The 54480-nt window shown below is 67.1% G+C and carries 57 protein-coding genes, 1 tRNA gene and 2 pseudogenes (1 of these 60 only partly in view); 33 read left to right on the plus strand and 27 right to left on the minus strand.

The window, feature by feature from the left end:
* Both Q0R27_RS05120 and Q0R27_RS05125 read left to right on the plus strand, forming a co-directional pair.
* A partial coding sequence (locus tag Q0R27_RS05120; RefSeq protein WP_293941735.1) for a hypothetical protein occupies nt 1-762 on the plus strand: 762 nt, incomplete at its 5' end.
* 14 nt (nt 763-776) lie between these two features.
* On the plus strand, nt 777-2051 hold the full coding sequence (locus tag Q0R27_RS05125) for a cation:dicarboxylase symporter family transporter (RefSeq protein ID WP_293941738.1): 1275 nt from the start codon (nt 777-779) through the stop codon (nt 2049-2051).
* Between the two features lie 74 nt (nt 2052-2125).
* Here the strand turns inward: Q0R27_RS05125 and Q0R27_RS05130 are convergent, their stop codons facing one another.
* Together Q0R27_RS05130 and Q0R27_RS05135 are read right to left on the minus strand one after the other, a co-directional pair.
* Nucleotides 2126-2854, minus strand: coding sequence for a LytTR family DNA-binding domain-containing protein (locus Q0R27_RS05130; protein ID WP_293941741.1), 729 nt, complete (start codon nt 2852-2854; stop codon nt 2126-2128).
* A gap of 10 nt (nt 2855-2864) precedes the next feature.
* A complete protein-coding gene (locus Q0R27_RS05135) occupies nt 2865-4295 on the minus strand; it encodes a histidine kinase (RefSeq protein WP_293941744.1) in 1431 nt (476 codons plus the stop codon).
* On the opposite strand from Q0R27_RS05135, the gene Q0R27_RS05140 reads away from it, so the two are divergent.
* The 3 genes from Q0R27_RS05140 (at nt 4294) to Q0R27_RS05150 (ending at nt 6425) form a co-directional block, all read left to right on the plus strand.
* The gene (locus tag Q0R27_RS05140) at nt 4294-4527 is read left to right on the plus strand and encodes a hypothetical protein (RefSeq protein ID WP_293941747.1); all 234 of its coding nucleotides are present in this window, start codon (nt 4294-4296) and stop codon (nt 4525-4527) included. The genes Q0R27_RS05135 and Q0R27_RS05140 overlap by 2 nt on opposite strands.
* A 189-nt stretch (nt 4528-4716) precedes the next feature.
* Nucleotides 4717-5268: a hypothetical protein gene (locus Q0R27_RS05145; RefSeq protein ID WP_293941750.1), complete on the plus strand. Its 552-nt coding sequence runs from the start codon at nt 4717-4719 to the stop codon at nt 5266-5268.
* Between the two features lie 98 nt (nt 5269-5366).
* Entirely contained in the window at nt 5367-6425 is a 1059-nt protein-coding gene (locus Q0R27_RS05150) for a 3-deoxy-7-phosphoheptulonate synthase (RefSeq protein WP_293941753.1), read from the plus strand.
* 3 nt (nt 6426-6428) lie between these two features.
* Here the strand turns inward: Q0R27_RS05150 and Q0R27_RS05155 are convergent, their stop codons facing one another.
* Nucleotides 6429-6746, minus strand: a complete 318-nt coding sequence (locus Q0R27_RS05155; RefSeq protein ID WP_293941755.1) for a 2Fe-2S iron-sulfur cluster-binding protein — start codon at nt 6744-6746, stop codon at nt 6429-6431.
* 80 nt (nt 6747-6826) lie between these two features.
* Between Q0R27_RS05155 and Q0R27_RS05160 the strand changes: the two genes are divergently transcribed.
* Genes Q0R27_RS05160 through Q0R27_RS05170 form a run of 3 tightly spaced genes read left to right on the plus strand, consistent with a single transcriptional unit; the run spans nt 6827 to nt 10418 of the window.
* Entirely contained in the window at nt 6827-8014 is a 1188-nt protein-coding gene (locus Q0R27_RS05160) for a hypothetical protein (RefSeq protein ID WP_293941758.1), read from the plus strand.
* Nucleotides 8011-9339 carry an oligosaccharide flippase family protein gene (locus Q0R27_RS05165; RefSeq protein WP_293941762.1) on the plus strand — a complete coding sequence of 443 codons (1329 nt, stop codon included), beginning with the start codon at nt 8011-8013 and terminating at the stop codon, nt 9337-9339. Before Q0R27_RS05160 ends, Q0R27_RS05165 begins: the two co-directional genes overlap by 4 nt.
* Entirely contained in the window at nt 9336-10418 is a 1083-nt protein-coding gene (locus Q0R27_RS05170) for a glycosyltransferase (RefSeq protein WP_293941764.1), read from the plus strand. The genes Q0R27_RS05165 and Q0R27_RS05170 overlap by 4 nt, the downstream gene beginning before the upstream one ends.
* A gap of 49 nt (nt 10419-10467) precedes the next feature.
* Here Q0R27_RS05170 and Q0R27_RS05175 read toward each other — a convergent pair whose 3' ends face one another.
* Nucleotides 10468-11682: a glycosyltransferase gene (locus Q0R27_RS05175; RefSeq protein ID WP_293941767.1), complete on the minus strand. Its 1215-nt coding sequence runs from the start codon at nt 11680-11682 to the stop codon at nt 10468-10470.
* A 72-nt stretch (nt 11683-11754) separates the two neighbouring features.
* On the opposite strand from Q0R27_RS05175, the gene Q0R27_RS05180 reads away from it, so the two are divergent.
* Nucleotides 11755-12867, plus strand: a complete 1113-nt coding sequence (locus Q0R27_RS05180) for a glycosyltransferase family 2 protein (RefSeq protein WP_293941770.1) — start codon at nt 11755-11757, stop codon at nt 12865-12867.
* Here Q0R27_RS05180 and Q0R27_RS05185 read toward each other — a convergent pair.
* Entirely contained in the window at nt 12857-13672 is an 816-nt protein-coding gene (locus Q0R27_RS05185; RefSeq protein ID WP_293941773.1) for a class I mannose-6-phosphate isomerase, read from the minus strand. The genes Q0R27_RS05180 and Q0R27_RS05185 overlap by 11 nt on opposite strands.
* Nucleotides 13672-14754, minus strand: a complete 1083-nt coding sequence (locus Q0R27_RS05190) for a sugar phosphate nucleotidyltransferase (protein ID WP_293941776.1) — start codon at nt 14752-14754, stop codon at nt 13672-13674. Before Q0R27_RS05190 ends, Q0R27_RS05185 begins: the two co-directional genes overlap by 1 nt.
* 326 nt (nt 14755-15080) lie before the next feature.
* Here Q0R27_RS05190 and Q0R27_RS05195 point away from each other — a divergent pair, with 326 nt between their 5' ends.
* Together Q0R27_RS05195 and Q0R27_RS05200 are read left to right on the plus strand one after the other, a co-directional pair.
* Nucleotides 15081-16454, plus strand: coding sequence for an ammonium transporter (locus Q0R27_RS05195; RefSeq protein WP_293941913.1), 1374 nt, complete (start codon nt 15081-15083; stop codon nt 16452-16454).
* Between the two features lie 2 nt (nt 16455-16456).
* On the plus strand, nt 16457-17227 hold the full coding sequence (locus Q0R27_RS05200; protein ID WP_293941779.1) for an inositol monophosphatase family protein: 771 nt from the start codon (nt 16457-16459) through the stop codon (nt 17225-17227).
* Here the strand turns inward: Q0R27_RS05200 and hisIE are convergent.
* The 8 genes from hisIE to Q0R27_RS05240 are packed head-to-tail and all read right to left on the minus strand — an operon-like array spanning nt 17224 to nt 24007.
* Complete coding sequence (gene hisIE / locus Q0R27_RS05205) at nt 17224-17796, minus strand: bifunctional phosphoribosyl-AMP cyclohydrolase/phosphoribosyl-ATP diphosphatase HisIE (protein ID WP_293941916.1); 573 nt, start codon at nt 17794-17796, stop codon at nt 17224-17226. The genes Q0R27_RS05200 and hisIE overlap by 4 nt on opposite strands.
* 29 nt (nt 17797-17825) lie before the next feature.
* Entirely contained in the window at nt 17826-18590 is a 765-nt protein-coding gene (hisF, locus tag Q0R27_RS05210) for an imidazole glycerol phosphate synthase subunit HisF (RefSeq protein WP_293941782.1), read from the minus strand.
* Nucleotides 18577-19302: a 1-(5-phosphoribosyl)-5-[(5-phosphoribosylamino)methylideneamino] imidazole-4-carboxamide isomerase gene (locus Q0R27_RS05215; protein ID WP_293941785.1), complete on the minus strand. Its 726-nt coding sequence runs from the start codon at nt 19300-19302 to the stop codon at nt 18577-18579. The genes hisF and Q0R27_RS05215 overlap by 14 nt, the downstream gene beginning before the upstream one ends.
* Nucleotides 19299-19895, minus strand: a complete 597-nt coding sequence (gene hisH / locus Q0R27_RS05220) for an imidazole glycerol phosphate synthase subunit HisH (protein ID WP_293941788.1) — start codon at nt 19893-19895, stop codon at nt 19299-19301. Before hisH ends, Q0R27_RS05215 begins: the two co-directional genes overlap by 4 nt.
* The gene (gene hisC, locus Q0R27_RS05225) at nt 19892-21559 is read right to left on the minus strand and encodes a histidinol-phosphate transaminase (RefSeq protein WP_293941792.1); all 1668 of its coding nucleotides are present in this window, start codon (nt 21557-21559) and stop codon (nt 19892-19894) included. The genes hisH and hisC overlap by 4 nt, the downstream gene beginning before the upstream one ends.
* A complete protein-coding gene (gene hisD, locus Q0R27_RS05230) occupies nt 21556-22809 on the minus strand; it encodes a histidinol dehydrogenase (protein ID WP_293941795.1) in 1254 nt (417 codons plus the stop codon). Before hisD ends, hisC begins: the two co-directional genes overlap by 4 nt.
* Nucleotides 22809-23693 (minus strand): ATP phosphoribosyltransferase, encoded by an 885-nt coding sequence (hisG, locus tag Q0R27_RS05235; protein ID WP_293941798.1) that lies wholly within the window; start codon nt 23691-23693, stop codon nt 22809-22811. Before hisG ends, hisD begins: the two co-directional genes overlap by 1 nt.
* Nucleotides 23690-24007, minus strand: coding sequence for a YerC/YecD family TrpR-related protein (locus Q0R27_RS05240; RefSeq protein WP_293941801.1), 318 nt, complete (start codon nt 24005-24007; stop codon nt 23690-23692). The genes hisG and Q0R27_RS05240 overlap by 4 nt, the downstream gene beginning before the upstream one ends.
* 134 nt (nt 24008-24141) lie before the next feature.
* Here Q0R27_RS05240 and Q0R27_RS05245 point away from each other — a divergent pair, with 134 nt between their 5' ends.
* From Q0R27_RS05245 to Q0R27_RS05290, 10 genes are all read left to right on the plus strand, one after another.
* Complete coding sequence (locus Q0R27_RS05245) at nt 24142-25134, plus strand: endonuclease/exonuclease/phosphatase family protein (protein WP_293941804.1); 993 nt, start codon at nt 24142-24144, stop codon at nt 25132-25134.
* 180 nt (nt 25135-25314) lie between these two features.
* On the plus strand, nt 25315-26328 hold the full coding sequence (gene aroF / locus Q0R27_RS05250; protein WP_293941807.1) for a 3-deoxy-7-phosphoheptulonate synthase: 1014 nt from the start codon (nt 25315-25317) through the stop codon (nt 26326-26328).
* Between the two features lie 14 nt (nt 26329-26342).
* Nucleotides 26343-27914, plus strand: a complete 1572-nt coding sequence (locus tag Q0R27_RS05255) for a chorismate-binding protein (protein WP_293941809.1) — start codon at nt 26343-26345, stop codon at nt 27912-27914.
* On the plus strand, nt 27911-28519 hold the full coding sequence (locus tag Q0R27_RS05260; RefSeq protein WP_293941811.1) for an aminodeoxychorismate/anthranilate synthase component II: 609 nt from the start codon (nt 27911-27913) through the stop codon (nt 28517-28519). Before Q0R27_RS05255 ends, Q0R27_RS05260 begins: the two co-directional genes overlap by 4 nt.
* Nucleotides 28519-29562: an anthranilate phosphoribosyltransferase gene (trpD, locus tag Q0R27_RS05265; protein WP_293941815.1), complete on the plus strand. Its 1044-nt coding sequence runs from the start codon at nt 28519-28521 to the stop codon at nt 29560-29562. The genes Q0R27_RS05260 and trpD overlap by 1 nt, the downstream gene beginning before the upstream one ends.
* Nucleotides 29555-30916, plus strand: coding sequence for a bifunctional indole-3-glycerol-phosphate synthase TrpC/phosphoribosylanthranilate isomerase TrpF (trpCF, locus tag Q0R27_RS05270; protein WP_293941818.1), 1362 nt, complete (start codon nt 29555-29557; stop codon nt 30914-30916). The genes trpD and trpCF overlap by 8 nt, the downstream gene beginning before the upstream one ends.
* Before the next feature lies 1 nt (nt 30917).
* Complete coding sequence (trpB, locus tag Q0R27_RS05275; RefSeq protein ID WP_293941821.1) at nt 30918-32081, plus strand: tryptophan synthase subunit beta; 1164 nt, start codon at nt 30918-30920, stop codon at nt 32079-32081.
* Nucleotides 32078-32869 carry a tryptophan synthase subunit alpha gene (gene trpA / locus Q0R27_RS05280; protein ID WP_293941824.1) on the plus strand — a complete coding sequence of 264 codons (792 nt, stop codon included), beginning with the start codon at nt 32078-32080 and terminating at the stop codon, nt 32867-32869. Before trpB ends, trpA begins: the two co-directional genes overlap by 4 nt.
* Nucleotides 32870-32914: 45 nt before the next feature.
* Nucleotides 32915-33658, plus strand: a complete 744-nt coding sequence (locus Q0R27_RS05285; RefSeq protein ID WP_293941827.1) for an energy transducer TonB — start codon at nt 32915-32917, stop codon at nt 33656-33658.
* Between the two features lie 57 nt (nt 33659-33715).
* Complete coding sequence (locus Q0R27_RS05290) at nt 33716-34240, plus strand: hypothetical protein (protein WP_293941830.1); 525 nt, start codon at nt 33716-33718, stop codon at nt 34238-34240.
* A 40-nt stretch (nt 34241-34280) separates the two neighbouring features.
* On the opposite strand, the pseudogene Q0R27_RS05295 reads toward Q0R27_RS05290, so the two are convergent.
* From Q0R27_RS05295 to Q0R27_RS05320, 6 genes and pseudogenes are all read right to left on the minus strand, one after another.
* A pseudogene (locus Q0R27_RS05295) lies at nt 34281-34868 on the minus strand (SPFH domain-containing protein); the annotation flags it as partial.
* 24 nt (nt 34869-34892) lie between these two features.
* Entirely contained in the window at nt 34893-35186 is a 294-nt protein-coding gene (locus Q0R27_RS05300) for a hypothetical protein (RefSeq protein WP_293941833.1), read from the minus strand.
* A gap of 73 nt (nt 35187-35259) precedes the next feature.
* Nucleotides 35260-35865: a DUF3761 domain-containing protein gene (locus Q0R27_RS05305; protein WP_293941836.1), complete on the minus strand. Its 606-nt coding sequence runs from the start codon at nt 35863-35865 to the stop codon at nt 35260-35262.
* A 188-nt stretch (nt 35866-36053) separates the two neighbouring features.
* Complete coding sequence (gene rplA, locus Q0R27_RS05310) at nt 36054-36752, minus strand: 50S ribosomal protein L1 (protein WP_293941839.1); 699 nt, start codon at nt 36750-36752, stop codon at nt 36054-36056.
* Nucleotides 36753-36756: 4 nt separating this feature from the next.
* Nucleotides 36757-37188, minus strand: coding sequence for a 50S ribosomal protein L11 (gene rplK / locus Q0R27_RS05315; protein WP_293941841.1), 432 nt, complete (start codon nt 37186-37188; stop codon nt 36757-36759).
* Between the two features lie 145 nt (nt 37189-37333).
* On the minus strand, nt 37334-38854 hold the full coding sequence (locus Q0R27_RS05320; protein ID WP_293941844.1) for an ATP-binding protein: 1521 nt from the start codon (nt 38852-38854) through the stop codon (nt 37334-37336).
* A gap of 103 nt (nt 38855-38957) precedes the next feature.
* Here Q0R27_RS05320 and Q0R27_RS05325 point away from each other — a divergent pair, with 103 nt between their 5' ends.
* From Q0R27_RS05325 to Q0R27_RS05345, 5 genes are all read left to right on the plus strand, one after another.
* A complete protein-coding gene (locus Q0R27_RS05325; protein ID WP_293941847.1) occupies nt 38958-39452 on the plus strand; it encodes a DUF2231 domain-containing protein in 495 nt (164 codons plus the stop codon).
* Entirely contained in the window at nt 39449-40816 is a 1368-nt protein-coding gene (locus tag Q0R27_RS05330) for a sorbosone dehydrogenase family protein (RefSeq protein ID WP_293941850.1), read from the plus strand. The genes Q0R27_RS05325 and Q0R27_RS05330 overlap by 4 nt, the downstream gene beginning before the upstream one ends.
* Before the next feature lie 75 nt (nt 40817-40891).
* Complete coding sequence (locus tag Q0R27_RS05335; RefSeq protein WP_293941853.1) at nt 40892-42250, plus strand: Nramp family divalent metal transporter; 1359 nt, start codon at nt 40892-40894, stop codon at nt 42248-42250.
* Between the two features lie 167 nt (nt 42251-42417).
* Nucleotides 42418-44208: a DEAD/DEAH box helicase gene (locus Q0R27_RS05340; protein ID WP_293941856.1), complete on the plus strand. Its 1791-nt coding sequence runs from the start codon at nt 42418-42420 to the stop codon at nt 44206-44208.
* A 12-nt stretch (nt 44209-44220) separates the two neighbouring features.
* Nucleotides 44221-45411: an NAD(P)/FAD-dependent oxidoreductase gene (locus Q0R27_RS05345; protein ID WP_293941859.1), complete on the plus strand. Its 1191-nt coding sequence runs from the start codon at nt 44221-44223 to the stop codon at nt 45409-45411.
* A gap of 32 nt (nt 45412-45443) precedes the next feature.
* On the opposite strand, the gene nusG is transcribed toward Q0R27_RS05345, so the two are convergent.
* From nusG to Q0R27_RS05365, 4 genes are all read right to left on the minus strand, one after another.
* Nucleotides 45444-45983 (minus strand): transcription termination/antitermination protein NusG, encoded by a 540-nt coding sequence (nusG, locus tag Q0R27_RS05350; RefSeq protein WP_293941861.1) that lies wholly within the window; start codon nt 45981-45983, stop codon nt 45444-45446.
* A gap of 19 nt (nt 45984-46002) precedes the next feature.
* Nucleotides 46003-46203, minus strand: coding sequence for a preprotein translocase subunit SecE (gene secE / locus Q0R27_RS05355; protein ID WP_293941864.1), 201 nt, complete (start codon nt 46201-46203; stop codon nt 46003-46005).
* A 127-nt stretch (nt 46204-46330) separates the two neighbouring features.
* Nucleotides 46331-46406 (minus strand) — tRNA-Trp (locus Q0R27_RS05360).
* A 140-nt stretch (nt 46407-46546) separates the two neighbouring features.
* The gene (locus tag Q0R27_RS05365; protein ID WP_293941867.1) at nt 46547-48298 is read right to left on the minus strand and encodes a fatty acyl-AMP ligase; all 1752 of its coding nucleotides are present in this window, start codon (nt 48296-48298) and stop codon (nt 46547-46549) included.
* A 108-nt stretch (nt 48299-48406) separates the two neighbouring features.
* On the opposite strand from Q0R27_RS05365, the gene Q0R27_RS05370 reads away from it, so the two are divergent.
* From Q0R27_RS05370 to Q0R27_RS05390, 5 genes and pseudogenes are all read left to right on the plus strand, one after another.
* Nucleotides 48407-48955: a RecX family transcriptional regulator gene (locus tag Q0R27_RS05370; protein WP_293941870.1), complete on the plus strand. Its 549-nt coding sequence runs from the start codon at nt 48407-48409 to the stop codon at nt 48953-48955.
* A gap of 89 nt (nt 48956-49044) precedes the next feature.
* Nucleotides 49045-49617, plus strand: a complete 573-nt coding sequence (locus Q0R27_RS05375; protein WP_293941873.1) for a cold-shock protein — start codon at nt 49045-49047, stop codon at nt 49615-49617.
* A 92-nt stretch (nt 49618-49709) separates the two neighbouring features.
* Nucleotides 49710-50081 carry a DUF192 domain-containing protein gene (locus tag Q0R27_RS05380; RefSeq protein WP_293941876.1) on the plus strand — a complete coding sequence of 124 codons (372 nt, stop codon included), beginning with the start codon at nt 49710-49712 and terminating at the stop codon, nt 50079-50081.
* Between the two features lie 60 nt (nt 50082-50141).
* Complete coding sequence (locus Q0R27_RS05385; RefSeq protein WP_293941880.1) at nt 50142-50531, plus strand: NADH:ubiquinone oxidoreductase subunit NDUFA12; 390 nt, start codon at nt 50142-50144, stop codon at nt 50529-50531.
* Between the two features lie 92 nt (nt 50532-50623).
* A pseudogene (locus Q0R27_RS05390) lies at nt 50624-50983 on the plus strand (DUF2155 domain-containing protein); the annotation flags it as partial.
* On the opposite strand, the gene aat reads toward Q0R27_RS05390, so the two are convergent.
* Complete coding sequence (gene aat / locus Q0R27_RS05395) at nt 50944-51696, minus strand: leucyl/phenylalanyl-tRNA--protein transferase (RefSeq protein WP_366079903.1); 753 nt, start codon at nt 51694-51696, stop codon at nt 50944-50946. The pseudogene Q0R27_RS05390 and the gene aat sit on opposite strands and share 40 nt — an antisense overlap.
* Before the next feature lie 25 nt (nt 51697-51721).
* Complete coding sequence (arsC, locus tag Q0R27_RS05400) at nt 51722-52069, minus strand: arsenate reductase (glutaredoxin) (protein ID WP_293941882.1); 348 nt, start codon at nt 52067-52069, stop codon at nt 51722-51724.
* A 201-nt stretch (nt 52070-52270) separates the two neighbouring features.
* Between arsC and Q0R27_RS05405 the strand changes: the two genes are divergently transcribed.
* Together Q0R27_RS05405 and Q0R27_RS05410 are read left to right on the plus strand one after the other, a co-directional pair.
* Complete coding sequence (locus tag Q0R27_RS05405; protein WP_293941885.1) at nt 52271-52864, plus strand: hypothetical protein; 594 nt, start codon at nt 52271-52273, stop codon at nt 52862-52864.
* 11 nt (nt 52865-52875) lie between these two features.
* Nucleotides 52876-54216, plus strand: a complete 1341-nt coding sequence (locus Q0R27_RS05410) for a L,D-transpeptidase family protein (RefSeq protein ID WP_293941888.1) — start codon at nt 52876-52878, stop codon at nt 54214-54216.
* A 4-nt stretch (nt 54217-54220) separates the two neighbouring features.
* Here the strand turns inward: Q0R27_RS05410 and Q0R27_RS05415 are convergent, their stop codons facing one another.
* A protein-coding gene (locus Q0R27_RS05415; RefSeq protein WP_293941892.1) for an N-acyl homoserine lactonase family protein crosses the window boundary here: on the minus strand, nt 54221-54480 show its end. It continues 580 nt past the right edge of the window; only the last 260 of its 840 coding nucleotides appear in the window; its start codon lies beyond the right edge, outside the window — the gene reads right to left on this strand; it ends in the stop codon at nt 54221-54223.

A 54480-nucleotide genomic window follows, 5' to 3' on the forward strand; every position in this document is an offset into this window, starting at 1 on the left:
GGGGCGATGGCGGGTTCGACCGCGTCGGCCGATGCGGCCAGCGCGGCGCCGGCGGCGGTGTCGCAGTCGGTGGAGGCGCGCGTCGCCGCGGCGATCGCCGACCCAAAACGCATCGACACCGACCGCGAGCGTGACCTGCGCGACCATCCGCAGGAAGTGCTCACGCTGGCGGGATTCAAGCCAGGCGATGCCATCGCCGACATTTTCGGCGGCGGCGGCTACTACAGCGAACTGATCGCCGACATCGTCGGTCCGTCCGGATCGGTGCGGCTGATCAACAACCAGCCCTACGACGGATTCTCCAAGAAGGGCCGCGAACCGCGCCTGGCCGGCAACCGGCTGCCGAACGTGCGCTACGAAGTGTTGCCGCCGTCGGCGATGAACCTGGGCAAGGGAACGCTCGACGGTGCGCTGATCGTGATGTCCTACCACGACCTGTACGTGGTCGAGCCGAACGAAGGCTGGCCGGCGATCGACGCCGGGCAGTTCATCGACCAGATCGTGGCCGGCCTGAAGCCGGGCGGCGTGCTGCTGATCGTGGACCACGAGGCGCGACCGGGCAGCGGCAAGGCCGACACGCAGGCGCTGCACCGGATCGAGGACAGCTTCGCGGCAGCCGACTTCAAGGCGCACGGGCTGAAGCTGGTCGGCTCGCTCGACCTGCTGCGCAATCCCGACGACGACCATTCCAAGAACGTGTTCGACCCGGCGATCCGCGGCAAGACCGACCGCTTCGTCTATCGCTTCCGGAAACCGCGTTGAGGATCGGACCCCTGTTGAGGATCGGACCCCCGTTAAAAATCGGACCAACCTGGCGCGTGCTCGGCGCGCTGCTCGCCGGGCTGCTGATCGGCGCGGTGGCGGCGGGGCAGGGCGACGCGTGGCGCGAACCGGCGGTCCGGTTCGCCTCGACCATCGGCGGCCTTTGGCTCGACGCGCTCAAGATGACCGTCATCCCGCTAATCGTCGGACTGCTGGTGACGGGCATCGTCAGCGGCAGCGACGCGGCCCGACAGGGCGGGGTCGCGGGACGGTCGATGTTGTGGTTCGTTTCGATCCTGACCGGCTCGGCGCTGTTCGGTGCGCTGGTCATGCCGGCGCTGCTCGGGCTATTCCCGTTGCCCGAGGCTGCGGCGGCTGCGCTGCGCGCCGGGCTGGCCGAGGTCGACACCAATGCCACCGCCGCCGCGGTTCCGGGGTTCGCCGACTTCGTCCGCTCGATCATCCCGGCCAACATCGTCAAGGCGGCTGCGGAGGGATCCATCCTTCAGCTGGTCGTGTTCACCGCGCTGTTCGCCTTCGCCATCACCCGCCTGCCCGACGAAAAACGACGCCCGCTGGCAAGCTTCTTTGAAGCGCTGGCCGGGGCGATGCTGGTGCTCATCAGCTGGGTGCTGTGGCTGGCGCCCGTCGGGGTGTTCGCGTTGGCCTTCGCGGTCGGCGCGGGGGCGGGCGGCGCGGCATTCGGGGCGGTACTTCATTATGTGCTGCTCGTCTCGAGCCTCGGCGTCGCGATCCTGCTCGCCGCCTATGGCGTAGCAATCGTTGCCGCTAAGTGGTCGCCCGGAGATTTCGCGCGAGCCATGATTGCGCCGCAGGCGGTCGCCATCTCGACCCAGTCGAGCCTCGCCTCGTTGCCGGCGATGCTCGGCGCGGCGAAAGAGCTGGGGGTCGAGGAGAAGAGCGCCGATATCACGCTGCCGCTCGCCGTCGCGCTGTTCCGTGCCACTGGCCCGGCGATGAACATCGGGGTGGCGATCTATGTCGCGCACTGGCTTGGCATCGGCCTCACCCCGCTGGCGCTGGCGGCAGGCGTCGCGGTGGCGGCGACGACGACCTTCGGGACGGTCAGCCTGCCTGGCCAGTTGAGCTTCGTTACCTCGGTCGCGCCGATCGCGCTGGCGATGGGCGTACCGATCGCGCCCCTGGCGATCCTCATCGCGGTCGAGACGATCCCCGACATCTTTCGCACGCTAGGCAATGTGACGATGGATGTGGCCGTGACGGGAGCGGTCGCGCGGCGGCGTAACACCGTCTTCGAGGGCAGTTAGGCATCCCGCCGACCCGCCCGAAGGGGTCGTTGCGATGATGATGTTCGCTCTCGCCGCCGCTTCGATCCTGGCGCTCAGCGGCCGGCCATTTCCCGGACAGCGTCGGAGTAGAGCCGACCAACCGGCTGTTCGCTATTGTCGGACAGGCGCGCGATCCAGCGGCCCGATGGATTGCGCGAAAAGCCGGCGATGAAGGAGCGACGGACGATCGCCGAACGGTGCAGTCGGATGAAGGTCGCGGGGTCGAGCCCGTCCTCGAGCGCGTTCATCGAATGGTGGATCAGCCAGCTGCGCGCGCCGACGTGGAGCCGCATATAGTCGCGTTCGGCCGACACACGGTCGATGTCGCGGGTCGCGATGCGAACCAGTCCCGACAGGTCTGACGCCCAGAATTCCTCGAGATAGCGCGACGCGAGACTGCCCGGCTGCTGCTCGCCGCGGGTGCGCAGATAGGCGCGGGCGCGGTCGAGCGCACGGTCGAGGCGCGCCGGCTCGACCGGCTTCATGACGTAATCGACCGCCGCGACTTCGAATGCCGCGACCGCGAACTGGTCGAACGCGGTAATGAACACCACCGCCGGCGACGGACGCCGCGCGGCCAAAGCGCGTGCGACCTCGATCCCGTCGAGACCCGGCATGGCGATGTCGAGCAGCAACAGATCGGGGCCAAGCGCCTCGGCCATTCGCACCGCGCTATCGCCGTCACTGGCAGTGCCGACGAGATCGACACCCTCGCACCGCGCAAGCAGCAACTGCAGCCGCCCGGCGGCGAGCGGCTCGTCGTCGGCGATCAGAACCTTCAATGGCGGCTTGTCAGCCGTTCGCAAGGCCGGGCTCGAAGGGCATGGTCATGCGCACTTCATAGCCACCTTCGTCGAGCGCGCCAAACGTGCAGGTCGACGCATCACCGAACCGCGCCTTGAGCCGTGCACAGACATTGACGAGACCGGTCCCGGTGCCGTCGATGGGTGCTTCTTTCGCGGCACTGCTCGCGGTGCCTTCGCTGCGATTAGTGACGGTGAGGAGCAGCGAGGTCGTCGACAATCGGCGCGCGGCGATGGTCAGCACGACCCTCTCACGCGTCGCCGAAACGCCATATTTGATCGCATTTTCGACGATCGGCTGAAGCAGCAGCGCGGGCAGCAGCGCGGTCTCGAGCCCTGGATCGACATCGACCTCGACCCGCAATCGAGCGGGGAAACGGACCATCTCGATGTCGAGATAATGCTGCTGGAGCGCGATCTCGTCGGCGAGGGTGACGTCGGCGGTCGGGTCGAGCGTCAGCGAGGAGCGGAAGAAAGCCGACAGCTTGAGGATCATCGCCTCGGCTTCGACCGTGCGGTCGGCAAGCACCAGCGACGATAGCGAATTGAGTGTGTTGAACAGGAAGTGCGGGTTGACCTGATATCTGAGCGCGCGGACCTGCGCGGCGCGAGCGGTACTCTCCGCCTCGGCGATGCGCTGGCGGGCGCCGGCGGCGTCGCGCTGCGCCTGAGCGGCGAGATAGAAGCTGCTCCACGCGGCGAAGAAGAACAGCCACACTACGGCGGCGTCGGCGGCGACGCGGAAAACGTCGTGGCCATCCAGTTCGCTGATTTTCGGCAGGGTCAGGATGAGCGGTTCGAACGCATGACGTTCGATGCGAACCTGTAGGCCCTTCTGAATGACGACGAAGCCTTCGCGCGCCTGGAAGCGCATTCCGTCCTGAGGCTCATGCTGCCAGCGGTCGGACAGCAGCAATAGGCCGGACTCGGCCGAGGCTGCGATGACCGACGCGACGACGGCGACCAGAGCGCGGCGACGGGTTGTGCCATCGCGCGCAACTATCGCGATCGCGGCATAGACCAGGAATGTGAGCAGGATCCCGCCGGCGATCGTCACCGCGCGATTCTGAATGGTGGTCAGCGCGTCGCCACTGAGCAGGGCGCGAGCGACAACGGTCGCTCCATAAAAGAGCCAGAAGCCGAAGATGGACTTGGCCGCCATCTGCCAGTCGTCAAACAAATGTCGTGGCCCGGCGAAAAGGCGAGTGGGTTCGTCGAGCGTGTCGTCGCTCACGCGGCCGCCGGTCGAGGTAATCGCGTCCATGTTGCCGGGTCTGGCGCGAACCGGCCCGCCTGTCGAGCCGGTCACCCGCCTTCCGCCGATGCCGACCCGCCGCTGATCGAAATTTCGGTGATGCGGCGACGGAACGGCAATCGGGCTCGGCTCGTTCACACCCGAGACAAAGGAGATGTTCCGCATGACCGATACCAGCATCAACGACCAGGTGCCCGTCGAGCCCGACGCTCCGCCCGCTCCGACGCAGCAGCGCGACCCTGAACGGGAGCTCGAACTGAAGCTGAAAAAACATCCCGAGGACAAGCAGGCACAAATTGACGTCGGATCGGACCAATCCATGGACGCCTCGGATCCACTCTCGGCGACTCAACCCGGCGGCAACGACCCGGTCCCCTCGTCGCAATTCCCGGAATAAAGCGATTTCCGAGACTTAGCCCACGTGGCGGAAAAAGCACATAGTCGAATCAATGACTCCATATTGAAATAATCAAGTTGCCGCCGCGCGTCCCCTCTGATTCAAGATGAATGAGGGGTGGGCTCGTGGTTAATCATTTCGCAAGTGAGATAGCCGCATGATCCCGTCCAGGAACAAGGAGCCGGGGACATGACGACCAGGACCAGCCAGCCGAGTGGGGGCGCGCTGCTGCTGTCGGAAATGAAGGAATTCGCGAGTTTTCCAAAGTCGACGCAGCGCTATATTCGCCGTTCACTCGACGTTGCCTATGGCCGGTCGAACCCGATCCAGACCTGGTCGCGCGACGAAGGCGAAACCGCATCGATCCGGGCCCAGGCGCGCTTTTACAAGCAGCTCGATCATCTTCGCGCCAACGTGCCCGACGACAGCGGGCTCGACATGATCGAACCATTCCTCGGCATGCTCGTCACACTCGTCGCGTTCGACCTTGGCCAGGACCGGCTGCCGACCTTCGCCGCCTACCGCTTCCTTTACGAGCGGCTGCTCGGCGCGGGATCTCGGCCGTGGCTGCCCGCGGCGTTCTGCGCGGCATCGGCGCTGCCACACCTCCATCCCGATCGGCGCCGGCTGCTCCTCCAGTCGATCAGCGAAAGCGCGGCGACCGCGCCGGGCTGGTCGAACCGCGAGCCGATATTCTGGCCCGAATGGGTTGAGAAGGTCGACGTCGCCGCCGCGGCGTGACCACTGGGACTGCACCATAAACAGACACGACATCTTCGATCGAGGCTGCTAGCGGCGACGGGATCCCGTTTTCGGGACTGCCACAGCCGAGAATCAACATGTCGCTGAAGATTGATGACGTCCGCATTGCCGATATCAAGGAGCTTGCGCCGCCGTCGCATCTGCTGCGCGAATTCGGCGTCGGCCAGCGGGCCGGGGCGACGGTGTTCGGTGCCCGCGATGTGATCCGCGCGATCCTCGACGGACGCGACGACCGGCTGCTGCTGGTGGTCGGACCGTGCTCGATCCACGATCCGGCGGCGGCGCTCGAATATGCCGCGCGGCTGGCGGCCGAGCGCGAGCGACTGTCGGGCTCGCTCGAGATCGTCATGCGCGTCTATTTCGAAAAGCCGCGGACGACGGTCGGCTGGAAGGGACTGATCAATGACCCCGATCTCGACGGCACGTTCGATATCAACAAGGGCTTGCGCACGGCGCGCGAGCTATTGCTCGGGATCAACGAGATGGGGCTGCCCGCGGGCACCGAGTTCCTCGACATGATCACCCCGCAATACGTCGCCGACCTGGTGTCATGGGGCGCGATCGGGGCGCGGACCACCGAATCGCAGGTCCATCGCGAGCTGGCCTCGGGGCTGTCCTGTCCGGTCGGATTCAAGAATGGCACGGACGGCAACCTGCGTATCGCGCTCGACGCGGTCCAGGCGGCGTCCCAGCCGCATCACTTCCTTTCCGTCACCAAGGGCGGCCACTCGGCGATCGTCTCGACCAGTGGCAACCCCGATTGCCACGTCATCCTGCGCGGCGGCAAGGCGCCCAATTACGACACACCGAGCATCGCCGCGGCCTGCGCCGAATCGGTCAAGGCCGGGGTCGAGTGCCGGCTGATGGTCGACGCCAGCCATGGCAACAGCAACAAGGACCCGGCCAATCAGCGGCTCGTCGTCGAAGACATCGCTGGACAGATCGCCGGCGGCGAACAGCGCATCTTCGGGCTGATGATCGAAAGCCACCTCGTCGCGGGCAAGCAGGCGCTCGTGGCGGGTCAGCCGCTGACCTATGGCCAGAGCATCACCGACGGTTGCATCGGTTGGGACGACAGCGTCGCGCTGATGGACCGGCTGGCGCAGGCGGTCGAAACCCGCCGCGCACGAAATTAGCGGTTAATCCTCCGGCGCAATCGTCGCGCGGAGGCCTTCGAGCTCGGGGCTGATCGTGATCTGGCACGACAGGCGGCTGTTCGGCAGGCGAGCGTCGCTGCTGTCGAGCAGATCATTCTCATCTTCGCTGACCGCCGACAGCTTATCGAGATGCTCCTCGCCGACGTAGACGTGGCAAGTGGCGCAGCTCAGGCAGCCGCCGCACAGCGCGAGCAGTTCGTCGAACCCGGCGTCACGGATATTCTCCATGAGGCTGAGGCCGTCCTTGGCGGTAACGTTGCGCTCGGCGCCCGAGCGGTCGGTGATCTTGATGCTAGTCATCGGCGCGCCTTGCCTCAAGCGAGCGCGCGTCGCAACGGGGGAATGTTGCGCGGGCGCGGCGAGCTTCTAAAGAACTGGCCATGCGCGGGGTGGGACAGACAGTGCGGATCGGTTTCCTGTTCAATCACGACCAGCTGCATCAGGTCGCGCACATTCTGCCGATCGCCCTGCGTTTGGCCGAAATGGGGGCGGGGGCCGAGATTATTCTGGCGACGACGAGCGAACGCATTCGCACCGAGGTCGAATTGCTCGCCGGAGATGCCATTGGGCGCGGCGTGTCGGTGGTTTCGCTAGGGCTGCGAACCCGAATGGCGCGGCTGATCGAGCGGTTCGTCGGGCGCTGGTTACCGGTGCGAAAATGGTTTGTGCTCAGCGACAATCTCGACTTTTTCCGCTCGCTCGACGTGCTGGTGGTGGCGGAGAAAACCTCGCTCGCGCTGAAGCGGCGATTCGAGCTGACGAACCTCAAGATCGTCCACACCCGCCACGGCGCAGGCGACCGCGCGATCGGGTTCGACAAGGCCAGCGCGGGGTTCGACGCGGTGCTCATCTCGGGCCCCAAGATCGGCGAGCGGCTGGTGGCGGACGCCGGCGTGACGTCCGACCGGCTGCACTTGGTCGGCTATCCCAAGTTCGACCTCCACCGCGACACGCGCGCCGACCTTCCGATCGCGAAGGACGGCCGCCCGGTGGTGATCTACAACCCGCACCCGTCGCCGCATCTGTCGTCGTGGTACCGGTTCGGCCGGGCGATCATGGACTGGTTTGTCGCACACCCGGAATATCAGCTGATCTTCGCCCCGCACGTGATGCTATTCGAACGCCCTGTGACCATTTCGATCGACCGCTTGCGAATGGCACGGCCGGGCCGCATCGAGCCGCGCTGGCAACAAGCCGAGAACATCTTCATCGACACCGGCAGCCGCGCCTCGACGACGATGGCCTATACCAACGCCGCCGACATTTACCTGGGCGACGTGAGCAGCCAGGTTTATGAGTTCCTCCTCCGCGCGCGGCCATGCCTGTTCGTCGATGCGCACGGCAGCGACTGGCGCGGCAACCCGAATTTCACCCATTGGCGCACCGGCCCGGTGATCGACGATATCGCCAGCCTCGGTGAAGGACTCGTCCGCGCCCGGGGCGAGTTCGAGACTGTCTACCGGCCGGTTCAGGAGCAATTGTTCGCGCACAGCTTCGACCTGACCGACGAGCCGTCTGCCGTTCGCGCGGCCAGGGCGATCGCGCGTATTGCGGGGGTTCGCGCATGACCGACCGCGTGTCCGACCCGGTCGTCAGGCGGATCTACGCCAATCTCGCGCGGCTGATCGGCGGCAAGGCGGCGGCGGGGGTGATCAGCCTGCTCTACATGATCATCGCCGCGCGCGCGCTCGGCCCGGCCGATTACGGCGTGCTGATTCTGGTCCACACCTTCGCGATGACAGTCGGCGGGATCATCGAATTTCCCGGCTGGCACGCGATTGTCCGCTATGGAGCAGAGGCGCTGGAGGCCAGGGATCATGACCGGTTGGGCCGACTGCTTCGCTTCGCCGGGGCGGTCGAGCTTGCCGGGGGGGCGCTGGCCGTAGCGACCGCGGCGGTGCTCGGGCCGATGCTGGGGGCGCGGCTCGGCTGGTCGCCGGTCGCGGTCGGGTTCGCCGTGCCGTACAGCCTTGCCGTGCTCGCCTCGATCAGGGCGACCCCGGCCGGATACCTCCAACTCAGCGGAAGGTTCGACCTGCTCGGCTGGCATACCGTCGCCGCGCCGCTGGTGCGGCTCGCGGGGGCCATCATCGCTGCGGCGCTTGACGCCGGGCTTCATGGTTTCCTTGTCGCATGGCTGTTCGCCGCGTTGGCCGAATGGGCCTCGCTGTGGGCGATCGGGCTGTGGGTGGCGCGACGCGAATTGGGCGCAATCCCCCTGCGTGGGTCAATCAGGGGAGTAACACAGGAGAATGACGGCATCTGGCGGTTCATGATCGGCGCCAATGCTGACGTAACATTCAGTGAACTGGCCGGGCGCATCGCTCCGCTGGTTATCGGCTGGGTCAGCGGCGCGACCGCGGTCGGCTTCTTCTCGCTCGCCCAGCGAGTGACGACGGTGCTCGCGGTCCCGGCGCAGGTGCTCGGTCAAGCCACCTATGCCGAGCTTGCCCGGCTGATCGCTGCCGGGGGGCACGGCGCGCCGCTGCGGCAGGCACTGCGCAAGAGCATCGTCATCGCTTTTGCCGCCGCGCTGCCCGTGGTCCTGCTGCTGGTCCTGTTCGGCCGTCAGATCGCGGTGTCAATCGGCGGACCCGCCTATGCCGGGGCCGCCGGGCTGTTGCTGTGGCTGACCGCCGCGCGCGCGGCCCTGCTGGTCGGCCCGTCGGCGAGTGCCGCGTTGGTCGCGCTAGGGCGCCCGGCGCTGTCGGTCGCGGCGAACATGGGAACGGCGCTGGCGACGCTGCCGTTGCTGCCGTTGCTGCTGTGGCGCTTCGGGCTGGCCGGTGCTGGCCTGCACGCGCTCGTGCAATCGCTAGCGGCGTCGACGCTCCTGCTGCTGTTCGTTGCGCGGGCAAGCGGCGAGCGCGACCGCAAAGTCCAGCTGCGATGATCCATATCGCCTATGTTATCAGCTCGGTCGAGGGCGGCGGCGCGGCGCTACCCGTCGTCGGCGTCGTGCAACTCTTACGGCGCGAAGGGTTTGACGTGACGGTCCTCGCCTTGTCACGCCGCGACGGGCGCTCCCTCCCGGCGCTCGAGGAAGCGGGTATCGCGGTTCGTGTGCGGGAGGGCGGCGAGACGGACCACCTGGCGGCGCTGCGCTGGCTGCGGCATCAGTTTCGAGAGCTGACCCCGGCTTTGATATGGACGTCGTTGACGCGCGCCACGCTCCTTGGCCAGCTCGCGGCGGGCCGAACGCCGGTTGTGAGCTGGCAGCACAACGCTTTCCTCAAGCCCGCAAATCGGCGGTTGCTGCGGTTGCTCCAGCGACGCTCGTCGCTGTGGGTGGCGGATTCCGAACAGGTTGCCCAGCTGACCCGCGATCGCCTCGTGGTCGAGGCCGAGCGGGTGCTTGTCTGGCCATTGTTCGCCGCCGATCCGAACGCGCCGCGCGCCACGCCGTGGCACCACGGCGAACCGGTGCGCGTCGGAAGCCTCGGGCGCCTGCACCAGGCAAAAGGGTATGACGTGTTGATCGATGCGCTCGCTCGATTGCGCGGCGTCGCCGACTTGCCACCGATCGAAGTGACGTTGGCGGGAGAGGGGGCGGAGAGAGAGGCGCTGGCGGCCCAGGCCCGATCACTTGGCGTTGATATACGATTGAGCGGTTTCGTCGCTGAACCGCGCAACTATCTGGCAGGGCTCCATCTTTACCTCCAGCCGTCCCGCCGGGAAGGGCTGTGCGTCGCCGCGCACGAGGCGATGGCGGCGGGCTTGCCGGTGCTCGCCTCGGCGGTGGGCGAATTGCCCAACAGCATCGTTGAGGGAACGGGGCTAACCGTCCCGCCGGGTGACCCGGAAGCGCTCGCCGAGGCGCTGGAAAGCCTGCTGCGGCACCCACAAAATCTGGCGGCAATGGGCAAGTCAGCGCGCGTTCGCGTTCTGGAGCAGTTTGGACCCGACCGCTTCGAGGCGGCCGGTCGGACGATCGCCGAGCGGCTGAAATCTATCCTTCGGCATGAACGATAAGCCGCGCGGCCGGTCCGGCGCATGGCGCGACGGAAACGGGTGACATGCTTCAGCCCCGATCCGCCACGACCCGGTCGAGCAGGTCGAGCCAGCGCTTGGCGCTCGTGGATGCCTCGTGGCGAGCGGCGAGGGCAAGGCGGGCGGTTTCGTCGACCGGTGGTCCGCTGAGCAACGTGTCCAGCGCGGTGGCGAGGGCTGTCGGCTCTGCGGTTGCGATCGCGCCGAAGCTCGCGTCGCACAGGATTTCGGGCAACGCGACCGAAGACGCGGTGGTGACGACCGGCACCCCGGCGACGATCGCCTCCACGAGGATCGCCGGGTAGCCTTCATAGGTCGAGGTCGACAGCAGCACGTCGGCTTCGGCGAACCACGGTGCAAGGTCGGGCACCTGCCCGGCGAAATAGACCCGATCCGCTATGTCCAATTTCATCGCCAGTTGCTCGAGCGCCGCGCGTTCGGGGCCGTCGCCGACGATCGTCAGCCGGGCGTCGCGCCGGTGCCAGGCGGCCAGCATCTGAAGCGCAAGCGCGACGCGTTTCTGCGGAACGAGGCGCCCGGCGACGAGCAGGCGAGGGGTCGTCGCGTCGGGCTTCATATCGAGCGGTGCGAGCGGGCGGTCGATGATCGGTTCCGGAATGACGCTGATCGGCACGCTCGGGATCGTCCGCCGCGCCTCGACGGCCAGCGCCTGCGACATGGTGACGAGCTGGGCTGTCCCCTTGGCCTGCGCGCGCTTCGCCCGGCGGAACAGCGCGCGGGAGAGCGAGCCGAGGTCGGCGCGCTCGAGCGGGTTGCTGAGCTTTGCAACAATCGGGATCGTCACGCCGCGCGAGATCAGATTGGCGAGGATCGGCAGGTGATAATTTCCCGGCCCGACGATGACGTCATAATGTCGCTCTGAAAACGCGTGGAGCAGGCGCTGCGCCAGTCGCCGTCGGGACCCGATCGCGCGCGGAGTCGCGGGTATCGTCTCGCACACCGCGACACCTGCTCCGACGAGACCGCGCGCCGGACCGGCCTCGCTGCCGCACAGGATCGTCACGTCGCGGCCGGCTGCGGCCCACAGATTAGCCAGGCGGATGATGATCCGCTCGGTCCCACCGGAGGCGAAGTCGTGAAGGATAATCGCGATCCGCTGCGCACCCCCGTCCGCGTTACGCTGTAACACCATGTCGTACGATCGATCCTGTTCGGCGGGGCGCCCGCAGCCGGGCCTCGACGCGCCTCTGTGACCGACCCGGGGCGCTTCGCCAAGCCCGGTCATAGCCCGCATCATTGCCGCAATGCGGCCTATCGTTGTTGACAGCGACGGCCTACGCCTCATGGTGCCGCGCACATGACCCGCCTGTTTCCCAGCCCCGCTTCCCCCCTCGAGCTGGCGGTGATCATTCCCGTGCTCAACGAGGCCGACAATCTCGCGCCGTTGATCGAGCGAATCGACGCCGCGCTCGACGGGATCGTGTGGGAAGCGCTGATCGTCGACGATAATTCGCCCGACGGCACGGCCTCGCTTGCCCGGTTGATGGCACGCAGCGATCCCCGGGTCCGCATCGTCCAGCGGATCGGGCGGCGCGGCCTGTCGTCGGCGGTGATCGAGGGAATGCTGGCGAGCGCCGCGCCAGTGCTGGCGGTGATCGACGGCGACCTCCAGCATGACGAGACATTGCTGCCCAAGCTCTACTGGGCGGTGGCCGAGCAGGGCAACGACCTCGCAGTAGGCACGCGCTACCAGGAAGGCGGATCGACCGGCGACTGGGACGCCTCTCGGGAACGGATGAGCCGCTTCGCAACCGCCCTCTCGCGGCGCCTGCTCAAGGCCGAGATGAGCGACCCGATGAGCGGCTTCTTCGCGGTTCGGCGCGACGTGGTCGAGGCCGCGATGCCGCACCTGTCGTCGATCGGATTCAAGATCCTCATGGACCTCGTCGCCTCGTCGCCGACCCGGCTCAAGATTGCCGAGCTGCCCTATACCTTCCGCAACCGGCTCCACGGCACATCAAAGTTCGACGCCCGGGTCGCGCAGGAATTTGCCATCCTGCTGCTCGAAAAAATGTTCGGCCGCTTCCTGCCGGTGCGATTCCTGATGTTCGCGATGGTCGGCTCGCTCGGCCTCGTCGTCCATCTCGCGGTGCTCGGCGGCGGGATCGCGGCGACCCTCCCGTTCCAGTTCGCCCAGAGCCTCGCGGTCGCGGTCGCGATGACTGGCAACTTCTTCCTCAACAACAGCCTGACGTTTCGCGACATGCGCCTGCGCGGGGTCAGCCTGTGGCGCGGCCTCGCCAGTTTCTACGCGGTCGGGCTGGTCGGCGCGATCGGCAATGTCGGGGTCGGCGCCGTGGTCTATCGGCTGGAGGGGATCTGGTGGCTGGCCGGGCTCGCCGGGGTCGCGGTCGGCGTCGTGTGGAACTACGCCGCCTCGTCGGTCGTCACCTGGCGGGTCAAGCGCTAGCGTTGGACCAGGCGAGGACGAATGCGCCGCTCGAGCGAAGCATGGTCGGATCACCGTCGAGGATCGCGCATTGGCCGGGGAGCAACTGCTCGCCCTCAACCTCGACCGGAGCATCGATCGGCAGCAGCTGAATGCTGGTGGCTGACGAGGGCAGGGGCGGGGCGACGCCGTGGCACCAGGCGACGCCGAAGAAACGCCCGTCGACCAACACCGCACTTGCCGCTTCGTCGATCTGGCGATCGGCGGGGTGGGCATGCGACCGGGGCACCACGACGTCGCGGCTTTCGGCGAGATGGAGATCGCGCGGGCGACCATAGTCGAACAGGCGATAGGTGACGTCGGCGGACTGCTGGACCTCCAGCACCGTCAGCCCGCGCCCAAGCGCATGAACTGTGCCGGCGGGGTTATAGATGAACTGCCCGCGAAGCGCCGGCCGCCAGTCGATGTGGCGCTCGATCGTGCCGTCGAGGGCGGAGTCGAGCAACTCCTCGGCGGACATTATTGTCCGTGTGCCGATGCCTAGTTCGGCGCCGGGTTCGACGTCGATCACCAGCCAGCACTCGTCCTTGCCATGCGGCAATCCGCGAGCGTGCGCGGTCTCCTCGTCGGGATGAACCTGGATCGACAGCCGTTCGGTCGTGAACAGATATTTGGCCAAGACGTCGAGCGGCCGCTGCCCTTCGGCGCGATCGGCCTGTTCGAACCAGATCTCGCCGATCTGCCGCGCCGGGTCGGCGCCGAAGCGTGGGTCGATGCCACGTCGCCCCCACGGCTTGTCGATGATGCGGGCCGCGAGCCGCTGCATCAGTTTTTCCGGTTGGCCTGGTACCAGGCATGCGCCTCGCGCACGCGCTGGGCGTCGGCGAGGGGCGCAACCAGCACGACATCGTCGGTGGCGAGCAGCATCAGACCCTCGACGCCGAGCGCGATGATCTGTGGGCCACTCGATCGGACCAGATTGCCCGCGCCGCCGATGACGACCGATCCGGACTCGACCGCATTGCCGTCGCCGTCGCGCGGCGCATGGTCGAACGCCGCGAGCCAGCTGCCGACGTCGGACCAGCCGAAGTCGGACGGGATCACCCCGACGCGGTCGAACTTCTCCATCACCGCATGGTCGAAGGCCTGCGCGGGAACGGCGGCGAACGCCTCGCGGTCGGGGGTGACGATCATCGCGCCGGGCTCACTCAAGGACGCTCGGACGGCGGCGAGGATGTCCGGGCTGTGCGCCGCGAAGCCCTCGATAAAGGTGCGCGCGGTGGCGAGGAAGATGCCGCCGTTCCACAAATGGTCGCCGCTCGCGATCATCGCCTCGGCGCGTGCCGCGGCGGGCTTCTCGATGAAGCGCTCCGCCCGCAGCACCGCGCCCGCCAGTCGCGCGCCGGTCTGGACATAACCGAACCCTGTTTCGATCCGTGTCGGCTTCATCCCGAACGTCACGATCAGCCCGGCCTCGGCCCCGGCTCTGGCGGCGTCGACGGTCGCGCGGAACGCCTCGGGGTAGGCGATATGGTGGTCGCTCGGCAGGATCAGCAGCAGCTCGTCGTCATCGGCCGCGGTGAGGGCGGCCAGCGCGACTGCGGCGGCGGTGTTGCGCGCGGCGGGCTCGGCGATGATTCGCGGGGCACCAACCGAGGCGTCGCGGGCGGTCGCCTCGACCTGCTCGATATGCCCTGCGCCGCAGATAACGGTCGCAGCTGAGAACAGCACCGCGTCGGCAACCCGCGCGAAGGTCTGGTGAAGCAACGACGAATCGCCGACCAGCGGCAGGAATTGCTTTGGCCGCTCGGCGGTCGACAGCGGCCACAGCCGTGTCCCCGCTCCCCCGGACAGGATGATTGGACGGATTCGCTGGTCGAGCGTCACTCTCAACATAATGCGCGTCATAGGGCAAAGCCGTGACAGGTGAAGCCGACGGCAGAGCAAAACCGCCGATCCGTCGAAAATTATTGCCGACGACCGCTGCAACCCGCGATCCCGACTCCCCGCGCGTCCGGCCAGACTTCGCACTGTATAAAAAGAGGTAAGAACATCAACGTCTTGACCGTAGGGAGCGCGCTCGCGTCAACATTTCACCCGCCCAAAACCGCCGTATTGATTGACGAGAACCGCCGCGAGCCGTCTGCTGCAATGCACAATATTAGGGGGATTCGATGCGGTTCGCACCCGGGCTATTACTGAAAAAGGCGGCGCAGGCCGTGACATTGTTCGCCATGTCCGCGCCAGCGTTCGCACAAGCGGCGATGGTCAAGGCACCCGATGCCGTCGCGCAGGCGACGATGTCGAACAAGGGCGACACGGCGTGGATGCTGGTCTCGTCGGCGCTCGTCCTGCTGATGTCGGTCCCCGCGCTCGGGCTGTTCTATGGCGGCCTCGTCCGCACCAAGAACATGCTCAGCGTGCTGATGCAGGTGTTCATGATCGTCTCGGTCGCGGCGCTGGTGTGGGTTAGCTGGGGTTACACCATGGCGTTCACCTCGGCGGGCAGCGTCGCACCGCTGTTCGTCGGCGGGTTCAGCAAGCTGTTCCTCGCCGGTGTATCGGCCTCGACCTATGCCGCAACCTTCTCGAACAACGTCTACATCCCCGAATATGCGTTCGTTATTTTCCAGATGACCTTCGCCTGCATCACCCCGGCGCTGATCGTCGGCGCCTTCGCCGAGCGCATGAAATTCTCGGCGATCATAGTGTTCGTGGTGGCGTGGTTGACCCTCGTCTATTTCCCGATTGCGCACATGGTATGGTACTGGGCGGGTCCCGACTTCCTGCCCGACGCGCCGACCGACTACGGCTTCTTGTGGGGCAAGGGTGCGCTCGACTTCGCCGGTGGCACGGTGGTCCACATCAACGCCGGGATCGCCGGCCTGGTCGGCTGCATCATGGTCGGCAAGCGCGTCGGCTATGGTCGTGACGCGACCCCGCCGCACTCGCTGACGATGACGATGATCGGCGCCTCCCTGCTCTGGGTCGGCTGGTTCGGCTTCAACGCCGGCTCCAACCTCGAAGCCAATGGCGTGACCGCGGTCGCGTTCATCAACACCTTCGTCGCAACTGCCGCTGCTGCGGTGAGCTGGGCGCTGGTCGAGCGGGTAACTCACGGCAAGCCGTCGATGCTGGGAGCCGCCTCGGGTGCGGTGGCGGGGCTCGTCGCGATCACGCCGGCGAGTGGATACGCCGCGCCGATGACCTCGATCCTGCTCGGCTTCATCGTCTCGCCGATCTGCTGGTTCTTCGTCACCACGGTGAAGAACAAGTTCAAATATGACGACACGCTCGACGTATTCGGCGTCCACTGCATCGGCGGGATTGTCGGCGCGTTGGGTACCGCGATCGTCGCTGCGCCGGCATTGGGGGGGCAGGGCGTCATTAATTATGCTGTGTTTCCGGCAGTTCCCGACACGTATGACATCGGCGCGCACCTGATGATTCAGTTCGAGGCCGTCGCGATCACCCTGCTGTGGTCGGGCATCGGTTCAGCGGTGCTTTACTTCATCATCGACAAGACGATCGGGCTTCGCCTGTCGGAAGACGAAGAGCGCGAGGGGTTGGACCTGTCCGATCACGGAGAACGCGCCTACAACTACTAACCATGGAAACCCTGTTCGATTTCTTCGCCCGGCTTTCGGCCACCGCCAGAAGCGCCATTGACGAAGCGATCGGACAGGGGATCAATCCCGAAAACAAAGCTGAGGGCTCGCACTACGATCCGGTCACCGCGGTGGACAGGGAAGTAGAGCGGGCCCTTCGCGCGATGATCGAACAACACTTCCCCGAGGACGGGATCGTCGGCGAGGAATATGACGCAATCCGCGAAGACGCGCGCCGCGTGTGGAGCCTCGATCCGATCGACGGCACCCGGCAACTGGTGTGCGGGTTGCCGACGTGGACGGTGCTGGTCGGGCTGGTCGAGGATGGCGTGCCCGTAGCCGGGATGATCGACACGCCGCGGCTCGGTGAGCTTGTCTTGGGCGATTCGAGTGGGACGATCTTTTACGAAACCTCGCAACGCCTGCGCACGAGCGGTTGCAAGACCCTCGCTGAGGCGCGGCTCTCAACCACCGATCCATACCTCTTCGACGCCGATGCCGCGCCGCGGTTCGAACGCCTGCGCAAGGCCGCGCAACTGACCCGCTTCGGCCTCGACGGCCACGCTTACGCCCGCATCGCCCACGGTACGCTCGACCTCGTCGCCGAGACGGGCCTCAAGCCACACGACTGGCAGGCGCTGGTCCCGGTGGTGCGCGGCGCGGGCGGGGTGATCGGCAACTGGCACGGCGGCGACGACATGAGCGGCGGCGACGTACTCGCGGCGGCGACGCGCGAACTGTTCGACGAGGCAATGGTCGTGCTGGCCGGTTAGGCGTGCCGTTTCTTGAGTTCGGCGATGATGTCTGTCCAGGCGAGGCCGCGCGCCTTGAGGAGCACGGTGAGGTGATAAACCAGATCCGCCGCTTCCGATGTCAGCTCCGCATCATCCCCGCAGCGCCCGGCCAGCGCGGTCTCGACGCCTTCTTCGCCGACCTTTTGCGCGGCTCGTGCCGGCCCTTCTGCCAATAGTTTGGCGGTGTAGCTGGTGGCGGGGTCGGCGCTCGCTCGCGAGGCGATCACGCGTTCGAGCGAGCCGATGAACCCGACGCCCGGCGCGCCGTCGTCGCCAAAGCAGCTGTCGCTACCGGTGTGGCAGGTCGGGCCGCGCGGGTTTGCGAGGATCAGCAATGCATCGCGGTCGCAATCCATCCTGATGCCGACCACATCGAGCAGATTGCCCGAGGTCTCACCCTTGCGCCACGGCACCCCACGCGAACGGCTGTGAAACGTCACCAGCCGGTCCGCTATCGTCGCCTCAAGCGCCGCGCGGTCCATATAGCCCAGCATCCGCACCTCGCCCGACGCCGCGTCCTGCACGACCGCCGGGATCAGCCCGGCCATCTTTGCCCAATCCAGTGTGTGCGGATCGATCACAGCCTCACCTCCACGCCCATCGCCGCCAAGTCCCGCTTGAGATCCGGAATCGCGATTCGCCGATCATGGAACACGCTCGCCGCCAGCGCCCCGCTCGCGCCGATCCCGAATGCCTCGGCAAAATGCTGAGCGGATCCAGCGCCCCCCGATGCAATCACCGGCACGCCCAGCGGAACGATCGCCGCCGTCTGCAAAAGATCATATCCCCGCCGCACCCCGTCGCGGTCGATGCAGTTGAGCACGATCTCGCCCGCCCCCAGCGCCACCGCTTCGCGCGCCCACGCCACCGTTTCGCGCCCGGCGTCACGCGTCGCCTCGACCGAGCCGGTATACTGCTTGACGATCCACCGCCCGTCGCCGGCGACCAGGCTGTCGATCCCGACCACCACACACTGCCGCCCGAACGCCTCGGCCAGCTCGCCGATCAGTTCGGGCCGTTCCAGCGCCGGCGAATTGACCGAGATCTTGTCCGCCCCCTGCTCGAGTACCCGCGCCGCCTCGTCGCGGCTCCTGATCCCGCCCGCGACGCAGAACGGGATGTCGATCACCGCCGCCACCCGGTGGACCCATGCCACATCGACCCCGCGCCCCTCGGCACTGGCGGTGATGTCGTAAAACACCAGCTCGTCGGCGCCCTCGTCGCGATAGCGCAGCGCCAGGTCGACAATGTCGCCGACATCGCGATGGTCGCGAAACTTGACCCCCTTGACCACCCGCCCGTCGGCGACGTCGAGGCACGGGATGATCCTAGCGACTGGCATGAAGTGCCTGCCTGACGGTGAACCGCCCCTCCCACAGGGCCTTGCCGACGATCGCCCCCGCCGCCCCGACTCGCTTCAAATGCGGTAGGTCGCGCAGCGTGGCGACGCCGCCTGACGCCTGCAAGGCGATGCTCGGCCAGGTGTCGACGATCGCCTCGATCAGCGGCAGGTTCGGCCCGCTCAACATCCCGTCGCGGCTGATGTCGGTAACGAGCAGATGGCGCACCGCTGGAAAGAGTTTGAGGACATGGTCGAGCGTCTGGCCCGACCCTTCGGTCCAGCCATGGGTCGCGACGATCGCATGATTTCCCTGGATGCGGACGTCGAGCGCGAGCGTCAGGCGATCGGGTCCGAATTGCTCGAGCAGCGCCGCGAACGCCGGCGGATCATTTACCGCCAGGCTGCCGACGACGACCCGCGCCACGCCTGCGTCGAGCAGGGTCGCGACATGCGCCGCCGAGCGCACCCCGCCGGCGACCTGCAACTTCAAGCGCGCTCCCTTGGCTAGCCTCGCGAGCAGTTCGTGCTGGCGCGGTTCCTTCGCCTTCGCCCCGTCGAGGTCGACGATGTGCGCCCACGCCGCGCCCTCGTCCGCGAACCGCGCGAGCGCCGCGGCGGGCTCCTCGTCATAGCGCGTCTCGCGCGCGAAATCGCCTTGCGCCAGGCGAACGCAGCGGCCGTCGATAAGGTCGATGGCGGGATAGAGGATCATGCCGACAGGAACGCTTTCAAGTAGCGCGCGCCGGGTTCGGCCGACCGCTCGGGATGGAATTGTGCGCCCCACAGATGGCCCTGCCGCAGCGCCGCCGGGATCGGCCCGCCATAGGTCACACGCGCCGCCGTCGCCGGCCCATCGTCGCAGGCGAAGCTGTGCGCGAAATAGACATGGTCGCCGTTCTCAAGCCCGATCTCCGGATGGGCCTGCTCGATCGGCGTCCATCCCATATGCGGCACCGGCCGACCCGGCGCTGCGGTCATCGCCCGCACCCGCCCGCGCACCAGCCCGAGACAGGTCGCGTCGGCCTCGTCCGATTCCTCGAACATCAACTGCATCCCCAAACATATCCCGAGCAGCGGCTTCGTCCGCGCCTTCAACGCCGCGACCAGCCCGAGCGCCTCGAGCCGTCCCATCGCATAGCCCGCCGCGCCAACGCCAGGCAGCACCAGCCGCTCGACCTCGCCAACCAAGGTGGCATCTTTCACCAGCACGGCTTCCGCCCCGAGCCGCGCGAAGCCCAGCCGGATCGACTCGACATTGCCATAGCCCAGATCGAGAATCGCGAGGTTTGGAGGAGGTGAGCTCACAGCACGCCCTTGGTGCTCGGCAGCGCATCGCCGCGCCCCTCGATCGCCAGCCCCATGCGCAGCGCGCGCCCGAACGCCTTGAAGCAGCCCTCGACCTTGTGGTGGTCGTTGTCGCCCTCGACCTTGACGTGGATCGCCGCGCCCATCGAGTCGGCCAGGCTGCGGAAGATGTGGGGGACCATCTGGGTCGGGAGTCCGCCGACGTCGGGGGTATCGAAGCTGCCTTCGAACTTTGAAAACGGCCGCCCCGACAGGTCGATCAGCACCTCGGCGCGCACCTCGTCCATCGGCAGGGCAAAGCCGAACCGCCCGATCCCGCGCTTGTCGCCCAATGCCACCTTCAGCGCCGCGCCCAGCGCCAGCGCGATATCCTCAATACTGTGGTGAGGGTCGATCTCGAGGTCGCCCGAGCAGGCCAGGGTCAGCGCGAACCCACCATGCGCCGCAACCTGGTCGAGCATATGGTCGTAAAATCCGATCCCCGTGTCGATCCGCCGCGGTTCGGTCCGGTCGAGGTCGACCGCCACCGCTATCCGCGTCTCCTTGGTGTCCCGCACGATCTCCGCGCGGCGGCTCGGGCGAACGGCCTCGGCCAGCCCGAACACCGCCAGCATCGCCGCATTCTCCATTTCTGTGCCGACGGTCACCCGCACCCCACCCGGCGCCGCGTTAGGCCGGAACCGCAACCGAATTTCCGCCGAGGCAAGGCGCTGCGCAAGCCCGGCCGGATCGGCCACTTCGAGGAACAGGAAATTGCCGCCCGTGCGGATCGACCGTATCTCCGCCACCGCGCGCAACCGCTCGGCCAGCATGTCGCGGTCGGCGACCAGTCGCGCGATCCGCTCGGCGTGAAGCGGCATCCGCTCCGCCGCGAGCGCATCGGTCGTCGCCGCAACCGACAGCGACGGCAGCGGGTATGGCGGCGACGCGCGCGACGCGACCTCGATGATCTCGGGATCGGCAATCAGGCACCCGACGCGTGCCCCGGCCAGCCCATAGGCCTTCGACAGGGTCCGCAGCACGGCGAGGTTGCCGCCGACCTCCGCGACCATGCTCGGCGTGTCGGAAAATTCGATGTAGGCCTCGTCCGCAATGACCAGCGTGTCGGGCAGCGCGGCGGCGATGCGCCTGACTTCGGCCGGCTCGACCGGGGTTCCGGTCGGATTGTTCGGCGTGCACAGGAACAGCAATTTTGGCCGCGCCTCGGCGCACGCCGCGATCACCGCGTCGCAATCGAACTGCAAATCCCCGGTCAGCCGGGCGGCAACCACCTTGGCGCCCTGCAACCGCGCGAATTGCGCGTAAGCCGTGAAGGTCGGCTCGACGATGACGATGCTGTCCTCGCCCGGCCGGCAGAAGGTGCGGATCAGCAAGTCGATCGCATCGTCGCTTCCCCGCGTCGCCCATAATTGCGTCGGCGCGCACCCATAGAGGTCGGCCAGCCGCTGGCGAAGCGCCGCCGGCTGCGGCTCGGGATAGCGGTTGACCGACCCCGCCAGCCCGCCGCCGACCAGCGGCGCGAACGGATTCTCGTTGGCGTCGAGCTTGATCGACCGTCCGATCGGCACACCGCCCGCCGCCGCCGCCGCCGCCGTGTCGGTCGGGGGCAGGGCAAGGATCTCCGGCCGGGCAAGCCGGTGGGCGAGGGAAGCCGGGCCGCTCATGCGCGCATCTCCGCCGCTCTCGCGTGGGCTTCGAGCCCCTCCAGCCGCGCCAGCGTTGCCGCTGGCCCCGCGACCGCCCGCGATGCCTCAGGCGTCGCTCGCAACACGCTGACCTCTTTCATGAAACTCTGCACCGTCACCCCGCCATAAGCCCGCGCCGCGCCGCCGGTCGGAAGCACATGGCTCGACCCGGCGAGATAATCGCCAAAGCTCTCCGCCACCCCATGCCCGACGAAAATCGCTCCGGCATTGCGGATCGCCAGCACCAGCGCATCGGGATCGGCGACGGCCAGGCTCAAATGCTCCGGCGCCCAGTCGTTGGCCAGCGTCACCGCTTCGTCGAGCGACTCCACGACCACCGCCTTCGCAGCCGCCATCGCGGCCCGCGCGGCGGGAATATCGCCCAGCTGCCGCTCGACCTCGGCCACCACTCGCTCGGCCAACCCAACCTGCGTCGCCACCAGCACCACTTCGGCGTCGTGATCATGCTCGGCCTGGCTGAGCAGGTCCGCTGCCACCGTCGCCGCATCGGCGCTGGCGTCGGCAATGACCATCAATTCGCTCGGCCCCGCGGGCAAGTCGATCGCCGGCCCTCCCGCCATCGCCGAGACCAAAGCTTTGGCGCTCGCTACCCACGCATTGCCCGGCCCGGCGATCTTCGCCACCGGCGCAATCTCGCCCGCGCCGAACGCCATCGCCGCCACCGCCTGCGCCCCGCCGACGGTCCAGATCGCCTCGATCCCGCACAGCTCAGCGGCCAGCGCAATCGCCGGATCGAGCCCGCCGTCCGGGCGTGGCGGGGTAACGACGACGATCTCACCGACCCCCGCCGCCCGCGCCGGGATCGCCAGCATCAACAGCGTCGAAAACAGCGGTGCATTCCCGCCTGGCACATACAGCCCGACCCGGTCGATCGCCCGCCATTGCTTGGCGACGGTCAACCCGGGCATCGTTTCGACCGCCACATCGCGCGGCCGCGTCCCCTCGTGGAAGCGCGTCACATTGGCATGAGCCAGTTCGACTGCCGCCAGCGTGTCGGCGGGCCACTCCGCCCGCGCCCTCGCTGCGAACGGCGCGACCTCGACCAGCTTCGGCGCGGCGCCATCGATCCGCTCGGCCTCGGCGACCAACGCATCCCAGCCGCCGTCGCGCACTCGACCGACGATCCCCGCCACCGCGTCGCGAAACGCCGGATCCTCTCGCCGCGTCCGCCGGTCGAGCGCGCCCGGTCTATTCTCGACAATCCGCATCAGAGCATCATCTTTTCAATCGGCATCACCAGGATTGCCGACGCACCCGCCGCCTTCAATTTCTCCAGCGTCTCCCAGAACACCGATTCCTGGCACACCGCCTGGACCGCATAATGGCCCGGCCGCCCGGCGAGCGGGATCACCGTCGGCGCCTCGGCTCCGGGCAGGATTCGCGAAATCTCGGCCAGCGACTCCTCGGCTGCATTGAGCACGATATATTTCGACTCCGCGGTCGCGATCACCCCGTTGATCCGCGTCATCAGCGCCGCGGCGCGCTCGGCGAGGGCAGGGGCGACCGGCTTCAATGTTCGCACCAGCACCGCCTCGCTGTCGAACACCGTCTCGACCGCGGCAAGGCCGTTGGCCTCGAGCGTCGCGCCGGTCGAGACGAGGTCGCAGACGAACTTCGCGATTCCCAACCGCGGCGCCAGTTCGACCGCACCCTTCATCGTCACGATCTCGGCCTCGATCCCGCGCTCCTTGAGGAAGCGCGCAGTGAGGCGCGGGTAACTGGTCGCGATCCGCTGTCCGGCCAGCATCGCCGTCTCATAGGCCGTCCCCTCGGGCGCGGCGATCTTGAGCGAGCAGCGGCCGAAGCCCAGCGTCGCGACCGTCTCGAACCTCGGGCTGGCGTGATCGAGCGCATATTCCTCGAGCACGTTCTGCCCACAGATCCCCAGCTCGCACACCCCGTCGGCGACGAACGTCGGGATGTCGTCGTCGCGCACGAACATCAGGTCGAGCGGGAAATTCTCGGCGCGGGCGGTCAGCGCGTTCTTGCCGCCCTGGATCTTGAGCCCGGCGCCCTTGAGCAGGTCGCGGCTTTGGTCGCTGAGACGGCCCGACTTCTGGATCGCGATGTGGAGTCGGCTACGGTCGGTCATTTCGCGTCCTTCATGCGGTCGAGCAGCAGCCGGTAACCGCCGTTCTGCTCCTCTTTCAGGAAGCGCGCGACGCGAACGATCGTCGTCGTGCTGACCCCGGTCGCGTCGTGGATGTCGCGGTAGGTCATGCCGCCCTTGTCGAGTAATTTGGCGACCTGCCAGCGTTCGGCGAGCGTGCGCACTTCGGCCGGGGTGCACAGGTCGCGGAGGACGGCGCGAGCCTCCGCTTCGCTCCAGATCGCGGAGAGAAGCGTGGCGAGTGCATCGATCGGAGCCTCTGGAGCAGGCGATTGCGGGGCGGAATGGGGGTTCAACTGTTACACCGTGATAGAACAATGCAACGAGCAACTAGCGATGTCGGGCGCGCGCCGCAACCCCCGATCGCCGTTCAATCGCGGTTCACCAAATGTGGCCGCAATGCGGCGACGCACTAACCGAGAGAAGAGATATGCTGTTTCCAATGATGGTTGCCACGGTGATCGCCAGCTCGTCGCCATCAGCGCCGCCGCCCGCGCTTACAAACCTCTCGGTCCTATCCTATAATATTCACGGGGTGCCGTGGCCGATCGCGATGCACCGGCCTCACGCGCTTCGCCAGATTGGGCAAGCCCTCGCCGAGATGCGGCTTGAAGGAAAACAGCCGAACGTCGTCGTGTTGCAGGAAGCGTTCACGCGCCGCGCCAAGCGTATGGTCAGTCTCGGCGACTATCACTACGTCGTTGCCGGTCCCTCCCGCCACGACCGGTTCGGGCCGCCCGAAGATCCCGAACAACGCCTTTTTTCCTCCCGCGACCGCGCCAGCAAGGGCGAGCATGTCGGCAAGATCGAGGACAGCGGACTGCTCGTCATGTCCGACTATCCGATCATTGCGGTCAAGCGCATGCCTTACCCGCGCTTCGCTTGCGCAGGGTTCGATTGCCTGGCGAACAAGGGAATGCTCCTCGTCCAGGTCCAGATGCCCGGCATCGCTCAGCCGGTCGTCATCGTGGACACGCACATGAACTCGCGCGGTGCATCGGGAGTAGCCGACGTCCGGTCCGATCGCGCCTACGACTGGCAAGTGCAAAGCCTTCGCCAGTTCGTCCGAGACAATATTCCGAGTGACGCACCAGCGATCGTCGCTGGCGACTTCAACATCGGCAGTGTGCCACACCGGCTGGCCGCTGTAACCGCGGATGGCGGAATCATGCCCGGCGGCGTCGACGCCGTTCGCCAGGCGATCAATGGCACGGCGGCGAATCCGGATACCGCGAACACTGCCGCAATAGCGCGGCACGGCAAGGATTGGATGTTCGGGCGCAGCGGCTCGCGCACCGAACTGAGCCTGCAGTCCGTCACCGTCCCCTTCGGCCTCGGCGCTGACGGGCACATGCTGTCCGACCATATGGGATACATCGCTCATTATCGCGTCGAGCCCCGGCCCGGGCAAGGAACCCCTTGACAATCGGGACCCCCTCCCGCCATTTAAGTCACATGTCGACCAATCTCTTCAGCATCCGCAATTGGTGGCGCTTCTCGCAACGATGGCGGTCGCGCGGTTGATTCTCGTCTTTTGACGATGTCCCCGGGTCCGCGTTTCGCGGGCCTTTTTTTTCGCCTTTTGTTGCCAGGAATTTTCAAGATGATCATCGTGATGAAGCCCAATGTCCCCGACGACGCCGTGACCGAGCTGCTTGCCCGGATCGAGGCGAAGGGCCTGAAGCCGCTTCACATGCCCGGCAGCGAGCGCGTCGTGCTCGGCGCGCTCGGCGACGAGCGGGTGCTGGCCGACCTCGCGCTCGAGAACCATCCCTATGTCGAATCGGTCAAACCGATCCTCGCTCCCTACAAGCTGGTCAGCCGCGAGCTTCACCCGCACGACACGATCGTTTCAATTGGCGACGTCAGCATCGGCGGCAGCCGCTTTGCGCTCATCGCCGGGCCGTGCGCGGTCGAGAACGAAACCCAGCTGCTCGCATCAGCCAAGGCGGCCAAGGCCGGCGGCGCGCGGATCCTGCGCGGCGGGGCGTTCAAGCCGCGCACCTCGCCCTACTCGTTTCAGGGGCACGGCGGCGGAGCGCTCGAACTGCTCGCCGAGGTCGGCCGCGAAGTCGGCATGCCGGTGGTCACCGAAGTGCTCGAAAGCGGCGATGTCGAACTGGTCGCTCGCCACGCCGACGCGCTCCAGGTCGGTGCGCGCAACATGCAGAATTTCGCGCTGCTGAAAGCGATCGGCCAGACCCGCACTCCGGTCATCCTCAAGCGCGGCATGGCGGCCAAGGTCGAGGATTTGCTCCTCGCCGCCGAATATATCCTCGCCGAGGGCAACGACCAGGTCGTGCTGTGCGAGCGCGGCATCTGCACCTTCGAAACCGCGACCCGCAACACGCTCGACCTTGCCGCCGTGCCGTTGCTCAAGGCGAAGAGCCACTTGCCGGTGATCGTCGATCCGTCGCACGGCACCGGCATCCGCAGCCTCGTTACGCCGATGGCGCTGGCGGGTGCGGCGGCGGGAGCCGACGGCCTGATGGTCGAGGTCCATTACGACCCCGCCGTCGCGCTGTCCGACGGCGCACAGTCGCTCTACCCGGCGCAGATGGAGGCGCTCGGCAAGCAGCTGGCGCAACTCCTGCCGGTCGTCGGCCGCACCCTGTGACACCAGCGCGGCCTGTGACGAAGCTGGGGGCGGGGCAGGCGGCAAGCCTCGTCCGGCGGCTCGCCGGGCCGGTCGACGCGTTCGCGCTCCACGCCGCGCTTGCCGGCGACGGCCACGGCACCCCGCCGCTGTTCATCCAGCGCACCGGTGGCCCGGCGTTGATCGTCGAGGCGGAGGCGGTTCGCGCGGTGTGCAACGGCCAGCAGGTGGTGCTCGACGCGCTCACCGAAAACGGCCGCGTGGCGCTCGCCAACCTCGCGGTGACGCTCGCCGGTCATATCGTCGAACAGGCTCCCGACCGCCTCGTCGCCCGCTTCGAGCGTTGCGAAGCCCCTGAGGAATTTGACCGCGCCCACGCCACCACCCCATTCGACGTCCTGCGCGCGCTCGCCTTCGGCCACGCGCCGATCGACCGCGACGAGCCGTTCGCGCTCGCCGCCGCCGGGGTCATCGGCTTCGACCATGTCGACCTGTTCGAACTGCTCCCTCCTGCCCCTGAAGGCGACTTTCCCGACTATGTCTTCCTGCTCGCCGAAAGCCTGATCGTGGTCGAGCCGACCGGCGCCGGCCGCCTCGTCTGCGCCGCGTTCGGCAGTGACGATCCCGACACCGCCCACCGCCAGCTCAGCCTCGCTCAGGAGCGGTTGGCGCGACTCTCCGCGCGGGTCGACTTCGCCCGTGAGATCGGCACCCCGCCGCCCGCCGCCGTGGTGCCGAGCGATGTCCCCGTCACCACCGACCTCGATGACACCCAATATGCCGCGGTGGTCGCCCGGCTGAAGGAGCGCGTCGCCGCAGGCGACATCTTCCAGGTCGTCCCGTCGCGCGCCTTCCGCACCGCGTGCCCCGACCCCCAGGCGGTGTTCGCCCGCCTCGGCGCGGCCGATCCCAGCCGCTATCTGTTTTTCGTCGAGACCGGCTTCGGCACGCTGTTCGGCGCCTCGCCCGAAACCGCGGTCGCGGTCCGCCGCGTTGGCGACGAGAAGGTCGTCATCGTCTCGCCGATCGCCGGCACCCGCCCGCGCGGCGGCACGATCGACGAGGACGACCGAATGGAGGCCGACCTGCGCCTCGACCAAAAGGAGGTCGCCGAGCATATGATGCTGGTCGATCTGGCGCGCAACGACGTCGCCCGGGTCGCCGAGCCCGGTACCCGCCGGGTTGCCAGCCTGCTTTCGGTCGAGCGGTTCGCCCGGGTCATGCACCTCGTCAGCCGGGTCGAAGGTCGGCTCGAGCCCGACCGCGACGCGATCGACGCGCTGATCGCGTGCGGCACGTGCGGGACACTCAGCGGGGCACCCAAGCTGCGCGCGCTCGAACTGATCCGCGAGGCCGAGAGCAGCGCGCGGGGACCCTATGGCGGCGCGGTCGGCTGGATCGCCAGCGACGGCAGCATGGACACCAGCATCGTCATTCGATCGGCGCTGGTCCGCGACGGCATCGCCGAGGTCCGCGCCGGGGCTGGCGTGGTCCACGACAGCGACCCTGCCGCCGAAGCCGCCGAGACCCGCCACAAAGCAAGTGCGATCCTGTCTGCGATCCGCGGCGAACTGCCTAAATTGGTCGTCGCAAAGGTTGCGATATGAAAATCTTGCTGATCGACAATCGGGACAGTTTCACCTTCAACCTGGCCGACGCCTGCGCCCGGCTCGGTGCCTATGTGAAGGTCGTCCGCAACAATATCCCGGCCGGGGCGGCGCTTGCCCGGGCGACACGCGAGGGCATGACCCTATTGTTGTCCCCCGGCCCCGGCCACCCGCGCGACGCCGGCTGCTGCATGGAGCTGATCGCGCTCGCCAAGGGGCGCGTCCCGCTGATCGGCGTCTGCCTCGGTCACCAGGCGATGGTGCTCGAAGCCGGCGGTACGGTCGACCGCGCGCCGACCATCGTCCACGGCAAGACCTCGCCACTCGACCATGACGGCAGCGGCCCGTTCGCGGGCCTCCCGAGCCCGCTCGCGGTTGGCCGCTATCATTCGCTGTGCACCCCGAACCCGCCCGCCAACTTCACCGTTCACGGCAGCATCGACGGCATGGCGATGGCGATCAGCGATGCCGCCGCGATGCAGGTCGGTCTCCAGTTCCATCCCGAATCGATCCTTACTCCGCTCGGCGACCGCCTGCTTGGCAATATCCTGAGCTGGACCGAGGCCTTGCGTTCGCCCGCCCTTTCCCCGACCGAGGCCGCCTGATGACCGCGCTCCTGCCTGTCGCCGATCTCGGCCCGGTCCCCAACCCGCTGCCCAAGCTGCTGTCGGGCGAGGACTTGCCCACCGATGATGCGCGGCACCTGTTCGAACGTCTCGTGCTCGGCAAGCTCGAGCCCGCCGAGATCGCCGCGATCCTCGTCGCGCTGCGGATGAAGGGCGAGACGGTCGAGGAGATGATCGGCGCCGCCCGTGCGCTTGCCGCCGCCGCCCTCCCGTTCGATTGCCCCGACTATCTCTACGCCGACTGCTGCGGCACCGGGGGTGACGGGTCGGGGATCATCAACGTCTCGACCGCCGCCGCCTTCGCCGCCGCCGCCTGCGGGCTGCCCGTCGCCAAGCATGGCAATCGCTCGGTCAGCTCGAAGTGCGGCTCGGCCGACGTGCTCGAAGCGCTCGGCGCGACGATCGAGGTCGGACCCGACACCGCCCGCGCCAACCTCGACCAGACCGGCTTCTGTTTCCTCTATGCCCCGCTCTATCACCCGGGCATGAGGCACGCCGCGCTCGTCCGCCGCCAACTGCAGGTGCGCACCGTGATGAACCTGCTCGGACCCTGCGTGAACCCCGCTCGACCGCCAGTCCAGCTGCTCGGGGTTGCCGATCCGCGCCTGCTCCGCCGCATCGCCCAGACGCTCGATGCGATGGGGGTCCGCGAGGCATTGGTCGTTCACGGCTCGGGCCTCGACGAGGTCGCGCTTCACGGCGAAACCCGCGCCATCCGCCTGTCCCACGGCGAACTCACCGAGGTGGAAATCACCCCTGAGGATGCGGGCCTGGAACGCGCCCCGGTGAAGTCGGTCACGGGCGGCGACGCGACCGAAAACGCCGCTCGCCTGCGCGCCTTGCTGGCCGGGCAGGGCGAGCGCGCCGAGCACGACATCGTCGCGCTCAACGCCGGCGCGCTGCTGATGACCGCGGGCAAGGCGAGCGACCTGCGCGATGGCGTGGGGCAGGCGCTCGAGGCACTGCGATCAGGTGCCGCCGGACGCGTTCTCGAAGCTTTTGTGGAGGCAAGCCGTGGCTGATGTGCTGTCAGAAATTATTGCCGCCAAGCGGATCGACGTCGCCAACCGCTTCGGCGAGACCAGCGCCGATACTCTGCGCGAAAATGTCGTGCCGACAACGCGCAGCCTGCGCGCGGCGCTGTCGCAACCCGGCGCCCGCTTCATCATGGAGGTCAAGCGTGCCTCGCCTTCGGGCCACCGTAGCGCGGTTGAGCCTGCCGACGCCGCGCGCGCTTACGCCGGTGTCGCCGACGCGGTATCGGTCCTCACCGACGCGCCTTATTTCCACGGCTCGCTCAACGACCTGCGCGCCGTCCGCGCGAACTTCGACGGACCGATCCTGGCGAAGGATTTCGTCGTTGATCCGCGCCAGCTGATCGAGGCCCGCGCCGCCGGCGCCGACGCCGCGCTGGCAATGCTGTCGGTCCTGACCGACGCCGAAGCGGCCGAAGTCTATGCCGAGGCCAAACGCCTCGCGATGGACGTCATCACCGAAGTCCATGACGAGGACGAACTTGCCCGCGCCACCGCGCTCGGTGCCGACATCATCGGCATCAATAACCGCGACTTGAAGACCCTCGCCACCGACCTCGCCGTGACCGAACGCCTCGCCCCGCTCGCCCCGCGACAAGCGCTGCTCATCGCCGAATCCGGCATCGCCACCCGCGCCGACGTCAATCGCCTCGCCCCCTACGTCGACGCCTTCCTCGTCGGCTCGTCGCTGATGGCCGCCCCCGACGTTCGCGAAGCGGCCCGTGCACTGGTCTTCGGCCGCGTCAAGATCTGCGGCCTCGCCCGCCCCGAGGACATCGCGCTCGCTGCCGAGCTCGGCGCGACCCACGCCGGCTTCATCTTCGCTCCCGGCACACCACGCGCGGTCACCCCGGTCGAGGCCCGCGCGCTCGTCGCCCAGGCCCGCGCCGCCGGCCTCGCTCCGGTCGGCGTGTTCCGCAACGCCGATCCCGAGGACGTCGCCGAGATCGCTGCGTCGCTCAACCTTGCCGCGGTCCAGCTCCACGGCAACGCCAATTACGCGACCATCGCCGGCATCCGCCGCGACTTTGCCGGCGAGGTCTGGGCGGTCAGCCGCGACGGCGCCGAGCCGGTGTGCGACGCCGCCGACCGCACCGTGTTCGACAGCGGCGATGGTGGGACCGGGCAGACCTTCGACTGGTCGCTGCTCGACGGCCGCCGCGATCTCGCCACCGGCTTCCTCGCCGGCGGGATCACCCCCGCCAACGCCGCTGTCGCCGCCCGCGTCGGCGCCTTCGGGCTCGATCTCTCCTCGGGCGTCGAAGCCCAACCCCGGTTCAAGGATCCCGCCAAGATGACCGCCTTGTTCGCCGCCCTCCGCCCGTCCAGCAGGAACAACTAAGATGTATCACTCAGGCCGCTTCGGCCGCTTCGGCGGTGCCTTCGTTCCAGAAATCCTCGTTCCCGCGCTCGAACAGCTCGAAGCCGCCTTCCTTGAAGCGCAGGTTGACCCCGAGTTCAACGCCGAGCTCCAGAACCTGCTCACCACCTATGCCGGCCGCCCGACCCCGCTGACCAGGTGCCGCAACCTGGGCTCGGAGCGCACGCGCATCTACCTGAAGCGCGAAGACCTGCTCCACGGCGGCGCGCACAAGACCAACCAGGTGCTCGCCCAGGGCCTGCTCGCCAAGCGCATGGGCAAGACCCGCCTCATTGCCGAAACCGGCGCCGGCCAGCACGGCGTCGCGACCGCGCTCGCCGGCGCGCTGTTCGGGCTCGACACCAAGATCTACATGGGCGCGCACGATGTCGCGCGCCAATCGCTCAATGTGTTCCGGATGGAGCTGATGGGCGCCGAGGTCATTCCCGTCACTTCGGGCAGCCAGACGTTGAAGGACGCGGTCAACGAGGCGCTGCGCGACTGGACCGCCAGCTTCGCCGATACCCACTACATCCTTGGCACCGTCGCTGGCCCGCACCCGTTCCCGCTGATGGTCCGCGAGTATCAGCGCGTAATGGGCAAGGAAGCCCGTGAGCAGATCCTCGAGGTCGAAGGCCGCTTGCCCGACGCGGTCATCGCGTGTGTCGGCGGCGGGTCGAACGCAATCGGCATCTTCACCGACTTCATCGCCGACGAGGGGGTCGAGCTGATCGGGGTCGAACCCGCCGGCAAGGGCCTGAGCGGCCACGAACATGGCGCGACCATCCTGCGCGGATCGCCCGGAATCCTCCACGGCGCCTCGACCCTTCTGCTTCAGGACGGGGACGGCCAGGTCACCGAAAGCTGGTCGATTTCGGCCGGGCTCGATTACCCCGGCGTCGGCCCCGAACATGCGTATCTCAAGGATATCGGCCGCGCCCGTTATGTCGGCTGCGAGGACCAGGCCGCACTCGATGCGTTTGTCCTGCTCGCGCGCAAGGAAGGGATCGTGTGCGCGTTCGAGAGCGCTCATGCGCTCAGCTACGCGCTGGAGCTGGCCAAGGCGGACGAGGACAAGATCCTGCTCGTCAACCTGTCGGGGCGCGGCGACAAGGATATGGCGCAGGCGCGGGAGCTGTTGAAGTGAGCCGATACGACGAGATGTTCCAGCGCCTTGCACAACGCAATGAAGTCGCGTTCGGGGCCTTCCTGATGCTTGGCGACCCCGATCCCGTGACCAGCGCCGCCCACCTCGACGCCTGCGCCTTGGGCGGCGCCGACATGATCGAGGTCGGCATCCCGTTCAGTGACCCGATCGCCGACGGCCCGGTGATCCAGGCCGCCTCGGTTCGCGCGTTGGCCAACGGCGCCAAGGTCGACGACGCCTTCGCCCGGATCGCCGAACTGCGCGCGAAACACCCCGCCATCCCGATCGGCATCCTGACCTACGCCAACCTGCTGATGGCGCGCGGCGAGGCGAAGTTCATGGCCGATGCCAAGGCGGCGGGCGCGGACTCGATCCTCGTCGCCGACGTGCCGAGCCTTGAGGCGGCACCCTATTCCGCACTCGCCAAGGCCGCCGACATCGACCTCGTCATGGTCGCCGCGACCAATACCCCTGCGCCAGCACTGGCGAAGATCGCCGCGCTGTCGTCGGGTTATACCTATTGCGTCGCCCGCGCCGGCGTGACCGGTACCCGCGATGAGCTCACCCTCGACCACGCCGACCTGTTCGCCAGCCTCGCCGCGGCGGGCGCGCCGCCGCCAGTCCTCGGCTTCGGCATCTCGACCCCCGACCACGTCCGCTCAGCCGTCGCCGCGGGCGTTGCCGGCGTGATCAGCGGCTCGGCTATCGTCAAGCTCGTCCCCGAACCCGACGCCACCGCGAAGATCGAGACCTTTGTGCGTGCAATGAAGGCGGCGACGGTGCGCTGACCATCGTTACGCAACCGCACGGAGCGGCCCGGCGTTAGCGCCTGCGTGTATACCGGAGACCTCACGACCCGCGACCGCGCCGCCCCGGTGCTCGCCGTCATCGCCGTTCATGCCGCGCTCGGCTTCATGCTGCTCGGCATGTCGGGCCACCTGACCCCCTCGGCGGTCGAGCAGGCGCTCAAAATCTTCGACGTCCGCGAGGTCCCCCCGCCGCCCGAAATCCCGCCACCAACGCCGAAGCCAGACAAGCGGACCGCGCCGGCCGCTGCCAAGCCGAAGGCCGCCGCACCCCCCGCGAAGAAGGCCACGGCGACCCCGATCGTGTTGCCCCCGCCAAAGCTCGTCATCCCCGTTCCCACCCCGATCGCAGTCGCGCCCAAACCGGGGCAGGGCACCGCTGCGTCGCAGGGCGCCGCCACCGCCGGCGCCGGCTCGGGCGCTAGCGGGGTCGGCAACGGCACTGGTGGCGGCGGCAATGGCGACGGCACCGGCGGCAGCGGCGACGGCGGCACCGGGACCCACCCGCGCCCGCTGTTCCGCCCGCTCAACCCGCGCAGCTTCCCGCAGGCCCTGGTCGAGCCCCTCCCGCCCGGCGCGCGTGTGCTGATCATCTTCACCGTCCAGTTGAACGGCAGCATCTCCGACTGCTCGGTGCGCCAGCCGAGCGGCAGCCCGGCACTCGACGCGCTGGTCTGCCAGTTCGCGACCCAGCGCTTCCGCTACGACCCCGCCCGCCGCGGTAACGGCACAGCCTATGTGGCCAAGGCGGCCTACATGCAGGTCTTCTAGCCTGGGCCCGAAAAAAGGCGTACGTGATTTGACCATCCGACCAAGGGAGGATGGATCATGAACAGGTTTATCTCGATCAGCGGCGCCTTCGCGCTGGGGCTTGTAGCCGTCCCGGCTCACCCGTCGCCGGCGTCGCCGGCGCTCATTACCGGCGCGCTCGGCGCCGCGCCCGCCGCGGTGGCGCGCGGCGCGACGGTGATCAGCGGCGACGGGAAGGTGCTGCGCAAGGGCGGCAACGGCTGGACCTGCATGCCCGACAATCCAGCCACCCCGGGGCCCGATCCGATGTGCTTCGACAAGGTCGGGCTTGCCTGGGCAATGGCCTGGATGGGTCACAAGACCCCTCCCGGCGCGACCGGCATGGCCTACATGCTCAAGGGCGGCACGGACGCGAGCAACCTTGATCCCTTCGCCACGAAGCCGACCCGCGGCTGGATCAAGACGGGCCCACATGTCATGATCCTCAGTGCCGACGCGGCGCGCGCGTCAGGCTATCCCGCTGGGGCCAACCCCGACACGTCGAAGCCCTATGTGATGTTCGCTGGCACCCCCTACGCCCACATCATGATGCCCACGAAATGAAACCTGGCCCTCCCGCCCCCGGGCGGGAGGGGCGGTTTCGTCACTTTGCGTCGATGAACGGCATCGGGCCGCTGCCGGTGTAGGTCGGCAGGCGCCCGTCCCACTTTTCGACGGCACGCATCTTGACGATCTCGGGGTTGGTGCGGATCGCCTCGGCTTCGACCTGGATCGATTCGGCGTCGCCCTTCGCCTTGGCCATGCGTGCGTCGGCGTTGGCCTTGGCGGTGGCGACATTGGCCTGCGCCGCGAGCGCGGCCTGTTCGTTGGCGATCTTGGCGTTGATCTGGTCGAGTACCTGCTGCGGAACCGCGATATTGCCGGCCCAGTAAAGCTGCTCGACCTGCAGGCCGACCGGCCCGAAGAATTTCTGCACTTCCTTGAGCGCCGTGTTGACCAGCTCAGCCTTGTGGCTGCCGTAAATCTCCTCGACGCCCAGTTGCGAGGCGCGCTCGACGATCGCGTTGCGGATCGAATTGCGCAAGGGACCGGCGATGATCTGGTCCATGTCGGTGCGGTAACGCTGAAACAGGATCGAGGCTTTGGTCGGATCGACATGGTAGCTCACCGCGACATCGGCGCTGAGCGACAGGCCGTTCTTGTCCTGGAAGTTGAAGCTTTCGTCGACCTCGTTCTGCTCGGTCTTCGAGCGGGTCTAGGTATAGGTCCGCGTAAATACCGGATACTCATAGATGTGCGTGCCCGGGGGTGCGAAATACCAGCCTACGCCGAGCGAATCGGGCGACACGCCGCCAACGATATTGTTGACGCGGATGCCGACATTGCCGGGGAGCACGCGCGCGAAACTGCTCATCCAGATGACGATCAGCGCGATGACGACCGGCACGATCCACTTGGCCTTGCCAAGCCGGATGTGGCGGCCGTTCAATGCCGAGCCGAACTTGTAGGCCGGCGACGTTTCGTTTGGTGGTGTCGCCGAGTAGCTCATTTATTTCCCCTCCCGCTTTACAAAAAAAGGGGCCAGAGCGCGTTGCTCCGGCCCCCCTGTAGTCAAGTCCGTGTCAGGCCCACTTGGCCACGCCGCCGTGGCGCGAGCACGAGCCGGTGCGCTGCTTCGAGTGGCTGTAGAAACCGTCCTTGCAGCGCGCGAGGGCGCCGGCCGGGTTCTTGTCGTCGGCGGCAGGCGCGGCAGCCTTGGGCGCCGGCTTGGCCACCGCGACCGGCTTGGCAACGGCAACGGTTCTGGAGGCAGTGGCGGTCTTGCACACGGTCTTGGTGGCATTGCCCGCCTTGGCGCAGTCATAGTTGCGCGTGGTGGTCGCGGTAGTGACTTGCTTGACGACCAGCTTTGCCGGGGTCGCGGCGGTCTGGCACGCGGCCTTGTTCTTGTTGCCGCCGAGGCGGCAATCATAGTTGCGTTCGGTCTTGGTGACGGTCTTGGTGACGGTCTTGGTCGCGACCTTGGCCGGAGCAGCGGGCTTGGCAGCGGCCTTGGCGGCCACCATCGGCTTGGCGGCGACCTTGGGTGCCGCTTTCGCAGCGGTCTTGCACTCGGCCTTGGTGGCGTTGCCGGCCTTGGTGCAGTCATAGTTGCGGGCGCTGGCCGGCGTCGCGGCGAGGCCGGCGGCGCCCAACGTCATCATGGCGGCTAGAAACAAGCGGTTCATCGACACTCTCCCTCGAACGCGAGGCGCAGTTGATTCGGCACGGCGCGTCAACACCCCATCTAAAGCGACAGGCGGGGCGATTATCTCGCGGATTGCGACCCGGAGCAATGGCGCTTTTGGGGAATGAAAAGGGGCCGGAGAATTGCTTCCCCGGCCCCGATTTTTCCGTTCGCGAGAAGGTGCGCTACTTATGCGCCCATCATCTCGGACGTGTCGACCTTGACGCCTGGGCCCATCGTCGAGCTGAGCGCGACCTTCTGGAGGTACTTGCCCTTGGCGCCGCTCGGCTTGGCCTTGACGATCGCGTCGACGAAGGCGTCGAAGTTCGCCTTGAGGTCGGCCGCGGGGAAGCTCGCCTTGCCGATCCCGGCATGGATGATCCCGGCCTTTTCGACGCGGAACTCGACCTGGCCCGACTTGGCGTCGGTGACTGCCTTCTTGACGTCCATCGTGACCGTACCGAGCTTCGGGTTCGGCATCAGGCCCTTCGGTCCGAGCACTTTACCCAGACGCCCGACGACACCCATCATGTCGGGGGTCGCGATGACTCGATCGAAATCGATCTTGCCGCCCTGGATCGCTTCCATCAGATCCTCGGCACCGACCACTTCGGCGCCTGCCGCGGTGGCTTCGTCGGCCTTGGCGCCGCGCGCGAACACCGCCACGCGGACGTCCTTGCCGGTACCCTTGGGCAGGTTGACGACGCCGCGCACCATCTGGTCGGCGTGACGCGGGTCGACGCCCAGGTTGATCGCGACTTCGAGCGTCTCATCGAACTTGGTCGACGCCAGGCTCTTGAGCAGGCCGATGGCATCATCGACATTGTACAGCTTCATCGGCTCGACCTTGCCGTCGAGGCTCTTCTGCTTCTTGGTGATCTTGGTCATGCGATTAACCCTCCACGACCTGGAGGCCCATCGCGCGAGCGGAGCCTTCGATGATCTTCGTTGCCGCCTCGATATCGTTGGCGTTCAAATCCTTCATCTTCTGCTCGGCGATTGCCGCTACAGCCGATCGTTTGATGGTGCCCGCCGAAATTTTGCCCGGCTCCTTCGAGCCCGACTTCAGCTTGGCCGCCTTCTTGAGCAGGAAGCTCGCTGGCGGGGTCTTGGTAGCAAACGAAAAGCTGCGATCGGCGAAGACGGTGATGACCGTCGGGATCGGCATGCCCTTTTCGAGTTCCTGCGTCGCGGCGTTGAACGCCTTGCAGAATTCCATGATGTTCACGCCGCGTTGGCCAAGCGCCGGGCCGATCGGCGGCGACGGGTTGGCGGCGCCGGCTGGCACCTGCAGCTTGATATAACCGGTAATCTTCTTCGCCATCTTGCTCACTCTGTAGGGGGGCAAGCACGACGCCAGCCCCGGTCAAGTTTAGCGGTTCAAGCGGACGGCCCTAAGGTCATCCTCCCGCGGCATGTTTCCCAGATTATCTGGAAGGGGGCGCCCATAGCTGACGGACGCCCGGCGATCAAGTGGACGGAGGCTGGGGCCCGTCTTGGTCAACCGGCAGACGGATTACGAAGCAGGCGCCATCGGGATCGCCGCGCTCGCCCCAGATCGCGCCGCCATGCGCCTCGACGATCGTCCGGCACAACGGCAGCCCGAGCCCCAATCCGACGTCGGTGGTCGACCAGAACGGCTCGAACAATTCCTCAGGCGACCGGTCGGTGAAACCCGGCCCGCTGTCACCCAGCCGGATCAATACCACATCGGGCCGAGCCGTCACGTCGATCCTGATCGACCGGGCCTCGGTCGTTGCCATCGCCCGCACCGAATTGCTGTAAAGATTGATCAGCACCTGCTCGATCTGGATCCGGTCGCACATTATCGGTGGCAACCCGTTCGGGCAGACGAATTCGAACGTCAGCCCGTCGGACGCTTCGTCATCAAGAAAGTCGGCAATCGTCGCGGAGATCATCTCTTTCAGATCCTCCGACGTCTTGGTCACTCTCCCGGATGCGGTGAATTCGCGCATGCTGCGGATAATCCGCCCCGCGCGTAGGCAGCTCTCGTTGGCGCTTTTCAACAATTGCTGAAGCCGCTGTTTTTCCGGGTCGGATGATCGCTTCAGATGCTCGTTTGCCGCGGCAATATAATTGGCGGCTGCGCCGATCGGCTGGTTCAATTCATGCGCCAGAGTCGACGCGAGCGCTCCCATCGCGCTCAATCGTGAAACTCGGAGGAGGTTATCCTGCGCCCTCCGAGCCTCATATTCAGCCAGTTTCCGTTCGCTGACGTCGTGGAAAAAGGCGGCGACCTGAGTCGGCGAGTGGCGGTAGGCGCGAATTTCCAACCACCGGCCGAGTGCCTCGATATGCGCCTCGAAAAGTTCGGCAACCCCGCTTTCGAGAACCCGTGCGAATGCCTTGAGGAGCTGCTCACCGGCCACGCCAGCGACTTGCACCAGGCTCGTCCCGGGGGCTTTGACAGGCGGAAGGCCGGTCAAGAACGACCACTGTTTATTGGCTTTGACGATCGTTCCGTCGACCGCAATGCCAGTCGCGTCGTAGACCACCGAGCCGATCGCGAACCCGTCCTGCATTTTGTCGAACAGGCTTTGCCAATCCGTTTCGGCAACGCGCAATCGGTCCTCGATCATGACTTGGCCGGTGATGTCGACATTCGTCCCGAACCAGCGGACGATCTGGCCGGAAGCGTCGCGCACCGGGACAATGCTGGTCACGAACAGGCGAAAAATGCCGTCGCGGCCTTTCAGGGGGAAGGTAATCTCGACCGGCTTGCCGTCCGCGAGGGCCTGTTTCCAAACCGCCGTGATCTGCTCGATCTCTTCGGGGTGGCGGGTTGTCGTCCACCCCCAGCCACGCTGGTCGTCGATCGTCGTGCCGGTATATTCGTACCAACGGCGATTGAACCAGAAGATGAAGCCGTCGGCGTACGCGATCCACGCCGGATGGGGCAGGTTATCGGCCAGCGCCTGGAGCTCGGCGCCGGCTACGCCGAAGTAGATGTCGTCTTGGTCCGGGGCCATCCCAGCAGACTAGGCGCGTCGCGGCATCCTGCCTAGCGCGCGGGTCGGAGCGGAACAGCAACGGAGGCTGGATCGTATTGCCTCCGGTGCAAGGAGTGTGTCGATGGCCGAATATGTCGAGGAACAACCCGCTTTGGTCGAGAAGCACAGGGTTCGCAGTACGCCAAACGCTAAGCGGCCGAGTGTTGCCGGCGGACTTCATCGCTTCCTCGGCGGCTTCCCGACCGCCTTTTTCACGCTCGCGCTGATCACCGACTGGCAATATGTGCAGACCGCCAACCTGATGTGGCAATATTTTTCGATCTGGCTGATCGCCGCCGCGCTCGTCACCGGAGGGCTCGCGGTCCTCGCCGGAATCGCCGACTGGGCGACCGGCGGTGCGCGCGGCCGGCGCGGCTTCGGCTGGCATTTCGGCCTGACCATCCTCGCGCTGCTGCTCGGCCTCCTTAACGCCCTGGTCCACAGCCGCGATGGCTGGACCGCGGTGGTGCCCGAGGGGATCCTGCTCAGCCTCGTGGTCGTCATCCTGCTCTACGCCGGTGGCTTCATCGCTGCGATGACCGACCGCCGAGCATCTGCTTCGGAGTATGCCGCATGAACCGCGCCGCGCTGCTCCTCGCGACCTCGCTCCTTGTCACCTTGTCCGCCTGCAGCGACCCCGCCTTCGATGAGAATTCGCAGGTCGGCCCGAACCCGGCACTGCCCGATCCCAAGCAGTTCCTGCTGCCCCCAATCAACGTCGCCGCCGGCATCGGATGGAAGAAGGGCGAGACTCCGGTCGTCGCCGCCGGCCTCACGATCAAGGCGCTCGCCACCGGTCTTGCCCACCCGCGCTTCGTCTATGTCCTGCCCAACGGCGACATCCTCGCGGTCCAGGCCAAGGGCCCGCCGCCGGAGCCGGTCAAGCGCCCCAAGGATCCGATAACCTCGGTCATCAAGAAAGCCGCGACCAGCTACCCCGGCGGGGTCAAGGCCGCCAGCCGCATCACCCTCATCCGCGACGCCAACGGCGACGGCGTGCCCGAACTCGTCACGACCCTGATCGACAAGCTGACCTCGCCGTTCGGCGTCGCGTGGATCGACAATACTCTCTACGTCGCCAACACCGATGCGGTCGTCGCCTACCCCTACATGCTCGGTCAGACCACTCCGATCACCGTTCCGGCCAAGACGCTCACCCCGCTCCCCGGCGGCCCGATCAACCACCACTGGACGAAAAGCCTCGTCCTCTCGCCCGACGGGCAGCGGCTCTACGCCACCGTCGGCTCCAATTCGAACATCGTAGAGAACGGCTTCGAGGCGGAGCATAATCGCGCCGCAGTGTTGGAAATCGACCGCGCCTCGGGCCGTTCGCGGGTGTTCGCGACCGGCCTGCGCAATCCTAACAGCCCGGTGTTCTACCCCGGCACCAACGATCTCTACGTAGTAGTGAACGAGCGCGACGAGATCGGCGCGCACTTGGTCCCCGACTATCTCACCCGGGTCCGGGACGGCGGCTTCTATGGCTGGCCCTACAGCTATTACGGCCAGCATGAAGACCCGCGCATCGCCCCGCAGGACCGCCGCCCCGACCTCGTCGCCAAGGCGATCAAGCCCGACTATGCGCTAGGCAGCCACGTCGCCGCATTGGGCCTGACCTTTTACAGCGGCGCGCTATTCCCTCAGTATAAGGGCGGCGCGTTCATCGGCGAACATGGCAGCTGGGACCGCTACTCGCCGTCGGGCTACAAGGTCGCTTTTGTGCCGTTCGTGAACGGCCGCCCGTCGGGCATGGCGCAGGACGTCGTCACCGGCTTCCGCGACGCCGAACGCGGCAAAAGCCGCGGCCGCCCGGTCGGGGTCGCTGTCGACAAGTATGGCGCGCTGCTGATCGCGGACGATGTCGGCAACACCGTGTGGCGGGTGACCCCGGCCCGAATGTCCGCGGCCGCCGCGCCATCCCCCGCCGTGCCGCTTCGCTGAGCAGGTCGCGTCAAATACGGAAACCCTGCCGTCGTCGCTTGTGGTAACGAGGGGCCAGTGACAGGAGAATAGTGCATGCCGCCACCCCCCGAGGTCGCGATCGACCCGGCGGGGCAGGCGGACCCGCCCGTGAAATCCCGCCGCCGCCGCTCGCTCGGCCGAAGCCATCGCTCGGTTCTCGTCCCCGCCGGCGCCGGCAATTTCTGGCGCAAGCTGTGGGCCTTCGCCGGGCCGGGATATCTCATCGCGGTCGGCTACATGGACCCCGGCAACTGGGCGACCGATCTCGCCGGCGGCTCTGCCTATGGCTATGCGCTGCTGTCGGTCATCCTCTTTGCCAGTATCCTCGCGATGGTCCTGCAGGCGCTGGCCGCGAAGCTTGGCATCGCGACCGGAATGGACCTCGCCCAGGCTTGCCGTGAGACCTATTCGCGCCCGGTCAATCTCGCGCTATGGGCGTTGTGCGAGCTCGCCATCATCGCCTGCGACCTCGCCGAAGTCCTCGGCACCGCGATTGCGCTTAAGCTCTTGTTCGGCTTGCCCCTCGCGACCGGCGTGCTTCTTACCGGGCTAGATGTATTCCTCATCCTCGCCCTCCAGAATTTCGGCTTCCGCAAGCTCGAGGCGTTCGTCATCGTGCTGCTGGTCGTCGTCGGCGGCTGCCTGGCGGTCGAGCTGGCGCTGTCACAGCCGGCATGGGGCAGGGTGCTCGCCGGCTTCGTGCCGACCACCCGCATCGTCACCGACCCGGCAATGCTTTACCTCGCGATCGGCATCGTCGGCGCGACGGTCATGCCCCACAACCTCTACCTCCACTCGTCGATCGTCCAGACCCGCCGCTTCGACCGCACCGACGAGGGCCGCCGCGAAGCGGTCCGCCTCGCGACCATCGACAGCTCGCTCGCGCTCACCCTCGCGCTGTTCGTCAACGCCGCCATTCTGATCCTCGCCGCCTCGACCTTCCACGTCGCCGGCCGCACCGACATCGCCGACCTGTCGAGCGCCTATCATCTGCTTTCGCCGATGCTAGGTGCCAGCGCCGCGAGTGTGCTGTTTGCCGCCGCCCTGCTCGCCGCCGGCCAGAACTCGACCGTCACCGGCACGCTCGCCGGTCAGATCGTCGCCGAGGGATTCCTCGACCTCAAGCTCCCCGCCTGGGCGCGTCGCTCGATCACCCGCGGCCTCGCCATCATCCCCGCGATCACCGTCATCCTGATTGCCGGCGAGGCGAGCGCGATGCAATTGCTCATCGCCAGCCAGGTTGTTCTCAGCTTCCAGTTGCCGTTCGCGGTCGTCCCGCTGGTCCGCATGACAAGCAACGCCACATTGATGGGCCCGCTCGTCAATTCGCGCGCGCTTACAATCGTGGCGTGGACGATCTCGCTCACGCTGATTGCGCTCAACGCGACCCTGTTGATCAGCTTTATTTTGTGACGGTTGACTCCCAATCCGATTGCCGATGGCGATTCCCGATGAAACCGGCTAGGGGCTCGAACTCGCGCCACCTTTGCCCGAGACGTGCAGCGTGCGAATTCGTCGCCCGCCCGGCAGCCAACTTCATCGCGCCCTCTTTTTAGCGGGCGGCAACAGCATCGAGATCTATGCCTTTCCCAACGCTCCCCCCGCTCATTGCCGAAGCCCTCGTCGAACAGGGCTATGCCGACCCCACCCCGGTCCAGGCGGCGGTGCTCGAGGATGAGGCGCGCGGCCGCGACCTGATCGTCTCGGCGCAGACCGGATCGGGCAAGACGGTCGCGTTCGGGCTCGCCATGGCCGATCGGTTGCTCGAGGTCGGCGGCAATAATGGCGGGGCGGGCGCTCCGCTCGCGCTCGTGATCGCCCCGACGCGCGAGCTCGCGCTGCAGGTCAGCCGCGAACTGACATGGCTGTTCGCCAAGGCCGGCGGGCGCGTCACGACCTGCGTTGGCGGGATGAATGCCTCGCTCGAGCGGCGCGCGCTGGCGCAGGGCTCGCACATCGTCGTCGGCACTCCGGGGCGCCTGCGCGACCATCTCGAACGCGGCGCGCTCGACCTGTCGGCGCTACAATATGTCGTGCTCGACGAGGCCGACGAGATGCTCGACATGGGCTTCCGCGAAGATCTTGAGGAGATCCTCGACGCGACCCCGGCCGAGCGCAAGACTTTGCTGTTCTCGGCGACCATGCCCAAACCGATCGTCGCGCTTGCCCGCCGCTATCAGAAGGACGCGGTGCGCATCTCGACCGTCGGCGACGACCGCGGGCATGGTGACATATCGTACCAGATGGTCGCCGTCTCACCTGCCGACATCGAACATGCGGTGATCAACCTGCTGCGGTTTTACGAGGCCGAAACGGCGATGCTGTTCTGCGCCACGCGCGACAATGTCCGCCACCTCCACGCCGCGCTCGTCGAGCGCGGCTTCGCTGCCGTCGCTTTATCGGGCGAGCACAGCCAGAACGAGCGCAACCACGCGCTGCAGGCGTTGCGCGATGGCCGCGCGCGGGTGTGCGTCGCGACCGACGTCGCCGCGCGCGGGATCGATGTCGCCTCGCTCAGCCTCGTCATCCACGTCGAGGTGCCGCGCGACGCCGAAGTGCTGCAGCATCGCTCGGGACGAACCGGCCGCGCCGGCAAGAAGGGCACCGCCGTCCTGATTGTGCCCTATCCGCGCCGCCGCCGGGTCGAGGGGATGCTTCGCCAGGCGCGGGTCGCCGCCGAGTGGGTGCCGGTGCCGAGCGCCGACGCGATCCGCGAACGCGACCGCGAGCGCTTCCTCGCCACGCTCACCGCTCCGGCCGAGGCGAGCGGCGAGGACCGCGCGCTGGCAGCGCAACTGGTCGACCAGATGAGCGCGACCGATCTAGCACTGGCGCTGATCCAGTCGCGCAAGAGCCAGATGCCCGAGCCCGAGGAACTGATCGACCTGTCGGCCCGCGCCGCGCCGTCGGGACCGGTCGGGGCGACCGGAAGTCGGGGCGGCCAGGACGACGCGCCGCGCGACCGCGCCGACTTCGACGATGCGATCTGGTATCGGATGGACATCGGCCGCCGCCACAATGCCGACCCGCGCTGGATCCTGCCCTTGCTGTGCCGCCGCGGCCACGTCTCGCGCAACCAGATCGGGGCGATCCGCATTGCCCCCAACGAGACCTATTTCCAGCTCGTCCGCACCGCCGAGGCCAAGTTCCGCGACGCTGTTCGCCGCACCGCCAACCCGGGTAGCGAGGATGAGTCGGGGATCACCATCGAGCCCTCGCCAAGCGCGCCGCCGGCAATGGGAGGGCCGCGCAAAGGTCCCTCGCACAACAATCGCGGCGAGGCCCAGCCGCCTTATTCGCCGCTGGCTGGCCCGAGTGCCGCCAAGCCGCCGTACCCCAAGCCCCGCAAGAAGCCCGCGCACCAGCGATGAACCCGGTTTAGGATGAACGGGGCCTATGACGCGCCAGCCTATGACGGGATCGTGCTGGGCGGCGGCGCGGCGGGGTTGATGTGCGCCGCGATCGCCGGGCAGCGCGGGCGGCGGGTGCTGGTGATCGATCACGCCGACGAGCCGGGCAAGAAGATCCTCATTTCGGGCGGTGGCCGCTGCAACTTCACCAACCTGTCGACCGCGCCCGATCGCTTCCTCTCCGCCAACCCGCACTTCGCCCGCTCGGCGCTGAGCCGCTACTCGCCGCAGGATTTCCTTGGATTGGTCGAGCGTCACGGCATCGCCTGGCATGAAAAAACGCTTGGACAATTATTCTGCGATGGTTCGGCGCGGCAGGTCGTCGCCATGTTGCTCGACGAATGCGCGGCGGGTTCGGTAGAGGTCCGTTGCGGAGCCCCGATTACCGCGGTCGATCACGCCGATGCGACTTACCGGGTCACCTGCGGCGGGCGAACCGTCACCGCACCCGCGCTGGTCGTGGCGACCGGCGGCCCGTCGATCCCGAAGATGGGCGCCTCGGGGTTCGCCTACGACCTCGCCCGCAAATTCGGCCTGAAGGTCGTCGAGCCACGCCCGGCCTTGGTCCCGCTGACGCTCAGCGGCGAAGACCTGCTGTTCCGCACCCTGTCGGGCGTCGCCGCCGATGTCGTCGCGCGCTGCGACGGCGCGGCGTTTCGCGAAGCCGCGCTGTTCACCCACCGCGGGCTGTCCGGCCCGGCGATCCTGCAAGTCTCATCCTACTGGCACCACGGCCGGTCGATCGGCGTGGATTTCCTCCCGACTCACGGCCCGGGCTGGCTGCTCGACGCCAAGCGAAACGCACCCAGATCGACCGTTCGCCGCGCTTTGGGACAGGCGATCCCCGATCGCCTCGCGGCAACGCTTTGCGATCGAATCGCGCTTGACGGCGACCTCGCCAACATCCCCGACCGCGCGCTGTCGGCGGCTGAGGCGCGCCTCGCCGACTGGCGCTTCACGCCCAACGGCAGCGAGGGTTATGCCAAGGCCGAGGTCACCGCCGGCGGCATCGCGACGGCAGGGCTGTCATCTAAAACGATGGCCGCGACGACCGTCCCGGGGCTCTACGCGATCGGCGAAGCGGTCGACGTCACCGGTTGGCTCGGCGGCTATAATTTCCATTGGGCCTGGGCGAGCGGCTGGGCGGCAGGCCAGGCGTTATAGCACGACCGGTCACGCTACGAGGTAGCCGCGCCTTACTTGACGCGTTCAACCTGCTCGAACTCGAGCTCGACCGGGGTCGCGCGGCCGAAGATCGAGACCGAGACCTTGACCCGGCTGCGGTCGAAGTCGAGTTCCTCGACGATGCCGTTGAAGCTCGCGAACGGGCCGTCGAGCACCTTGACCGAATCGCCGATCTCGTAGTCGACCTTGATCCGCGCCTTGGGAGCTGCGGCGGCGGCCTCTTCCTTGGTGTTGAGGATGCGCGCAGCCTCGGCCTCGGTGATTGCCTGCGGCTTGCCGTTCGGGCCGAGGAAGCCGGTCACCTTCGGGGTGTTCTTGACGAGGTGGTAGACCTGATCGGTCATGCCGAGTTTCGCCAGCACATAGCCGGGGAAGAATTTGCGGTCGCTCGTGACCTTCTTGCCGCGGCGGACCTCGGTGACCTTCTCGGTCGGAACTTCGACCGCCTCGACCATGCCGGCGAGACCGAGCCGATTGGCTTCGGACAGGATCGAATCGCGGACCTTGTTCTCGAAGCCCGAGTAAGCGTGGATGATGTACCAGCGGGACATGTGGGTCGCTTCGCCTTTGTTACTTGGCCAGAAGGCCGAGGAGGAATTGAACGATCGCGCTGAACATCGCGTCGACGCCGAAAAAGAAGATCGCAAGGATCGAGGTCATGATCGCGACCATGATGCCGGTGGTGACCGTCTCGCGGCGGGTCGGCCAGACGACCTTGCTGCCTTCGACGCGGACCTGGCGGAAGAATTCGCCGGGAGTTACTTTGGCCACTGTGCTTCGCCTCTTCCCAGATAGAGTTAGCATATAGAAAAAAGAGGTCCGCGGGGGGTGCCCGCCAGACCTCATCGGCGACGACCTTAGCGCGAAGCCGCAGGCGGTTCAAGCGACGACGGGCGGCTGGCAGGGGCAGGGGGACTCGAACCCACGACCCTCGGTTTTGGAGACCGATGCTCTACCAACTGAGCTATACCCCTAGGCCACCCGTCCCCTACCCTCGCCCGCGAGGGCGTGCAAGTCGGGGTGGCAACTCGGTAATTTTGAACGGTGCCGCAAGAACGGCCACGGTTGCGGCACGGACCTCGCCCGCCCACCACGGGATCCGTCGCGCTGCGCTTCAGGCAGCGATATCATAGGGTTGGATTTCGCCGGACAAATAAAGATTGCGCGCCTTGGTGCGGCTCAGTTTCCCTGAACTTGTGCGTGGCAGTGTGCGAGGCGGGATCAATTCGACCACCGGAGAGATCCCCGTGATTGCGCGGACCCGCTCGCGGATGTCGTCTCGCAGGCGACTGCGCTCGCCCTCGTCGCTGACCCGGCAATGGACCAGCACCGCTGGGGTTTCCTCGCCGGACGTTCCGGTGATCGCGAAGGCGGCGATGTCGCCCGACTTGAAGCCGGGCAATTGCTCGACCGCCCATTCGATGTCCTGCGGCCAGTGGTTGCGGCCGTTGATGATGATCATGTCCTTGGCGCGGCCGACGATGAAGATGTAACCGTTCGACAAATAGCCCATGTCGCCGGTGTCGAGCCAGCCATCGGCCGCAAGGCAGGCGGCGGTCGATTCCTCGTCGCGGAAATAGCCGGCCATCACGCTGGCACCGCGCACGAACACCTTGCCGATGCTGCGATTGGCGAGCAGTTCGCCCGACGCGTCGCGGATTTCGAGCTCCATCCCGGTCACCGGCTTGCCGCAGTTGACGATTGCGCGGTAGCGGCGCGGACGCTCCTGTTCCGGAGTTCCGACGCCCGACAATTCGCTCTCCTCGACGAGTTCGAGGCGGATCCCCTCGCCCGGCGGCATCAGCGAGACGGCGAGCGTCGCCTCGGCAAGGCCATAGCTGGGGCAGAACGCGCTGGCGTTGAACCCGGCGTTGGCAAAGCCGTCGACAAACGACTGCATGACATCCGGCCGGATCATGTCGGCACCATTGCCGGCGATCCGCCACCGCGACAGGTCGAAGCGGTCCTCGACCTTGGTCAGCGATGACAGGCGGCGCGCGCAAATGTCATAGCCGAACGTCGGCGAATAGCTCACCGACGTGCCCGGATTGCGGCTGATCAGGTCGAGCCACGCCAGCGGACGGCGCGCGAAGTCCTCGGTCTTCTGGTAATCGACTGACAGCTGGTTGGCGAGCGGCGAGAGCATGCAGCCGACCAGCCCCATGTCATGATACCACGGCAGCCAGGAGATCACGCGGTCGGTGTCCCCCATCGCGAGACCGACGCCGTGCGCGCGCAGATTGTCGAGCAGCGAGCGATGCGTGACCGCGACGCCGTGGGGGAAGCGGGTCGAACCGCTCGAATATTGGAGATAGGCGATTTCCTCGCCGTCCTGCGGCGGAAGCTCGCCGTCACTCGGCACGATGTCGACGAGCGTGTCCCAGTCGCGCGCTTCGACCTTTCGCGCGGCGGCGGCTTCGCCGGCGAAATCGGCGAGTTCGGGCGGGAATAGGAACAGCTTGGGGTCCGAGCTGGTCAGCATGACCTTCAACTGCTCGACATAGGCCTCGCGCCCGCCGAAGCTCGTCGGCAGCGGCAGCGGCACGGGCCACAGCCCGGCATAGACCGCGCCGAAGAAGCAGGCGGCGAACTCGGGGCCGGTCTCGGCGATCAACGCGAGGCGGTCACCCTTGGCGAGGCCCAGCGCAAGAAAGCGCTGCGCATGGGCAAGCGCATGCCCACGCAGCTCGGAATAGGGATAGGCCCGCACCAGGGTGCCACGCGCGTCGTGAAAATTCATGCCGCGCTGCCCCTTGGCGGCATAGTCGAGTGCCTCGCCCATCGTCGCGAAATCCGCGATTCGGCGGGGCAGGGCGTCGAGGGTTGGCGTGGCGCCGGGGGGAGAAAGGTCGTGGCTTTGGGTCACGCGGGTTCCTGGCATTCAAGAGCATCTGGCGGCGGCTTGCGCCGTCGTTGGGGTCAGGCACGGCCCCGGATGGTGAATGGGAAGACAGTGTGGCACAAACATGGCGCCATGCCGCCCCGAACCGGACACCGACCGCGCCCACCTCTCGACCCGGCGACGCTCAACGAGCTGGCGCTGGCTTACGTCGGACGTTTCGCCACTTCGCGGTCGAAGCTCGCCAGCTATCTGCAGCGCAAGCTCAGGGAGCGTGGGTGGGACGCGCCAGAACCGGCCGACCCGGCCGCGCTCGCCGAACGGCTGGCCAGCCTTGGCTATGTCGACGATGCAGCCTTTGCCGTGGCAAAAGCGCGTGCGCTTACCGGCCGCGGCTATGGCGCGCGGCGAGTGGGCCAGGCGCTCTATGCCGCGGGCATCGACGACGAGGACGGCGGCGAGGCGCGGGCCCTGGCCCAAGACGAGCGCGTTGAAGCCGCGCTTCGCATGGCGCGGAGGCGGCGGATCGGGCCGTTCGCCGATGCCCCCCTCGACCCGGCCCGGCGCGAAAAGGCGCTCGCAGCCATGCTTCGCGCCGGTCATTCCTTCACGCTTTCCCGCGCGATCGTCGACCTGCTGCCTGCAGATCCTGTTGACCACATCTCGCTTTCGGATTTGCGTTAGATTATGCTTAACTTCGCTTTTCTGACATAATTGTTTGCGCTAGTGATTCCGGATGTGAAACGAGTCACAGATTGGGAACTGCAGAGGCGATGCGTAGCGAGGCGAAAGATGAGGGAGAGCGCATTGAAGCGCCCGATCCCGAGTCCTTTGTTATTCGAGGGCGTGTGAAATGGTTCGATTCGACGCGAGGCTTCGGATTCCTGGTCAGCGACGCGTGCGAAGGCGACGTGCTGATCCATTTCAGCGTGCTCAAGGATCACGGTCGCCGCTCGCTCCCCGAAGGCGCTGACGTCGAATGCGTCTGCGCGTTGCAGAATCGCGGGCTCCAAGCGGTAAAAATTCTCGACATCGACCTGTCGACGGCCTTGCCCTCGGCGCCGCGCAGCCCCATTCCTGTTGCCGACCGGGCCGACCGCGAGGCACTTGCCGAGGCGGCTGGACCGTTCGTACTGGTGGAGGTCAAGTGGTTCAATCGCGTCAAGGGTTTCGGCTTTCTGGTCGATCCGGGTGGAGAACGGGGCGACATCTTCGTTCATATGGAAACAGTGCGCCGGGCGGGACTGGCGGATCTCGAGCCGGGCGAGATGGTCGAGGTGCGGATCGCCGACGGCCTGAAGGGTCTGACCGCGGTCGACCTGCGCGAGAGCGAGCAGGAAAACTGATCGCCGGCATCTGGGTTGCTGCCGCGCTGGCGCTCGCGGCGTGCCAGCCGAGCGCCTCGGTCGCTGCCGCATGGCAGGCGGCCGTGTCGGGAATGCCGCAGGTTCCGCTCACCGTGACCGGAACGGGCACGTCGCATCATTTCCTCGTCGAAGTTGCCAGCACTGGCGAACAGCAGCAGCGCGGACTGATGTTTCGCCGGAGCCTCGCGCCCGACCGCGGGATGATCTTCCCGTTCGCCCAGCCCGAGATGGCGACGTTCTGGATGAAGGACACGCTCATCCCGCTCGACCTGATCTTCGTTCGCGCCGACGGTACGATCGCGAATGTCGCCGCCAATGCCGTGCCGATGGACCTTGCGCTGATCCCGTCGGACGGTCCGGTGACGGCGGTGCTCGAGATCGCCGGGGGGCGTGCCGCGCAGCTTGGCATCCGTGCCGGCGACCGGGTCCGTTGGAAGCAGTAAAAGCGGGCCACGCGCTCGCTTGGTTGCGCACCGGCCCCGAACACGGCAAAGGCGCTTGACATGGGACTATTCGGCAAATTCTTCAGTCCGAGCTGGTGGAACGGCGCCACCTTCGGGACGGCGCTGTTCTCGAACCGTCACGGGCGTGAGGTCGGTCGCGATGACGCCGGCAATGTCTATCTGCAGCACAAGGACGACGCCCGGCGCCGCTGGGTGATCTATGCCGGCGCCAACGACGGCAGCCGCGTTCCGCCGGGCTGGCAGGCATGGCTCAAGGGCACGATCGACGAGCTACCCGAAAAGGAGCTCCCTCCGCGCCGCCCGTTCGAGCAGCCGCCGCTTGCCAATCAGACCGGGACCTTCGCCGCCTACAAGCCCGGCGGGTCGCTCGGCGGGCAGGGCGTCAGGCCCGCCGCGACCGGCGACTATCAGGCGTGGAAGCCCGAATAGGCGTGCGCCGCTCTTGCGCGATGATTGCCGCCTCGGTGGTGCTGCTCGGCGGCTGCGACCGCGCGGCGAAGGAGCCAGCGTCATCGTCGCCAATGGTCGATGCGCGCAAGGGCAAGGCGCTGCAGAATGTCGGCGAAACCCCGATGGCCGAACGGGTCGCGGTGCTCGGCCTGCTCAACAAGCGCAACGGGATCGTCCGCGACCTCACCATGAAGCCGGGCGAGGCGTTGCGCATCCGTGACGTGATCGTCCGGCTGCGGGCGTGTGAAACGACCGCGCCATGGGAATCGCCGCCGCTCACCGGGGCGTTCGTCCAGCTGGATGTCGAACAGCCGAACAAGGCGTGGAAGCGCGTTTTTTCAGGCTGGCTTTACAAGGAATCGCCGTCGCTCAACGTCGTCGAGCACCCGGTCTATGACGTGTGGCCCAAGAGCTGCACGATGAGCTGGCCCGGCGCTCCGGGAGCGCCGGCGGCATCGCTCGCGGCACCGACCGCCTCGAACTCCGCGAGCAAGCCATCGAGCGCGAAGAAGTCTGCTGGAGACGTCGCTCGCCCGGACGTCGTGGATGCACCTGCTCCTGCCGTCGAAGTCCCGGCGCCGGAACCCAGCGCCGAAGCCAACAACTGAGCGTATAGCTCTCGCTGAACGGTAACTGCCCCCAGCGACGCGAGGTGACCGGTCATGAACTGGCAGTCGAGCAAGGAGTATCCGCCAACCTTCAGCCGGGCAACCAGCCACGCGAGCGCCACTTTCGACGCGTCGGTCTCGCTGCTGAACATGCTTTCGCCGAAGAAGGCGCCGCCCAGCTTGACGCCGTAAAGGCCTCCGACCAGCTTGCCGTCGCGCCATGTCTCGATGGAATGGGCATTTCCCGCGGCGTGGAGGCCAAGCGTAGCGCGCTCGATCTGCTCGTTGATCCAGGTCTCGTCGCGCCGGGCGCAAGCGGCGATCACCTCGCCGAACGCGCGGTCGACGGTCACCTCAAAGCGGCGCGAGCGGACCCGGCGGGCGAGCGAGCGGGACAGGTGAAACCGGTCGAGCGGGAGGATCGCACGGCTGCGCGGCTCGACCCAGAAAATGTCTCCGGCGTCGCGGCTGTCGGCCATCGGGAAGATGCCGGCGGCATAGCCGCGCAAGAGCAATCGGGGGTCGAGCCCGTTCACAGCGGACGCTGATTCCGCGCGCTACTCACAACAGCTTGAGGACCTCTTCTTGGGGGCGGCACAGCGCCACGCCCTTGTCGGTCTCGACCAGCGGGCGGTTGATCAGGATCGGGTGCGCCATCATCGCGTCGAGGATCATGTCGTCGCTCACACCGTCGGCGGTCAGGCCGAGCTCGGCGGCAAGCGGCTCCTTGGCGCGAAGGCCATCCTTCGCGGTGATGCCGGCGCGCGCGTAAAGTCGTTGCAGTTCGGCGCGCGTCGGCGGCGACTTCAGATATTCGATGATTTGCACGTGGGCGCCCGATTCTTCGAGCAGCGTCAGGGTCTTGCGAGAAGTCCCGCAGGCCGGATTATGGTAGATGGTCGCCTTCATCCCGACATCCTAGCAACAAGCGCGCGCGCTTGGAACGCACGGAATTCCTAAGAACGGGTGCGTCTAGCTGGGGTTCATCCGGGACCGGATACGGAACGATCAAGAGATGGCGTCGTTTCCGATCCGTGACATATGCGCCGCGCCGAGGGCTGGGTCCCGCCGCATTGTCCGCATCGGAAGCGATTCAAAGGGAGATTACCCATGAACAGGACGATGATTGCCGTGCTTCTCGCCGGCTCCGTCAGCCTCTCGGCTTGCACAACTTACGGTAACGACCGGACCGCCGGAAATCTTGCCACTGGCGCTGCTTATGGCGCGGCCGGCGGCGCCGCTCTGGGCGCGATCGTCCCCGGCGTCAGCATCGTCGAAGGCGCGCTGGCGGGTGCCGCGATCGGCGGCATCGCGAATGCGGTGTGGGCCGACAACAATCGTGACGGCTATGTCGACGGCTATGTCCAGAATGGCCAATATCACAGCGGCACGCCGCAGGGCTATGATCCGAGGCTCCGCCGCGTGGCGACCGGCGCGATCGGTGGCGCCGTTCTCGGCGGCGTTGCAGGCGCGGTAATCCCCGGCGTCAGCGTTCTCACCGGTGCCGCGATCGGCGCCGCGGTCGGCGGTCTCGCCGGCGCGGTGTGGGCCGACAACAATGGCGATGGTCAGGCCGACGGCTATGTCTACAACGGACAATATTATCCGGGTGCGCCACAGGGCTATCAGGGTCAGGCCGCGCCGCAGCCGATGCCAGCTCCCGCGCCCATCTATCCGGCGCCGAGCCGCGGTGAGCGAGGCTAACAGGAAGCAAGATGAAGAGTGTGCGTATGTCTGGTGCCGGCCCCCTCGCGGGGTCGGCATATTTTTGCCGGAAAGCGCTGCTCGGTGCGGCGGCGATGGCGCTTGCGCTGAGCCCGGTCGCCGCATCGGCGCGCACGGCGCCAACTTATCGCGCGGCGCAGGGCGAGGTCGCGGCATGGCAAGCGAACGGACTGCGTTCGCTGTGGGTGCAGGGCGGACAGCTCCGCCCCGAGGCCGAGCAGGTCATCAACCTAGCGCACAGTGCGCGCCTCGACGGCCTCGACCCCGATTCGTATCGGCTGCGCAACCTCGAAGGCGCGGTTCGGGGCGCGTTTGGCGGCAACCCGCGCGATCTCGCCAAGGCCGACTTCCTTCTTTCCCAGACTCTCGTCGCGCTCGCCCGCGACATGCGCGCCACTCGTTCGACCGAAATGAAGTTCGCCGACCCCGCCGCCATCCCGCCCGCCCCGAGCGCGGGCCTGCTGCTCAACAGTGCCGCCAGCGCGCCGAGCCTGTCGGCGTGGCTCGACGCCATGCCGTGGATGCATCCGGCCTATGCCCAGCTTCGCAACGCGCTTTCCGGCGCGCGCGATGGCCGCGCGGCGCAGGTGCTACACCTCAACATCGAGCGCGCGCGCGTCCTTCCCGCGGCGATCCAGCCGGGGCGCTACGTCATGGTCGATGCCGCCGCCGCGCGGCTCTACATGGTCGAGAACGGCGTCGTGAAGGACAGCATGCGCGTGGTCGTCGGGCGGACCGACAATCCCACGCCGATGCTGGCGGGCATCATCCGCTATGCGATCCTGAACCCGTATTGGAACGCTCCGCCTGACCTCGCCGCAACCCGGCTCGCGCCGCACGTCGTCAGCGACGGCGTCGGCTATCTTGCCAAGGCGCGTTATGAAGTCCTGAGCGACTGGGGCGACCATGCCAAGCGGGTCGACCCCCGGACGATCGACTGGCAGGCGGTGGTCGCCGGCAAGATGCCCGACATCCGCATGCGACAGCTGCCCGGGCCTGACAACAGCATGGGCAAGATGAAATTCATGTTCCCCAATAACATGGGCATCTACCTCCACGACACCGACGACAAGAGCCTGTTCGCCGAGCCGGCGCGGATGAAGAGCGGCGGCTGCATCCGGCTGCAGAACGCGGCCAGGCTTGGCAAATGGCTCAACGGCAAGCCGCTGACGACGACTTCGAATGTGCCCGAGCAGAAAGTCGCGCTGCCGAACCCGGTGCCGGTCTATGTGACCTATCTCACCGCCGCGCCCGAGAATGGCCAGATCGCCTTTCGCGACGATTTCTACAATCGCGACGGGCTGGGGGCGCGGCAGACGGCGGCGCGCTGACCTTTTAGCGCGCCGCGGCCGGGAAAGCCGGGAGCTTGGCGATGTCGCGCTGCTCGTGCTGGATGATCACGCGCGCGTTGTAGTGGCGCGCCAGCCGCTCGAAGCGGTCGATCGAGGCGAGCGTCTCGGCGCGGCTGGTGTTGAACGGGGGCACGCCCCGCAGCGTGCGCGCTTCGGTCGCGTGATAGAGGTCGCCCGTCAGCAGGACGACGCCCGAGGCGAGCTTGACCAGCAGCGACATATGGTCGGGCGTGTGACCGGGCA

It is taken from the genome of Sphingomonas sp., assembly GCF_025362505.1.
Lineage (GTDB): Bacteria > Pseudomonadota > Alphaproteobacteria > Sphingomonadales > Sphingomonadaceae > Sphingomicrobium.

Bases quoted from the DNA above. Each gene is read 5' to 3' on its own strand.
- Q0R27_RS05140 (WP_293941747.1), top strand. From the start codon at position 4,294: ATGACCGATACCAGCATCAACGACCAGGTGCCCGTCGAGCCCGACGCT.
- Q0R27_RS05135 (WP_293941744.1), bottom strand. From the start codon at position 4,295: ATGCGGAACATCTCCTTTGTCTCGGGTGTGAACGAGCCGAGCCCGATT.
- Q0R27_RS05145 (WP_293941750.1), top strand. From the start codon at position 4,717: ATGACGACCAGGACCAGCCAGCCGAGTGGGGGCGCGCTGCTGCTGTCG.
- Q0R27_RS05150 (WP_293941753.1), top strand. From the start codon at position 5,367: ATGTCGCTGAAGATTGATGACGTCCGCATTGCCGATATCAAGGAGCTT.
- Q0R27_RS05155 (WP_293941755.1), bottom strand. From the start codon at position 6,746: ATGACTAGCATCAAGATCACCGACCGCTCGGGCGCCGAGCGCAACGTT.
- Q0R27_RS05160 (WP_293941758.1), top strand. From the start codon at position 6,827: ATGCGCGGGGTGGGACAGACAGTGCGGATCGGTTTCCTGTTCAATCAC.
- Q0R27_RS05165 (WP_293941762.1), top strand. From the start codon at position 8,011: ATGACCGACCGCGTGTCCGACCCGGTCGTCAGGCGGATCTACGCCAAT.
- Q0R27_RS05170 (WP_293941764.1), top strand. From the start codon at position 9,336: ATGATCCATATCGCCTATGTTATCAGCTCGGTCGAGGGCGGCGGCGCG.
- Q0R27_RS05175 (WP_293941767.1), bottom strand. From the start codon at position 11,682: ATGACCGGGCTTGGCGAAGCGCCCCGGGTCGGTCACAGAGGCGCGTCG.
- Q0R27_RS05180 (WP_293941770.1), top strand. From the start codon at position 11,755: ATGACCCGCCTGTTTCCCAGCCCCGCTTCCCCCCTCGAGCTGGCGGTG.
- Q0R27_RS05185 (WP_293941773.1), bottom strand. From the start codon at position 13,672: ATGCAGCGGCTCGCGGCCCGCATCATCGACAAGCCGTGGGGGCGACGT.
- Q0R27_RS05190 (WP_293941776.1), bottom strand. From the start codon at position 14,754: ATGACGCGCATTATGTTGAGAGTGACGCTCGACCAGCGAATCCGTCCA.
- Q0R27_RS05195 (WP_293941913.1), top strand. From the start codon at position 15,081: ATGTCCGCGCCAGCGTTCGCACAAGCGGCGATGGTCAAGGCACCCGAT.
- Q0R27_RS05200 (WP_293941779.1), top strand. From the start codon at position 16,457: ATGGAAACCCTGTTCGATTTCTTCGCCCGGCTTTCGGCCACCGCCAGA.
- hisIE (WP_293941916.1), bottom strand. From the start codon at position 17,796: ATGGCCGGGCTGATCCCGGCGGTCGTGCAGGACGCGGCGTCGGGCGAG.
- hisF (WP_293941782.1), bottom strand. From the start codon at position 18,590: ATGCCAGTCGCTAGGATCATCCCGTGCCTCGACGTCGCCGACGGGCGG.
- Q0R27_RS05215 (WP_293941785.1), bottom strand. From the start codon at position 19,302: ATGATCCTCTATCCCGCCATCGACCTTATCGACGGCCGCTGCGTTCGC.
- hisC (WP_293941792.1), bottom strand. From the start codon at position 21,559: ATGAGCGGCCCGGCTTCCCTCGCCCACCGGCTTGCCCGGCCGGAGATC.
- hisD (WP_293941795.1), bottom strand. From the start codon at position 22,809: ATGCGGATTGTCGAGAATAGACCGGGCGCGCTCGACCGGCGGACGCGG.
- hisG (WP_293941798.1), bottom strand. From the start codon at position 23,693: ATGACCGACCGTAGCCGACTCCACATCGCGATCCAGAAGTCGGGCCGT.
- Q0R27_RS05245 (WP_293941804.1), top strand. From the start codon at position 24,142: ATGCTGTTTCCAATGATGGTTGCCACGGTGATCGCCAGCTCGTCGCCA.
- aroF (WP_293941807.1), top strand. From the start codon at position 25,315: ATGATCATCGTGATGAAGCCCAATGTCCCCGACGACGCCGTGACCGAG.
- Q0R27_RS05260 (WP_293941811.1), top strand. From the start codon at position 27,911: ATGAAAATCTTGCTGATCGACAATCGGGACAGTTTCACCTTCAACCTG.
- trpD (WP_293941815.1), top strand. From the start codon at position 28,519: ATGACCGCGCTCCTGCCTGTCGCCGATCTCGGCCCGGTCCCCAACCCG.
- trpB (WP_293941821.1), top strand. From the start codon at position 30,918: ATGTATCACTCAGGCCGCTTCGGCCGCTTCGGCGGTGCCTTCGTTCCA.
- Q0R27_RS05290 (WP_293941830.1), top strand. From the start codon at position 33,716: ATGAACAGGTTTATCTCGATCAGCGGCGCCTTCGCGCTGGGGCTTGTA.
- Q0R27_RS05300 (WP_293941833.1), bottom strand. From the start codon at position 35,186: ATGAGCTACTCGGCGACACCACCAAACGAAACGTCGCCGGCCTACAAG.
- Q0R27_RS05305 (WP_293941836.1), bottom strand. From the start codon at position 35,865: ATGAACCGCTTGTTTCTAGCCGCCATGATGACGTTGGGCGCCGCCGGC.
- rplA (WP_293941839.1), bottom strand. From the start codon at position 36,752: ATGACCAAGATCACCAAGAAGCAGAAGAGCCTCGACGGCAAGGTCGAG.
- rplK (WP_293941841.1), bottom strand. From the start codon at position 37,188: ATGGCGAAGAAGATTACCGGTTATATCAAGCTGCAGGTGCCAGCCGGC.
- Q0R27_RS05320 (WP_293941844.1), bottom strand. From the start codon at position 38,854: ATGGCCCCGGACCAAGACGACATCTACTTCGGCGTAGCCGGCGCCGAG.
- Q0R27_RS05325 (WP_293941847.1), top strand. From the start codon at position 38,958: ATGGCCGAATATGTCGAGGAACAACCCGCTTTGGTCGAGAAGCACAGG.
- Q0R27_RS05330 (WP_293941850.1), top strand. From the start codon at position 39,449: ATGAACCGCGCCGCGCTGCTCCTCGCGACCTCGCTCCTTGTCACCTTG.
- Q0R27_RS05335 (WP_293941853.1), top strand. From the start codon at position 40,892: ATGCCGCCACCCCCCGAGGTCGCGATCGACCCGGCGGGGCAGGCGGAC.
- Q0R27_RS05340 (WP_293941856.1), top strand. From the start codon at position 42,418: ATGCCTTTCCCAACGCTCCCCCCGCTCATTGCCGAAGCCCTCGTCGAA.
- Q0R27_RS05345 (WP_293941859.1), top strand. From the start codon at position 44,221: ATGAACGGGGCCTATGACGCGCCAGCCTATGACGGGATCGTGCTGGGC.
- nusG (WP_293941861.1), bottom strand. From the start codon at position 45,983: ATGTCCCGCTGGTACATCATCCACGCTTACTCGGGCTTCGAGAACAAG.
- Q0R27_RS05370 (WP_293941870.1), top strand. From the start codon at position 48,407: ATGCCGCCCCGAACCGGACACCGACCGCGCCCACCTCTCGACCCGGCG.
- Q0R27_RS05375 (WP_293941873.1), top strand. From the start codon at position 49,045: ATGCGTAGCGAGGCGAAAGATGAGGGAGAGCGCATTGAAGCGCCCGAT.
- Q0R27_RS05380 (WP_293941876.1), top strand. From the start codon at position 49,710: ATGCCGCAGGTTCCGCTCACCGTGACCGGAACGGGCACGTCGCATCAT.
- Q0R27_RS05385 (WP_293941880.1), top strand. From the start codon at position 50,142: ATGGGACTATTCGGCAAATTCTTCAGTCCGAGCTGGTGGAACGGCGCC.
- arsC (WP_293941882.1), bottom strand. From the start codon at position 52,069: ATGAAGGCGACCATCTACCATAATCCGGCCTGCGGGACTTCTCGCAAG.
- Q0R27_RS05405 (WP_293941885.1), top strand. From the start codon at position 52,271: ATGAACAGGACGATGATTGCCGTGCTTCTCGCCGGCTCCGTCAGCCTC.
- Q0R27_RS05410 (WP_293941888.1), top strand. From the start codon at position 52,876: ATGAAGAGTGTGCGTATGTCTGGTGCCGGCCCCCTCGCGGGGTCGGCA.